The following is a 57671-nucleotide window of genomic DNA, read 5'->3' on the forward strand; positions in this document are numbered from 1 at the left end:
TAGTTTTATGCTATAATTTCGTAATTTGTATTTCACTACCGCATGAATCCCACATGAATTGCATATTACGACGTCATAATATTTATTAAAAATTACGACACACACGAGATTATTAGTTACTTAAGATACGGCTTTAACTCTTTAATAAGCAAGCCATTAGAAGCAACCACATCATTTTCCTTGCGCCAATGAATAGGGCTTCCATCCCACTGGCACATCTGGCACTGCGCCTCTTCCACAACCACAGCACCAGCAGAAACAGCTGGAATATCCCAATAATGCAAGTGAGGCTCAAAATAAGCGTCATAAGTGCCATCTGCCACCTTGCACAAGTCGAGCGACGCAGGCCCAATACGCTTAATATCCGCAGGGCATCCTTCTTCAACAGAAGCAACTACGCCAAGTGCGCGCTTAGATTCACCAGGTATATAAGACATTCCGTAACAAACCACAGATCCTTGCAAAGTAGAAGTTGTGGAAGGCGTAATCTTCTCGCGCTTCTCTCCTTGCGGAGTCCTACGAATACGAATAGCACCCTGACCCTTTGCAGCCAAATAAGTCAATCCCAACGCAGGAGCGTGCACAACGCCAAGAACCGGACGAGCGGAGCCTTCATCGTTAAACTCAAAAAGCGAAACCGTAAGAGTCCACTCAGCCATATCGCGATTAAAATTAATAGCGCCGTCAACGTTTCCAACACACCAAAAACGGTCTCCCGGATTGCACTGCTCCGGCCTAGTTTGCCAAAAACCTTGGAAAGGATTCACATAAGTCAAACGATTTTGAATAAAACGCACGAGCTTATCACCAAAACCAGATTCAGATTTATTAGGATCACCCAACGCAATCGACGTCATATCTTGAGGGCTTAATTGATCCTGATACGCATGTTTACCAACATCTTCCAAAATACGCGCAACTTCAAGCGCAACTTCTCGTAAATTCAACTTACACTCCCTACCCTAAATGCATAAATTCCCGCATTTATGCACACTCTCTCTCCTATAAATTAACTTTATTTTACTCACTTAATAGAAAGATTCACCAACACATTTAAGCTCTGTGGTTAAAAGATACAGAACTTTCACAAAAAAATTTAATCATTAATCTTTAATCATTGCTTCATTATTTTACATTGCTTATGTACATTCATCAACTTTTCGTTCTATAAATGCAAGAAATCCTCTTATTAATTCGCATTCAAAAAACGCAAGACAACGCTTAAATCGCGAGTAAGAATGCGGTAAGAAGTGGCCGCTTGAACTGCTGGTTTTGCGCAAAAAGCTACGCCTAATCCAGCGAATTTAATCATTGAAATATCGTTCGCTCCATCCCCCACTGACACAGTTTGTTCGGGATCAATTCCAAGATTAGTTGCCCAAGTTCTAAGCGCTTCAACTTTTGCATTAGCATTAACAATATTTCCAAGTACGTTGCCAGTAAGCTTTCCATCAATAGACTCTAAATGGTGAGCCGCCCAAAAATCAATATTCAAACTCGGCAAAAATTCGTCCAAAATCTCGTGAAAACCGCCAGAAACTGCGCCAACTTTCCAACCATGTGTATGAAGCGTGTCAATTAAAACATTCGCGCCTTTAGTTACATGAATTTTAGAAATAATACGCTTTTTGCACTCGTCAAGATTCAAATCGCGAAGCATACACACGCGCGAACGCAAGGAAGTATCGAAAGTAATTTCGCCACGCATTGCTCGCGCTGTAATCTCAGAAAGCTCATCTCCGCATCCAGCTTCTGCACCGAGCAAATCGATAACTTCTTCTTCAATAAGCGTTGCATCAACATCCATAACCAAAAGCCCAGGTTTAGACAAAGTTGGCAACATCGAAGAAAAGTTCATACTCATAATTTTATGCGCAGTAAGCTGCTGCCGAAAGCCTGGCTCCGCGCGCCCAGTCTGCCGCTTTCATAGCTTTCTTACCTTGCGCTTTTACTTCCAAAAGCTCAAGTGCGCCGCTTAAAGTACCGACCCAAACTTGCTTCTTACCAGCAAGTAATTTTCCAGGATCAAGCTTCATCAATTCCTCACCATGTGGATTGTTAGCATCTGCAGGAACTGCGCGCAAAACATGCAAAGTAATCGGCTCTGCGTTATTCTCATCGTCCGCGTGAAGTTCGCACCACGCACCTGGATTCGGCGTACAAGCGCGAATTTGACGATCAACAGCAAAAGCTGGCGCATGAAAATCAATGTGAGCATCTTCAACAGTGATTTTTTGCGCAACTTCTTGAGGAGTTTGATCTTGATCAACCGGCACAATTTCACCAGTTTCCATGCCACGAAGAGATGCTGCAAGAAGCGGAGCGCCGTCGTTTGCAAGTCGCGCAAGAAGATCGCCAGAATTTTCGTGAGGCTCAATTTTTGTAGTAAACTGCGCCAAAATAGGCCCGCAATCCATGCCGCGCGTAATGCGAAAAACAGTAGCACCTGTAATGTCATCTCCAGCCCAAATGGCGCGCTGCACAGGAGCTGCACCTCGCCATTGCGGAAGAAGCGAAAAATGAAGATTATACCAACCGAGTGGCAACGCGTCTAAAACATTCTGGCGCAAAATCTTACCGTATGCTACAACTGCTGCAGCTTTTGCACCGGTTGCCGCAAGCTGTTCAAGAAACACATTTTCATCTTTAGGATCCGACTCAAGCACTGGCAAGCCGAGCTCAAGAGCAGCCTGTTTCACAGGGCTTGGCACAAGCTTTCTGCCACGACCAGTCGGAGCGTCCGGTCGCGTAAGAACAGCGCGAACATCAAAATGCTCACTATCTTTAGCTAACTCGCGAAGAGATGGAACCGCAACTTCCGGAGTTCCAGCAAACAATATTGGTAATGCCATATTTCCCCACTATTTTAAATTAAAGCAGTAAATTAAATCCGTTTAAAGCAGTAAATTAAATCCGTAAAATCAGCCGGCAAAAGCTTCCTTTAATTTACTAAAGAAACCTTTACGCTCACTCGACTGCTCACTTAACGAATGTTGCTGCACTTGTTTCACAGAACTATCATGCAACTTAGCAAATTTTTCAATCAAAGAACGCTCTTCATCATTCAACTTAGAAGGCGTTTGCACTAGCACATGAACCACGATATTTCCGCGATCTTTAGAACGAAGCTTCGTTACACCAAGATTTGGCAAAGTAATAGTGTCTTCGTTTTGGCAGCCTGCAGGAATAGTTATTTTTTGAGTACCATCAAAAGTGTCGATTTCAAGACTGCGACCAAGAACAGCCCAGCTCATAGGAACTGTAATCCAGCAATGCAAATCATCCTCGTTGCGAGTAAATTGCTTATCTGCACGAATATGAATATCAACGTACAAATCGCCAGCAGGACCGCCACACTCACCAACGCTTCCTTGAGAAGCTAAGCGCAAACGACTGCCATCACGAATTCCAGCCGGTACGTTCACGCCAACTTCACGAATTGAACGCACGCGACCATGACCGTGGCAGTTTTGGCAAAGATTCTTAATAATCGTGCCATGACCTTCGCAATGCTCACAAGGCATCGAAGACATCATTTGACCGAGCATAGTGCGCACAACTTTTTGACAGAAGCCGGAACCGTGACATGCTGAGCACTGTTCTGGAGCGGAATTGTCGGCAGAACCGGAACCAGAGCAATCCTTACAAACACCAAAAGTAGTTAACCGTACGCTAACGTTTCCGCCAAAAATAGCGGTTTTCAAATCAATACGAGCCTCAGCTAACGCATCGTCACCAGGCTGCACACGCGAAATTGGTCCTTGCGAATTGCCGAAAGAGCCACCAAAGAATTGGCTGAAAATGTCGCCCATTCCCATGTCTGCAAAACCAGCGCCTGAAGCTCCGGCACTTCCTGCAGAAGGATCGTTAGGATCAACACCCATGTCTACCATTCGACGCTTTTCAGGATTAGAAAGCACGTCATAGGCAGCATTTACTTCCTTAAACTTTTCTTCAAACTCAGCGCCTGCAATATCAGGATGATATTTGCGGCTCATCTTGCGGTAGGCTTTGCGAATTTCGTCGTCGCTAGCATTGTGATCAACGCCTAGAACTTTGTAGTAATCAGTCAATTAATTCCCCTTTTACCTTTTTCTAAAATCATTTTTGCATAAGGCACAGCCAGACATAAGCCGAATAACCAGCCATAAACCAGCCATGTTTTTATGAATTTTCGGATATAAACGAATTAAGGTAGCGCGCAACAGCCTTAACAGCAGTCATCGTTGCAGCATAATCCATATGCGTAGGACCAATTGATCCAATAAAAGCAGAGTCAGAATCAGCATTGTAGCCGTAAGCGCTTGTTACAACAGAAGCGTTAAGCAAACCAGGAGTATGCGTTTCCGAGCCGATTGCAACACTAACACCACTTGCACAATCGCTTGCTTCCTCACTTAAAGAAGTCATAAGTCGCATAATAACAGCCTGTTCTTCGAGTGCGTCAAAAAGTGAAGCAAAATCAACAATACTTTGTCTATGCGCAAGTTGAGAAGCTCCAGCCATGTATAAGTCGTGAGCATGCTCACCGTCATGCATATCTTCTAAAGCGTTAGCAAGTTGACTAATAATTTGCAAAGCTGATGCTAAATCTTTGTGATTTGCGAGCGCATAAACGCGTTGTGAAGCAGATGAAAGGGATAGCCCAATGCAGCACTCATTAACCATATTAGTTAGATGCAATAAGTCATCTGAATTTATATTAGTTGCTTGAATCATGTGCTGAGCTACGCCTCCAGCATCTGTAATCACAACAACCAAAAGCGTAGAAGACGATACTTGAACAATCTCAATTCTTTTTACTTTTGACTTAGACAATGCTGGAGATGCTACGAGAGCGACTTGACCCGTAATACTTGCAAGAAGACGTGCGGAACGTTGCAAAGTATCTTGTAAACTGACAGATCCGCTCAAAAAGTTACGTATAGCGCGACGCTGCGGTTCAGAAAGCGGAATAACAGAAGCCAAACCGTCAACAAAGTAGCGATAGCCTTTTTCAGTAGGAATACGACCTGCAGAAGTGTGCGGTTGAACAAGGTATCCCTCCTCTTCCAAAGCCGACATATCGTTACGAATAGTAGCTGAACTCACACCAAGCTGATGATGCTTTGCAAGAGCCGCAGAACCAACAGGCTCTTGAGAACGAATATAATCCTCAACAACTGCGCGCAAAATCATCATGCGTCGTGACTGCATTACCACTCCTTACAAACACGTCTAAATACTATATTCCTATAGTAGTCTATTTCTTAGCACGCAACAGAACATAAAAGCAAACTTTTGACACACTTTGTAACATATTCGTCGCGCGCGAAAGATAGGATTGAAGGGCAATGAGAGGGTAAAAAGCCAGCGTAAGCTGTGCTTAAAAACCCGGATTATTGGAAGGAAAGTAGATCACATGACCGATTTCAACTGGTCTGCATTAGACGAGCGCGCCGTAAAGATGGCGAAGGTTCTCTCGGCTGATGCTGTTGAGCGAGCAGGACACGGACATCCTGGCTCCCCTGTTTCATTAGCACCGATTGCGTACACATTGTACCAGCATTTCATTAAGCACGATCCAGCTGACCCAAAGTGGGCTGGCCGTGATCGTTTTATTCTTTCTGGCGGTCACGCTTCGCTTACGCAATACGTGCAGTTGTTCTTCTCTGGATACGGCTTGACTCTTGACGATCTCAAGTATTTCCGTGGCGGTGCAGACACGCGTACTCCAGGCCACCCAGAATACGGCTTGACTCCAGGCATCGAAATGACTACTGGCCCACTCGGTCAGGGTCTTGCCTCTGCTGTTGGTTTTGCCTATGGTCAGCGCTTTGAGCGCGGTCTTCTTGATCCAGAAGCTCCAGCCGGCACTTCCCCATTCGATCACAAGGTTTGGGTTATCTGCGGCGAAGGCGACGTTGAGGAAGGCGTTTCTTCTGAAGCTGCTTCCTTGGCTGGAAACCAGAAGCTTGGCAATTTGACTGTAATCTTCGATGCAAACCATATTCAGATTGAAGGCGACACTAAGCTCACCTTCTCTGAGGATATTCTTGCTCGTTACCGCGCCTACGGTTGGTACACCGATGAAGTTAGCTTCATCCAGCCAGACGGCTCCTACAAGGAAGACGTTCAGGCTTTGGCTGCAGCTATTGAAAAGGCTCAGGAAGTTACCGACAAGCCTCACTTCATTAAGGTTAATACTTTGATTGCTTGGCCAACCCCAGGCAAGACCAACAACGAAGCTTCCCACGGCTCTAAGCTTGGCGAAGAAGCTGTGAAGGGCTTGAAGGAACTTTGCGGTTTCGACCCAGAAGTTCAATTCCCAATCGACGAAGAAGCTTTGGCTCACGCTCGCAAGGTTGCAGAGCGCGGCTTGGCTGCTCACAAGGCTTGGGACGAAGCTCTTGCAAAGTGGGCTGCCGCCAACCCAGATAAGGCTGCTCTCTACGAGCGCATTAAGGCTGGCAAGCTTCCTGAAGGCTTCGACAAGGCTATTGACGACTTGGTTGCTGGCTTCGAAGTTGGTTCTAAGGTCGCTACCCGTAAGGCTTCCGGCGCAGTTCTTAACGCAATTGCTGCCGTTATGCCAGAACTTTGGGGTGGTTCCGCTGATTTGGGCGGCTCCAACAACACCAACATTAAGGGTGCTGACTCCTTCGGTCCATCCGAGGATGCAACTCGCACTTGGCCAAACGTTTCCGAGCATGGCCGTCAGCTTCACTTCGGTGTGCGTGAGTTCGCAATGGGTGCTATTACCAACGGTATTTTGCTTGGTTCTGACACTCGCCCATTCAATGGCACCTTCTTCCAGTTCTCTGACTACGAGCGCCCAGCAGTTCGCTTGGCTGCTTTGATGGAGATTCCAAACCTCTACGTTTGGACCCACGATTCCGTAGCTTTGGGCGAAGATGGTCCAACTCACCAGCCAATCGAACACTTGACTGCTTTCCGCGCTATTCCTCAACTTGAGGTTGTACGCCCTGCAGATGAGTACGAAACTGCTGAAGCTTACCGTTACTTCTTCGAGAAGAAGAACAGCTACCCAACTGCCATGATTTTGACCCGCCAGGGCGTTCCAACCCTCGCTGAGACTGCTGAAAAGGCTCGCGAAGGCGTCAAGCACGGCGCTTACGTTTTGGTTGATTGCGAAGGCACTCCAGACGTAATCATCATGGCAACCGGTTCCGAAGTTCAGTGGGCTGTTGCTGGTGCCAAGACTTTGGCAACTGAAGGCATTAAGGCTCGCGTTCTTTCCATGCCATCTCTCGAATGGTTCGAAGAACAGGACGAAGAGTACAAGGAAGAAATCTTGCCAAAGTCCGTCAAGGCTCGCGTTTCCATCGAAGCTGGCTTGGCATTGCCTTGGTACAAGTATCTTGGCGATTGCGGCAAGGCTGTTTCTATCGAACAGTACGGCTTACAGGGTGACGGCGGTCAGAACATGATCGACTTGGGCATTACTGCTGAGCACGTAGTAGAAGCTGCTAAGGCTTCTATCGAAGAAGCTCGCGCTTAAGTAAATAAGCGAAATAAAGCTTGATGTATCAAAATAAAATTGATATGTCACAAAACTAGAAGTGCTGACGAAACACTTCGCAAGAAACAGCGACGGCGTGTTGATGCCGAGCTACCGTTGGTTCGACATCAACCGCTGTTTCTTGTAAAAACGCCAAACTACCGACGTGCCCCAATTGGTGGAGCACAGTGTTAAGGAGATAACATGACTGAAGCAACGCAGCGCACCAGCGATTCCGGCGTTTCTATTTGGTTGGACGATTTGTCCCGTACCCGCATTGAGTCCGGCTCTTTGCAGGATTTGATTGCTAATAAGAATGTTGTTGGCGTTACCACCAACCCATCCATCTTCCAGAAGGCTTTGAGCCAGGTTGGCCCATACGATGCACAGCTTAAGGAACTCGGCAAGGTCGACGTTGAAACCGCTATCCGCGAGTTGACCACCACCGACGTTCGTAACGCAACCGATATCTTCCGCGAGATCGCTGAAAAGACCGACTTCGTTGACGGTCGCGTCTCCATCGAAGTTGATCCACGCTTGGCTCACGATACTGCTAACACTGAGAAGCAGGCTGAAGAGCTTTGGGCAAAGGTTGATCGTCCAAACGTTATGATCAAGATTCCAGCAACTTTGGAAGGTCTTCCAGCTATCACCGCTACCCTTGCTAAGGGTATTTCTGTGAATGTAACCTTGATCTTCTCCCTCGAGCGCTACGAGCAAGTTATCGACGCCTTCATCGAAGGTATCGCTCAGGCTGCCGCTAACGGCCACGACTTGAAGCACATTGGTTCCGTAGCTTCCTTCTTCGTCTCCCGCGTTGATACCGCTGTTGACAAGCTCCTCGAAGCTAACGGCTCTGCTGAAGCTAAGGCTCTTGAAGGCAAGGCTGCTGTTGCTAACGCTCGCTTGGCTTACGAACTCTTCGAGAAGAAGTTCGCAGCTGACCCACGTTGGGCTGAGCTTGAGGCCAAGGGCGCTAAGAAGCAGCGTCCACTTTGGGCTTCTACTGGCACAAAGAACGCAGCTTACTCCGATTGCAAGTATGTTGACGAGTTGGTTGCTGAGCATGTTGTTAACACCATGCCAGAAAAGACTTTGAACGCTCTTGCTGACCATGGCAACGGCGCTCCTTCCGTCAAGGGTACTTACGAAGAGAGCCACGCTGTTATGAACAAGCTCGCTGAGCTTGGCATCAACATCAAGGACGTTACCGACAAGCTTGAGGCTGACGGTGTTGCCGCCTTCATCAAGTCTTGGGATTCCGTGATTGCTGACGTGCAGTCTGGTATTGATCGCGTAAACGCCTGATTTGATTAATCAGTAATAAACAAACATAAACCGCACATGTTCGTGGATTAATTCACACATGTGCGGTTTTGTTTTGCGCAGCACTCCAAGCGCGAGGAAAACTCCCCACAATTGGAGCGCTCAAGCAAATTAACCAACTGAGAAAGTAACGGCGATTACTTGCCAGAAAGAGTTTGCCAGCGAGATTTGGTTAAAACGTTACGATGGCGCACGCGAGTTTCGTGCATAAGCGATTAATTCACACATGTGCGGTTTTTGTTTAACTGCGGTTAAAAACGTAGGTAGTAGCTCGACCTTTTCCACAAACTGAAATATCTCCTCTACTAACTAAATCAGATAACAATTGCTTAGCCTTGGTACTACCCACGTTAAGAATATTTTGCACTTGCTCACGCTTTATTGTTCCATGATTATGTACTGCTTCAATAATCTTTTTATAGCAATCGTCAACGCTCATACGTTTATGCGAGTTATTAGAATCTTGCGAAAGTGAATTTGTAGTAAGTTCTGAATTATAAGTACCGTTCACTAAATTCAATGAATTAGCATTAAGTTCAGTTTTGTTTTTTGAAGAACCAGATACAAAGTTATTCTTATCGCTTACAAAAAATTCAAGAGTAGTACGGTCTGGATTAAAGGACTCACTTAACATTGGATAGCGTATTCCAGCCCAATCACAACCAGCTCTCATAGCATCAAATCCGCTTCCAGCACGTTCAACAACAGAAATCAGCGCGAACATTTTAAGCAGTGCTGGATTCCGAGAATCAGAAAAACCTCCAGCTAAAGCCACTTCTACAGGCATACGTAAGCAACCCGGGTTTGCAAAAGAAAGCTTAAAACCATCATTTGCGCTATTTGTTTCTATAGAAGATTGTGAAGAACCATCAACATCAGTACTCACAGCATCATCATATGTAATAACAGTGTTACCTCGCATATAATAATCAGCATGAATCAACGTGTTTGCAAGGGCTTCTCTAACTGCCATATGTAACGGAGTATCATCAACTCGTAATGACTGCGAATTAAGCAAAAATGGTACATCAATTTTACGAGAAAGACGCTGCCATACAATACTCCAAAAATCATAAAGATTTCCACTCCACGAACCATCCGAGCTGACAATCCTATGACTCCACCTACTATCAGCATTGGTAATTTCTCTGTAGTCGAGAAAATAGTACGGAAATTCCGTAATAATGCACCACTCCTGACCAAACATTAAAAGACCCGATCGAGTAGGATGCAATTTATTCGACTCGTCCTTTGCTAACGCTCCGATTCTCATAAGAAATTCATCCGCATCAAGCGTAAGCCAAGGATGTTGAGGACGCACTGCACTTAGCATATTGCGGTAAGAGCGCACAGTCTCCATATCAAAATCGTCAACACTGTGTTGCAACAGTGGAGATTGATCCATAGAATTTACGCTCGAACCATTGTCTCTGACCATCGCTTGATACTCTTCTTGCGAACATTTGTAGTCGCCTTCGAAATTACGACGATACGTACCGCCTATAGGATTTCCATTAATATAAATCGGTTTATCAGAACGATTTGCTCTTGGAACGGTTATGCGAATAATAGATTTGTTATCATCCATCTGTTCAATAGAAATATTTTCTTCAATAAGAATATTCGAACTAATTTTATTCTTATTATTTAGCGTATCCCAAATATCTTTTACCATATGTTCAGGGTTATTTACGCCAACAAGCTGTAAATTATGCTGCGCATCTTCGCCTACACCCAGCAAGATAGTTCCACCATTCGTATTAGCAAAAGCACAATACGTTTCCCACATACTTCTCGGCGTACCGTTTGAAGCCGCTTTCGCTTCTAATTGATTACTCTCTCTTAGTGAAGATAGTGAATTTATATTGAACATTGCAGTCTCGCTTCGTAAGTTAGGTTTGTTGCAATATCGTTTTTTAGTTAAGTTTGTATTTATATTTGCATTTAAAATCGGACATTTTAAAACTTAAAAATATTTTTTGCGTCCGATTTTACATCCTTTTCGTCCGATTCTACTTGTTTTGCGTCCAAAAAACAAGAAAACGTCCGTAAATTTTGCAAACGCGTCCGTATTTTGTAGAACGCGTCCGATTTACTGCTATTTGCGTCCGATTATGATGATTGCAATAAACCGCTAGAGCAATTCGCTTTGAAGCCAGTTGGCAACACCGTCGTCATTGTTGGAAGCGCAAATCTCATCCGCAATCGCAAGCAAACGCGGATTACTATTCGCCACCGCTACCCCATAACCACCGGCACGGAACATGTCGATGTCAATAATATCGTCGCCAAAAACAACTGTGCGGCTAGGCTTCACGCCTAAACGATTGCAAATAACGTTCAGCGCATGCCCCTTATTTGCAAGAGGATTCGTAAGCATCCACAAAACGTCTTCGCTAATATGCAAAGAAAAATCGTCCGGAAGAATGCGCTGAAGCTGCTCTTTCTCGCTATCTCGCGGAACAATAATTATTTTGTCTGCAGTTCCGCGCGGCACATTTGAAAAGTCGGTAATAACAAAATCCTGTTTGCTCCAAAGCATACGAACGTCAAAATTAGTGTAACGAACATCATTCATCACAACGCCAAGACGTAATGTAGGGATTTTATCAAGCAAACGCAAACACACATCGCAAGCATGCTTAGAATCAAAACCAAAACGTAATAACGTGCTTATTTCGCGCTGAGAAGTAAGCTCCGAAATCGTGCTATTAGCGCAATCAAAATCGATGAGCGCACCATTGAGATACGCACAAACTTGAGCATTTAAATCGTGAATAAAATCAAAAGCACTTCCGACAGGACGAGCCGTAATAATCGCAAGAGGAATTCCGTTTTCGCGCAAACACTTAGCTGCTTTCACAGTTTCGTTGCTTAAAAAGCGCCCTTCAAAAGTATCGGCATCGTGAAGCATGGTGCCATCAAGATCCGCAATTACTAAAGAAGGAGAAAAACGCATCATAGGAAACACTTATTATAAATAAAATGGGCGAATACAACGGGCAAATAAACAGTGAAGCAAGCTTTCAGTCAAAGCTTACAAACAAAACATATAAACAAAAAAGCGCACAATCTGACAACCATGCGCTTTTCAAAAAGAATACTCAGATGAGCGAGAACTTAGTCATTAAGTTTAAAGCCACAATCACAGCAACCCAAATTAATGCAATAATAACCGTCCAACGATTTAAGTTCTTTTCTGCAACACCAGAGCTACCAGCGTTCTTCGTTAAACCGCCGCCGAACATGTCGGAAAGGCCGCCGCCCTTGCCCTTGTGCATCAAAATTAACAATGTGAGCAAAATGCTAGTGAGCACAAGCAACACCTGCAAAATAATCTTCACAGTGGACACAACCAACCTCCTGTTTTACAGTACCTGGTTAAGTCTAATAATAACCTTTGACCACTTAAGCTTATTTAGTTTCTAAACGTGTTTGTGCAGCCGTTAGTTGCACAATATTAGCAAGTTCTTGTGCATCAAGAGAAGCGCCACCAATTAAGAATCCATCGACATCTGGCTCCGCGATAAGACTTGAAGCATTAGAAGACGTTACAGATCCGCCGTAAAGAATACGGACAGTATCTGCAACATCGTCACCGAACGTAACACGCAAGTCTTCACGAATAGCCAATGCAGCTTCCTGAGCTGAATTAGCAGTGGCAACCATACCCGTACCAATTGCCCAAACTGGTTCGTACGCAATAATTAAACGCTTAGCTTGCTTCGCATCCAAATCGCGCGTTACATCATGCACTTGCCCTACAGCAAAATCGAGCGCAACACCCTGTTGACGTTCTTTAAGACTTTCACCAACGCAAAGAATTGGCTGCATTCCTGCGGCAAGAACAGCTCGAACTTGATCAACTATATTTGCATCATCTTCAGGATGATACTTGCGTCTTTCAGAATGACCAACAATAACCATTGAGCATCCAAGACTTGCAAGCATATCTGCAGAAACATCACCAGTAAAAGCTCCTTGAGCAGTAACAGAAACAGCTTGAGCTCCGTACAATATTGGCAAATGGTCAGACTCAACAAGAACTTGCACGCTTCTTATTGAAGTAAAAGAAGGCATAAGTGCAATTTCACAATCGTGATAGTCGTAATGCGCGTCACGCAGTAGCCACGCAAATTTTTGTATAAAATGCGTAGCTTCGCGGTGATTGAAATTCATTTTCCAATTACCAGCGACTAACGGCTTTCTTTTGGAAACCATAATCACCCTTAAAAAGTTTACGATTGAGATTAATAGTATTGCGCAAATTAGTGTTATGCCGACCTCGATTTACAAAGCGAATTCATAAAATCGAAAGTCGGCATAAGCGGAAATATTTAGTTTATACTTGCTCGCGTAAATATTACTTACTCAAGCAATATTACTTACTCAAGCACGCTCAAACCTGGAAGAGTCTTGCCTTCCAAGAACTCGAGAGAAGCGCCGCCGCCAGTAGAAATGTGCGAGAAGCCATCTTCAGGGAATCCAAGGTTGCGCACTGCAGAAGCAGAATCGCCACCACCGACGATAGTGAAAGTGCCGTTCTTAGTTGCATCGACCAAGCCCTGGGCTACAGCGCGAGTACCGGCTGCAAACTCTGGAACCTCGAACACACCCATAGGACCGTTCCAAACAACAGTCTTGGAGTCAACAATCTTGTCGTGGAAAAGCTTCTGAGAGTCAGGACCAATATCCAAGCCCATCTTGTCTGCAGGAATAGCGTCTGCTGGAACTACTTCTGGAGCAACTGGAGTATCCCCTGCTGGGAAGCCGGCATTCACAACAATATCGGTTGGAAGTACAAGCTCAACGCCGTTCTTCTTAGCGGTTTCAATGTAACCCTTAACCTTCTCGAGTTGATCCTCTTCAAGCAAAGAAGTACCAACTTCGTGGCCCAAAGCCTTGAGGAATGTGAACACCATACCGCCGCCAATAACAAGACGATCAGCCTTAGAAAGCAAGTTCTCAATAACGCCGAGCTTGTCGGAAACCTTGGAACCGCCGAGAACAACAGTCAAAGGACGCTCTGGGTTTTCAGTTGCGCGAGAAAGTGCCTTAACTTCCTTCTCAACAAGCAAGCCTGCAGCTGATGGAAGATCGGCAGCAACATCGTAATTTGAACCCTGAGCGCGGTGCACAACACCAAAGCCGTCGGAAACAAATACTTCGCCAAGAGAAGCAATCTTCTTAGCGTAGGCTGCGCGCTCGGAAGCATCCTTGCTGGTTTCTTCAGCGTTGAAACGCACGTTTTCGAGCAAAACAACGTCGCCATTATTCATGGCAGCTACCTTAGCTTGAGCATCTTCGCCGTAAGTGTCTGCAGTCAAAACAACATTTGTGCCGAGCAATTCACCTAAACGCTGCGCAACTGGAGCCAAGGAAAGCTCTGGAACAACCTGACCCTTTGGACGACCAAGGTGAGCCATCAAAATCACCTTAGCACCCTGCTCACGCAAAGCCTTAATGGTTGGTAAAGCAGCACGAATACGACCATCATCAGTAATCGTCGTACCCTTGAGAGGAACGTTAAAATCAGCGCGAACCAATACGCGCTTACCACTCAAATCTCCCAAATCTTTCAGTGTCTTCATTGGTATCCTTTCCAAACCATATTGGCTTACCATATTTGACTTACATACTGGCTTACCGTGCCGGCTTACTTCGTTCAACAAAACGCAAAATCAGCCTCAAACATCAACACATTGCCGGGTGCAATTATACCGCACATCTTCAACAATCCCTATGAACAACGCAGCTTTGCACCAGTACTATGCTAACGTTGCGTCTGAAGCTTTGCAGTAATGCTTTGCAAACGTTGCTTATGAAGCTTTGCAGTAATGCTTTGCTAACAGCGATTATTTGTTGCTTAGTGAACTTTAACAGTATTGCTCTGCGGACGTTGATTTCTTACTGTCCAAAGAACACTAGCGTCATTGCTGCTGCACACACTACACCAGGCACTCCTACTACCACACCAAAAACAACGGTGGGTGAATTTACGAGTGGGAGATAGGAATTGCTTGGTCGAGCAATATAAAAGCGGAACGATAGTAATAATCTTGTTGATGAATACTATTTTTGCAGAAAAAGTAAGTAAAAAACTAAACTTAACTACACAACCGCTAAGTCCAAATAAGGTATAAGAGCGGAGCGCTGTCCTCATGGCTAATCGCCATTCGGCTGAGCTTGCACGGAAAGTCCACTGGACTTTCCGTCTGAACAAGCTCACGCTCCGAGTTGCTTTCGCGCGCTACGCTCTGAGCGCGAAAGCAGGTCGTCGCGCTAGTAATTCCTATCTCACACAACCACTCCAGAAACCCGCCAGCCAAACACCAGCCAAAAACAAAAAAAAACGGCAGAAACTTTACGCGCATGTAAAGAAAAAGTCGGTTGCACGCCAAAAAACGGCAGAAACTTTACAGTTACGCACACAAACCACGCAAAATCAGCATTAAAGCTGCTGCATACGCGACTTCTCAACCTTCGCCGAAAGCTGCAAAAGTCTACGAATTCGCCCTGCAATCGCATCCTTTGTAATAGGAGGATCAGCCAAGTGACCAAGCTCTTCCAAACTTGCGTCGCTATGCTCAAGACGAAGCTTTCCAGCCATTAACAAATTATCCGGAATATCGTCGCCCAAAATATCGAATGCGTGACGAACCTTTTCGCATGCCTCAGCAGCAGCCTTAGCGCTACGACGCATATTCGCATCGTCAAAATTAGCCAAACGGTTTGCTTTTCCGCGAGCTTCACCGTCCGAACGCTTACCGGTCCATTCGCGAGCAGAACGAGGAGCACCAATCAAAATCAACATTCGCTCAATTGCGTCAGAATCGCGCAACGTCACTCGCTCAGAACTACGAACCTGACGAGCCTTGGCGCTAATGCCAAGTCGCGCTGCCATAGTTTGCAAAGCATTTGCAGCCTCATGAGTTGGGCAAACAACTTCCAAATAACTAGCTTTGCCAGGATCCGAAATAGCACCGTGAGCCAAGAAAGCACCACGCCAAGCTGCTTTGATTTGGGCGATACTTCCACCAACAATCTCAGGTGCAAGACCCGCAACAATTCTCATACGTCGATCAAGAAGACCAGATTGCAAAGCCAATGCTGCAGCACCACGCTCAACTACCACGTCATAGCGAACTACAGTGCCCGTAGGAGTTTGACGAGAAACTTGAGCAATTGTTGCTTCCCTCTGGAAATGAGTTTTCAATACCTCAACAAGCCACTGAGCTGCACGCTGAGAATCTAACTGAGCGCGAATAACAGCCTGATTATTTACTGGCCTTAAGCCGCCAGCAAAGCGCATCATTGCTGCAGCTTGAGCCATAATGACAGTCGGGAGCTCATTGTTGTTTGAAACGAGTTCATTTTTGACGTCGTCAAGAAGAGCCAAGGGACAACCTCCTACTTTTGTTCTTCTTAAAATATGAGTGCTGTTGGGTACTTGCATGATGCTGTGGCACACGACATGCCCGGCTTTCTGTGATACAGAATACGTTGGACATTTTACCGGTTTTTGCACATGCTTTACATGCTTTTAGTACAAGATTTTTATATTTTATATAATTTACGCAATTTTATTTAATTTTTTAATTAATTTTAATTGATTAGTTTCATAATCGCATTTCGCTACTTTACTTCTTCACTACTTTACTTCTTCACTTACTACGATCTTCTCTGTAACTCTCTTGCAGATACTGTAACTTGCAAACCGTGCAATCTCAAACGTCTAGCAAGCTCAATACTTACGGCAACAGAACGATGCTGACCACCAGTACATCCTACAGCAATAGTCACGTAATGCTTGTCTTCTTTAGCGAATCCGTCGATAGCTGTAAGAAGCGCATTTTCATAAGAATCTAAAAATGCAATTGCCGCAGGATTCGATAAAACGTAATCTTGCACAGCTTGATCCTTACCTGTAAGCTCCCTTAATCCAGGAACCCAGAAAGGATTCGGCAAAAATCGCATATCGGCAACAAAATCAGCGTCCATTGGCATGCCGTATTTAAATCCAAAACTGAAAATATGCACAGAAACCGTAGAAGAGCCTTTTCCAAGCAATCCTTCGTAAAGCTTTGTAGAAAGTTGGTGAATACTAAGTGCAGAAGTATCGATAATAATATTTGCGCAATCTTTCAAATGACTGAGCAGCTCTCGCTCTTCTAGAATACCGTCAATAAGTCTGCCGCCGCGCTGCAAAGGATGCGGTCTGCGCACAGACTCATAACGCTTAATAAGCACAGCATCTGAAGCATCTAGAAACAGAATTCGCGTTTTTACACCAAGGTCATCAATATGCGCAAGAACTGCAAACAGGTCGTCGAAATATCCTCTAGAACGCACGTCAATAACAGCAGCAAGCTTATGCACTTTAGAACCGGATGAAGTCATCATATCTACTAGCGGTATGAGCAGTTTTGGCGGAAGATTATCGATAACATACCATCCCATATCTTCCAACGCGTTAGCAGCGTGCGATCGCCCAGCTCCGCTCATGCCGGTAATTAGCATAACTTCAAATCCGTCAGCTAGTTGCACGCCAGTCGACGCGGAACGTTGCGTAGTATGTTGCACATCACTTTGCGTATCACTTTGCGTAGTATGTTGCGTATTATCGCTCATAATGCCTCCTGTAAGGCTTTTCGCATGAGACTACTTAAGTCATCGTAATATCTAGCCTTGTCAGCACTAGGTTTATAACCAAGCTCAGAACCAGTCTCAGCACAATCCTCAAAATTTTCTTTAGATTGCCTGTAGTCAATCGTCATAAGACTTACTTGTGCTAAAGCTTGTTGCAAAAGCATTTCTTCTCCGCCAATAGCGCAACCATATTGTTGCCATACACTAAGTAGCATGCTTGGGCGAGGATCGTAAACTACGTCAAGCAATGTTCCTAATTTCGTTTGATTATGCGCACTATCTTGACAGTATGCTTTCAACGCAAGCGCAATTGGATCTGCTACATGCGCTGGAACTGTGCTTACTACTATGTCTGCTTCTGCGATTGCACGAACAGCTTCTAGTGAATTTAAAGATCTCAAAATGAGAGATTTATCACATTCTGACAATTTTTCTGCGCTCAATTTTTCTGCGCTATAGTCTGCAAATTTTGAAAATACTTCTTCGCTTATTGTTGGGAACTCAATACCTTGCACAGGCTCATACATAGCGTCATTTTCTTCGCTTTTATTATTTTGACCTATGCTTATTTTATTTGGAAAATCAGCGCAATACTTTTGTATAAGATTATTAAAACGTTCAACGCCTTTTACACTACCGTCATCTTCAGTTCTAGCAACAACTTGCACTTGCTCAAGCTTTGCCACTTGCGCAATTTCAATTAAAGCTGCCAGTGCAGAGGATGCAGTGTTGCCACTGCCAATAATAACAGCCTTTTTTACTTCGCATATGCGCTCATGTAATGCTTGCATAAATGTTATTAATATGCCACTTACGTCAGTGTTGTATAGCTTTATTTGCGATTGCGAAGCGACTGCTGGGTTGCTAGTAAAAACTGCAGTATTTGCCACGTTAAGTGTGCGCGACCAGTAGTCGCAAGGTGTACCGAGTTTCATTACGGTTTTTTTAAGCGGCATAGTAAGGCTTAAGCCTTTCCAAGAATCATCAAGATGCGTAATAAAATCGTGAAGATCCGTTTCGCTTACTTTTTCCTTACTATATTGCCAATTCGTAAGCCCCAAAGCCTTATAAGCCGTGTTGTGAAGCACAGGCGACAGCGAATGCAAAATAGGATCTCCCAAAACTGCGCAATGATATATTTTTACCATTTTTCTCTCCCCTATTAGTAAGTTAGTACGCTAATAAATCTTTTGGATCAACACAAAAACGCAACTCTCCTGCAGCACGTGTTGCTACGTGACGAGCTACTTCCTTGTGCAATCGGTTCACTAATTCTTGTCTTAAATAAAGCGGAACTCTTACTACAGCTTTTACACGGTCGTAAATATCGTCAAAATGCTGGTATTTGTCTGTAACAGGCGGATGCATTGGAACAATTCCTAATAATGGAGAAATTGCTGAAAAATCAGCATCTTGACTACTTTCGCACCCAAGATTTTCTTGCATTGCACCAATATTTTCAAGCGCACGCATAACCGCATCACGAGCACCCCATACGCATGCTGCAGTTACGCAAGGCGGCAATATTGCTTGAGCTCTTTCTGAAAGCTCATTGCAAGAAAGTTGAGTCGTATCCCACAATGTAAGCGCGCGCGCAAGAACAGGATACGTTTCACCAATAAGAAGTACACTTCCTCCACGCGCTCTAGGAGCGCATAAAGCAGAAGCTTTCATCCACGAATTAAGCGTATCTATTCGCGAATCAAGCCCTGAAGCGTACAAACTTACCCACGTATCAAGTATTGCTACAACACCGTATTCTCCATTACAATTTGCGTCTTGCGTTTGTACGCGAGGCTCACATCCAGGAGTTGCAACAACAATTACAGGTTTTTCATCAATGCACTGGATAATTCCGTTCGGTTGGTGTTGTGACGAAATAATAATAGGCACGTTACGAAATAGTTTAGATAATTCTTCTGCAACGCCAACAGCGCCAACTCGTATAACTCGCATATTGCTACTGCCACAATTAGAACAAGACCAATTTATTGCACTAGCACCACACCATGAGCAACGTGCTGTCTGCTGACTATTTGCAACATCAAGAGGCCCGGTGCATCGTCTACAACGCGCTTGACGTTTGCACGAAGAACATATAGCCGATTGCGTCACGCCATCTTGCGCAATAGAAAGCAGCACAGGCTTACCATCCGAAAGAGCATCGTTAATAGCTCTTACTGCGCTATGCGGTATGCGAGCGCCAATGCTTGGGTCAGCTAATTTTAGTAAAGCTTCACGATTAAGCCAACGAACCCAAGGAACTAACTTTTCGCGAGCAAGTTTACTCGCGCTTACAGGGATACTAGATCCGCTTATTGTTTCAGCAGTTTCAGCAATTTCAGCAATTTGAACAGCTTGCTCACCTTGCACACCTTGCACACTTTGCGCAGATTGAGTAGTTTGCGCATCTTGCGCATTCGACATATAGCAGTCTACTTCACTTTGACTAAGCGCGCTTCTGGAATATGACATTGACACAAATACGCCGCCATGCCTTTTTGCACGAAGTCGCATAACGCCACGCGCTTGAGCATACGGCATCATGCCATCAGCATATTGGTACGCGCAATCTTCAACAATCGCAAATAAAGCATCTCCCTCAACTGGAGCATACATTGCAGCTCTAGTGCCAAGAACGCAAGGAACTATTCCGGACGCGATTGCACGCCAAGCTCTATATCTGTCAGCTGGAGGATCCGCAGCACAAAGTCGAGCGACATCACCATCAAAACTTCCAGCGGAAAAACCATGATGATTCTCACTGACGCGCTTATATGGCTTTAAGCCATAAACCATTAGCGCGCGCATTACATCATTGACTTCTCTTAGCGTCGGCAAAACTACAACAGCCTGCTTACACGCGCTTAAAGCAGTGACAATCATCCACGCTAAATCTTGTGCAAGCCGGCAAGAACCTGGTAAAGCGTCTACAATAAAAGATTGAGAAGAATTATTTTCTGCTTGCTTGACTAATTGATTTTCTGCTTTATTTTCACTAAAACTTGCGTCAATAGATTTTTTGATTAATGCATTGTATAAAATATTTGCATTTTCGTAATCATAAATCATGCGAGAAGTTGTAGCGTAACCTGGGTTTGTATTGTTATCGTTTTGCAAACGCTTCTTAAGATTTTCACGCCACTGTTTTCTGCGTTGCAAGCGTATGTTGTCAAAAACTTCCTCATGCTCAACACGAGCTACGCGTTGAGGCACAGCAAGACGCAAAATATTTGAGCTAGTTCCACCATAAGCTTTAGCTATGGCGTCAATATCGTCTCGCAAAGATTTAGAAAGCAAAACATCTGAAGGAAACACTCGTTCTAAAAATCTTAAAGCAGCATGAGGGGTATCTGCATGCGAAGAACGAGACCAAATAACTCCAGTGAGCTTTTGTGCTCCAAAACGAACGCGTACAAACGCCCCAGGCTGAGCAGATTCATCTTGATCTTGCGATATCAAGTAATCAAAAGTACGACCTAAATGTGAAGCTTGAACATCAAGCATCACATGCGCAATAGGGCATTCATTAGCAGGCACTAGAGAAACAGCATTGCGCTTACGTCTTGTTTTACGCGCTAAGCCGTCTAGCGAAGGTTGCTCTGCCATAAATAACCCTTAGTTTTACTTGAATTACATCACATAATTACTGTTATTTTACAGCAAAATTTATCAATAAAACTACTTTTTTAGCGCATCTTTCAATTGCTCAATACGATTCGTTTCTTCCCAAGGGAATTTGACATCCATACGACCAAAATGACCATAAGCTGCAGTTGGAGCATAAATTGGCTGAAGCAAGTTAAGCTCGTCAATAATCGCAGCCGGACGCAAATCAAATACTTCGCGCACAGCACGCGCAATATCTGCGCGCGTAATACCGTCAGCTTCAGTTCCGAAAGTTTCTACGTTTACGCTTACAGGATCAGCAATACCAATAGCATAAGCAACTTGAACTTCTGCCTTATGAGCTAAACCAGCTGCCACAATATTTTTTGCAACCCAGCGAGCTGCATAAGCTGCAGAACGGTCAACTTTACTAGGATCCTTACCGGAAAAAGCTCCACCACCATGATGAGCAGCACCACCATAAGTGTCAACAATAATTTTTCGACCAGTTAAGCCCGAATCAGCAGCAGGGCCTCCCAAAACAAAAGAACCAGTAGGGTTTACAAGCATACGGTACGAATCGTGCGCAACTTTTTGAGCAAGAACTTCGTCCAACACAGGCTTAACAACATGCTCAACAAGCTGATCTTGTAACCAGTCTCTAGAAACTTCTGGATCATGCTGAGTAGAAATAAGCACAGTATCCAAACGTTTAGGCGTGCCTTTGGAATCGTACTCAATCGTTACTTGAGTTTTCCCATCCGGACGCAAATGCGCAACAGTGCCATCTTTACGAACTTTAGCAAGCTTTTGAGCTAAACGATGAGCAAGATAAATCGGCAAAGGCATTAAAGTATCTGTTTCGTCGCTAGCGTAACCAAACATAACACCTTGATCGCCTGCACCTTGAGCAGCGTAGCGCTCCTCACGAGAAGATGCACTCTCACAAGAAGCATCCAACCTAGCAACACCTTGATTGATTTCCGCACTTTGCTCAGTTAAAGAAACCATAACACCACAAGAATCAGCATCAAGACCAATTGTGGAGCTCGTGTAGCCAACATTACGAACAACTTGACGTACAATTCCCGGAATATCGCTATAAACTTCACCACGCACTTCACCAAAAACCACGAACTGACCAACGGAAGCACAAACCTCTACAGCAACATGCGCATGAGAATCCTGACGAAGCATATCGTCCAATATAGCGTCAGCAATTTGATCGCATAACTTGTCAGGATGACCTTCAGTTACAGATTCTGCAGAAATTAATTTACGTTCTTCCACATTTCCCCCTTAAGTTCATAGTCGATAAAGGCTAAATATAGGCTAAATAAAGCGAAAAACGCAGCCGTGCATCCGCTTTATTGAGCACGGATGATACGCGACTGCGAATACCCATAAAGACGTTTATTAGCAAGGCTTATTAATTACCTTCGCTTAAGTCGTCCTCACCAAGAGTCTCTTCAAGCAATCCAGCATTAATTTCGCGGAAAGCAATAGCTAAAGGCTTTTCTTGATTTTGATACTCAACTAGTGGGCCAACATTTTGAAGCAAACCTTCATTAAGCTGAGTAAAATAAGCATTAATTTGACGTGCTCGTTTTGCAGCAAATAAGGCAAGCGCATACTGGGAATCCGCATGTTGCATTAAATCATCAATCGGTGGATTCGCAAGACCAGTAGGTGTTGGCTGAGTGCCTAATGCCATAATATTCTCCAAATTCTATGGTGCTACAATAGTTCCAAAAGGCTTATTATATGCTACCGATTGGATATTGCGTAAGTTTTATATAAGTCGTATTCGCTTGCAATAACATTCCACAGTTCATCTGCAGCACGCTCAGCATTATCATTCACAATAACAACATCGAACTCTTTAGCTGCAGCAATCTCAACTTTAGCAGTTTCCAAACGTTTTGCTTGCTGCTCAGGAGTTTCAGTACCACGACCAATAAGACGACGCTTAAGCTCTTCAAAGCTCGGAGGCGCAATGAACACGTACACAACTTCTAATCCAAGACGAGCAGCCTCTTGTTTTACGCGCCTAGCTCCTTGCAAATCTATTTCCAGCAAAGTAGGAATATCTTGCGTAAGATGATCCAAAACAGGCTGAAGAAGGGTACCATAATGAGCCATGCCATGAACTAGCGCGGTTTCCAAGAATTCGCCATTACGCTTACGACGCTCAAATTCTTCTTCATCTAAGAACCAATAGTGAATACCATTAAATTCACCAGGTCTAGGCGCACGAGTGGTAGCAGAAACAGATAGCCAAATATGAGGATGCTTCTCACGAAGTATGCCTTCTACTGTGCCTTTACCAGCCGCAGTAGGACCCGTTAATACGATTAATCGACGTCTAGACTGCGAAACTGCAGCCTCATCCGTGGCACCCATTTGCTTACCCCTCGTTTACACACATTCGCCTGAATCAACAAGAGCCTGACGAATATCCAATGCTATGCGTTCAGTTGCAGCCGAAAGTTCACCAATATTTGGACCATGCGACGCAATCGAACGCGAAACAGTTACCAATACATTACCATGTGTACCAGCAAAAACACGCTTTAAATCGTCAGCTTCTGCACCTTGCCACCCGTAACCAGGAGAAAGAATTGGACCAGTAAAACTGGTTACGTCAATTCCACCACCGTTCATCCAGTCGCCAATAGTAGCTCCAACAATTAAACCAACAGAACCCATTCCTTTAGTTTTATTGTTAAAACTTTGAGCTGTTTGAGCAATTCCGTGAGCTACAGTAGTTCCGCGGTAAGTTCCGCTCTGCCTAATAGCAGTTTGCAAACTTGCGCCTTCGCGATTAGAAGTTAGAGACGCAATAAAAACACCGCGACCGTTATTAAGAGCTTCGTTAATTAAGCCGCCCATAGAACGTGCGCCATAATAGGGAAGCAAAGTAATAGCATCAGCAAGAAGCGGAGCTCCAGGCTTAAAATATGCGTCTGCAAGCGCAGAAATAGTAGTAGACAACCCTCCATGGCCGCAGTCAACGATAGTAATAATATCCATTTGACGAGCGGCATACAGCACACGCTCAAGCGCTGCGAAACCCTTAGAACCGTAGCGCTCAAACATGCTGGATTGGAATTTAACTGCCGCTGCCCTACCATTCATAGCTTGCAGCATTCGCATAGAAAAAAGTTCAGCTCCAAGAGCATCCATGTTGTATCCCCAATTAAGCAGCATTTTGCGATGAGGATCGATTCCAACACACAATGGTCCATATTTTGCCATAGCGTTCTTCAAACGCAAACCAAAATCGGATCGTTGCGCCTGCACTTCTTGATCACGAATGCTCTCGGTCATGTATTAAGCCCGACTTTCTTGACTTTCTGCCTGTTCAATTGCAAACAGCTGCTGAGCATGTTCTTGTATACTCATCACCTGATAATCGTTGTTCTTAACAGCTTCAATAGCCATTAATACTGGTGCAAATTCGGTAATAGTAGTGAATTGTGGAAGATCAGCTGCTACAGCTGCCGCACGAATGGCATAACCATCAGTGCGCGATCCCCTTGAATTCGGCGTATTTAATACCATGTCAATCTTACCATTTTCGATAAGCTCTACAACATTCTTACCGATTCTTTCGTTCGCTTTCTCACTATTTGGCATATCCTTCGCCGTGTCGCCCTGACTAGAAAGCTTATCGACAATAACAGAATCAATGCCATAACGACGAAGCACAGAAGCTGTACCTTCAGTAGCCCAAATCGTAAAACCAAGCTCCACTAATCGCACTGCAAGAAGCGGAAGTTGACGCTTATCTGCATCGCTTACGGACACAAAAACGTTTCCGCTGGTAGGCAAACCGCCCTTGTATGCTGCAAGCTGGCTCTTAGCAAAAGCGTGAGGGAAGTCGCGATCAAAACCCATAACTTCGCCAGTAGAGCGCATTTCTGGTCCAAGCAAAATATCAACCGTGCGACCAACAGGAGTGCGGAAACGCTTGAACGGCAGCACAGAAGCTTTAATAGCAACCTGCTGACCTGGGTGAATATCTCCGCCATCGCCTTGCGGGAGAAGAAGTCCACGCTTGCGCTGCTGTGCAATGGTTTCACCAGCCATAATTCGAGCAGCAGCTTTAGCAAGAGCAACGCCAGTAGCTTTAGAAGCAAACGGAACAGTACGAGACGCTCGAGGATTTGCTTCAATTACATACAAAGTGTTTGCCATAAAAGCGTACTGTACGTTGATAAGACCGCGAACTGAGCAGCCGCGAGCAATCGAAAGCGTACCCTCGCGAAGGCGTCGAATTTGATCGTCCGAAAGCGTGCTTGGAGGAAGAGTACAAGCAGCGTCACCAGAGTGCACGCCAGCTTCCTCAACATGCTCCATAATACCGCCAATATAAAGCTCGTTGCCGTCGTAAAGTGCGTCAACGTCGATTTCAATAGCGTCCTGAAGGAACTTATCGATCAAAAGCGGCGAAGGCAAGCGGCCAGAAACAACCGTGTCTGCTCGAGCCTCATCCAATGCGCGATCAACATACTTTGCAAGTTGAGCGTCGTCGTATACAATTTCCATGCCACGACCGCCGAGCACGTAGCTTGGGCGCACAAGAACTGGGTAGCCAATTGCGTGAGCTGCATCTTTTGCTTCCTCAAGACTTAACGCTGTGCCGTATCGAGGAGCGTTCATGCCTTCTTGACGAAGAACTTCGCCGAAAAGCTCACGGTTTTCAGCCAAATCAATAGCCTCAGGAGTCGTTCCCAAAATTGGAACTCCTGCAGCCTTAAGACGAGCGGCAAGCGAAAGTGGCGTTTGACCACCAAGCTGCACAATCACGCCCTTAACAGGTCCAAGCTTCTTTTCTGCTTCGTAAATTTCAAGCACATCTTCGAAAGTAAGAGGCTCAAAGTAAAGGCGATCAGACATGTCGTAATCTGTAGAAACTGTTTCAGGATTGCAATTGACCATAATGGTGTCGTAATCCTTGCCCAATTCCTGAACAGCGTGAACACAAGTGTAATCAAACTCAATACCCTGGCCGATTCTGTTTGGACCAGAGCCAAGGATAATCACAGCTTCGCGATCGCGCTTCTTCAACTCGCTTTCGTCAGCGTAGCAAGAATAGTAGTACGGAGTTGCTGCGTCGAACTCAGCTGCGCAAGTGTCAACAGTCTTGTAAACAGGGCGCAAACCGTAAGCCCAACGAAGCTCACGAACCATGTTTTCGCCTTCGTCGCCAAGATTACGCAAATGCGCAATCTGCACGTCAGAAAGACCAGCGAGCTTAGCGCGCTTCAAAACTTTAGGAGTTAAGGTTTCAGCTTCACGAACTGCGAGCGCAGTCTCGTTAATTTGAGCCAGCTGCTCTACAAACCAAGGGTCGATTTTTGTTGCTGCAAAAATCTGCTCCGGCGTTGCCCCACCCCAAAGCGCGCGCTGAATTTGCAAGTAGCGATGCTCGGTTGGAGTATGCATTTCTTCAAGAAGCTTATTAACTTCTTCCTTGCTCGGGCGCTCACCATCCCAGCTAAAGCATGAGTGACGCTTGTCGATTGAGCGCATTGCTTTTCCAAGGGATTCCTGGAAGTTTCCAGCCAAAGCCATTGCTTCACCAACAGACTTCATGGAAGTTGTAAGCGTGGTATCCGCTCCTGGGAACTTTTCGAAAGCAAAGCGCGGAATCTTTGTTACAACGTAGTCGATTGTTGGCTCGAAGCTTGCAGGAGTTGAACGCGTAATATCGTTTTGAATTTCGTCCAAAGTGTAGCCAAGAGCAAGTTTCGTTGCGATTTTTGCGATTGGGAAGCCGGTTGCTTTAGATGCGAGCGCGGAAGAACGGGACACGCGCGGGTTCATTTCGATGACGATAATGCGACCAGTTTGAGGGTTGATTGCAAACTGAATATTGCAACCGCCGGTATCGACGCCAACGCCTCGAATAATAGCAATACCGATATCGCGCATCTTCTGATACTCGCGGTCTGTAAGCGTAAAGCAAGGAGCAACTGTAATCGAGTCGCCAGTGTGCACGCCTACAGGATCGACGTTTTCGATTGGGCAAACAACTACGACGTTATCTTTTGCGTCGCGCATAAGTTCAAGCTCAAACTCTTTCCAGCCTTCAATGCCTTCTTCAATAAGCACTTCGTTTGTTGGAGAATAGTGAATGCCAGCTCCTGCAATGCGGTGAAGCTCTTCTTCGTTATGAGCAATACCAGAGCCCAAGCCGCCCATTGTGAAGCTTGGACGCACTACTACCGGGTATCCTAAAGTTTCAACAATTTTGTCTACTTCTTCGATTGAGTGAGCAATAAAGGATTTTGCTGACTCAGCTCCGGCTTTTTCAACGACTTTTTTGAAAAGCTCTCGGTCTTCTCCGCGGTCGATTGCTTCCAAAGAAGCACCAATAAGCTCAACGTTATATTTTTCTAGGATTCCTGCACGACCCAAATCCATTGCAGCATTAAGCGCAGTTTGACCACCAAGCGTTGGAAGAAGCGCATCCGGACGCTCCTTCGCAATAATTCGCTCCAAAATCGAAGTGTCAATTGGCTCAATATATGTTGCGTCCGCAAGCTCCGGATCTGTCATAATCGTAGCCGGGTTGGAATTAACCAAAATTACGCGAATACCTTCTTCGCGAAGAACTCGGCAAGCCTGCGTTCCGGAATAATCAAATTCTGCAGCCTGACCAATAACAATCGGACCGGAACCAATTACCATAACCGACTTAATATCAGTACGTTTTGGCATAGTAAACTTCTCTTTCCGTAAATCTTAAAATCTTACTTGCTTTTTCGAGTATTACTTGCTTTTTCGAGCGTTTTCGCGCATCAATTGCACAAAACGGTCAAATAGATAGGAAGCGTCGTGCGGTCCTGCTGCAGCTTCCGGATGATATTGCACCGAGAACGCTGGAATATCAAGGCATTGCAAGCCTTCTACAACGTTGTCGTTCAAGTCAATATGCGAAACTAGCACGCGACCAAAGTGTCCGTTTTCGTAAGGAGATTGCACAGGACCGTCAAGAGGTGCATCCACAGCAAAGCCGTGATTGTGAGCCGTAACTTCCACTTTTCCGGTTGTAACGTCTTTTACAGGCTGATTAATACCGCGGTGACCAAACTTCAACTTGTAAGTTCCAAAGCCGAGCGCGCGACCAAGTAACTGGTTTCCAAAGCAGATACCAAAGAACGGGTAACCTGCATCCAAAACTTTGCGCAAAAGCTCAACTTCGCGATTTGCTTGGCTAGGGTCTCCAGGACCATTCGAGAAGAATACGCCGTCTGCGTTAAGCACTTGCAGCGATTCGAAGCTTATTGAGGAGCTTACAACGTGCACGCGGCAGCCGCACTCAGCCAAACGGTGAGGAGTCATAGATTTAATACCAAAGTCGACTGCTACAACAGTGTAAAGTGGATCTTTTCCTTCAAAATCACCGCAAGGCTCAATCGTGTACGTTTCTTTAGTACTGACTTCATCCGTTAAACGCAAGCCCTGCATTTGAGGAGTTTGCTTAATTTCATCAACGAAAGAAGCGACGGTGCGAAAAGCCCCGGTTGACGGATCAACCAGGGCCTTATTAGAAAAAATGCCGGCACGCATAACGCCTACCGAGCGTAAATGACGTACCAGCTTTCGAGTATCAATACCACTAATACCAACGATACCTTGCTTTTGTAAATCGTCTTCCAAGGAACCTTCAGCTCGCCAATTGCTAACTACTGGGCTTGGCTTCTTAACTACGTAACCAGCAACCCAAATGTGGGCAGATTCTGGATCTTCGTGATTTATTCCCGTATTACCTATGTGTGGGAATGTTTGAACTACGATTTGTTGATCATAACTTGGATCAGTTAATGTTTCTTGATAACCAGTCATGCCCGTGGAGAACACAATCTCAGCGCGCGTAGAACCTTGCGCACCAAAAGGCTTACCAACGTAAACCTGACCATCCTCCAACACCAATACTGCATCATCACTGCCGAATCCGGCAAAGGTGTCGCTGTAATCCACCTTAACCCCCTTATGGCTTTAGGATATTCGTGGTAAGTCTACTCAGGTTGGCGGACGGGCGACGCGCCGACGATAGTTATTGCTTCTTACTCGGCAGCAGCAGCTTCTTCCGTAGACTCTTCCGTAGCAGCGTCTTCAGGAGAAGATTCGCCATTAAACTTTGCCAAACAAGCGTCTTTATCTGCCATAATCGCGCTTAGTAAGCCGTGAATAAACGCAATAGCTTCGTCATCGCTATACATTTTTGCGAGCGCAATCGCCTCGTCAATAGCAACTTTATCTGGAATCTCATCATTAAGAAGCATTTCCCAAACTGCAATGCGCAAAATATTGCGATCGATAACAGCCATTCTGCCAACTTTCCAGCCAGTCGAATAGCGGTTTAGCGTCTTGTCAATTCTGTTACGTCGCTCTCCTACGCCTCGAACAATCTCAATAGCGTACTCTGGGAGCGGAGTTTGAGCGCCAGGCTCCTTAACTCGCTCCTCAAGCAAAGAAAGAATATGCTGATTCTTCTCATCCGCCTCATACAGCGTATTCAAAGCCCTTTTACGAGCGGTAGAACGTGCCATCGTAACGCCCTTCTGTGTAACGTATAAAAATTACTTAATAAAGTTGTATCAAAAATTACGCGACCCAGCAACGAATAATCGCCACCGGGTCACTCTATAAAAATTATTGAGAAATAAATAGCTAATTTAATTAGATAACTAATTATTTTAATTAGATAATTAATTCTTTAGTTTTCACGACCAAGGTAAGAGCCGTCACGAGTGTCGACCTTCACCTTTTCGCCTTCACCCACGAAGAGTGGAACCTGGATTTCAGCACCGGTTTCCACAGTTGCAGGCTTAGTACCAGCGTTAGAACGATTGCCTTGCAAGCCTGGCTCAGTGTGAGTAATAGTCAAAATCACGGAAGCTGGAAGCTCAACGCTCAAAGGAGTGCCATCATGGAAGCTTACGATGCAGTCGGTGCCTTCAAGCAAATACTTGCTCTGCTCGCCAACCAAAACCTTAGGAATATAAACCTGGTCGTAAGTGGTCATATCCATAAAGACGAAGTTGTCGCCATCTTCGTATGAATATTGCAACGTGCGGTTATCAACGGTCTCGAACTCCATCTTCATGCCGGCATTAAAAGTCTTGTCGACAATCTTGCCCGAGAGCACGTTCTTAATGGTGGTACGCACAAAAGCAGGACCCTTGCCTGGCTTCACGTGCTGGAACTTAACGACGGTCCAAAGCTGACCATCAAGGTTCAAAACCGATCCATTCTTAATATCATTGGTAGTCTGTGCCACGAGTTACCCGTTTCTTTCGCTAATAGGCTGCAAATTAAGCAGCTAAGAAATAAACCTTGCTTATTATGCCACAAAGCGTCAACTTAATATATTTAGAGATTATTTTTCAACAAATTCAACAGTTTTGAAACAAATTCAGCAACGTCATCTTTATCTGCACTTTTTGTTAAAACAGACACTCCGATCCTATTCTTGCCCTTCTTAAGAATCAAGAAATAGTTATAAACATTCTTAATTCCTTGACCACGATGAGCCATAACCTCTATGCCGTCTGGAACGTTCACGCCATCAGCAGAAATATCGTAACCCGTCGCATTGGCAATAGTCGAATTTTGCATAGCTTTTGAAAGCATCATCGCAGCATCATGAGAAGAAGTAAGATTTTCGTGACCATCGTTCGATGCATCAACATCACCATATTTGCGAGTAAAAGATGTATTTGCATAGCCATTATCTGACAGCCATTGATCTAATCCGTCTATGCCACCTTGATCATCTAAAAGCTCATTAGCGGAGTCATTACTCATTGCCTTAATAACATCTTCACACTTATCTTCATAATCATGCTGTGGATTATCCTTAGTATAAAGAACAACAGGGAAATAAAAACCTACAGCAGGGAATGTTTTACGAGAATTAGAAGACTCATACAATATGCCCTTCTTGCCAGAAATCGCTACAGATACGCTATTATTTGAAGCAAAATTGCTTACTAATTTATTGATTTTTTTGGTATTGAGCTTTTCACTCGCACCAATAGCGTTATCCTTATCGCTGCTAGTATCACTATCTTCATCGTCTGAATCTAAATCATCATTGGTTAGAACATGCTGCTTAGATTTATTATTCTTTGATTTTGATGATTGTAATTCAGTTTTATTATTTGATTGAGCTGTTCGCGCACTATTTACATACCACCATGCACCAGCACCTATAACCAAAACACAAGCAATAATAGCGGTTATTAAAGTAATAATTACTTTCCTCTTGCGCTTATCATCCTCTGAATGAGAATAATTAGCCGGAGCTTCGCCTTGTACGTAAGGTGAATTATTCATAGAAGGCTGTTCACTCGAAGAACCCATAATAGGAGAACCTAAAACGTTTAGATTATCCGATAAAGCTTCCTGCGCAGGAAATACAGTAGTAGGCGCTTCGTTAGTAGGCAATTCGTATTGTTGACTTTGGATTGACGGCTCGACTGTTGACGTAACTTCTAAAAGCGCTCCGCAAGTATTGCAAAACTTGCTATTATCATCATTTTTATTACCACATTGCGTGCAGAACATATTCTTCCTTTAAACAAATGCATCTATTGCAACGCATTATTTTACAACCCGCTTACAATAAATCACTTATCAAAAATCATACTTCATTAAAACTTAAAAAACTTATATACTACTTTTATGAAACTTCTTGGCAATATTGTGTGGCTGATATTCGGCGGTCTTTTCATTGCTGCAAGCTGGTTATTTATAAGTTTCCTCCTTTGCATAACCGTTATTGGCATACCATTCGGTATTCAAGCATTCAAAATGGCAAAGCTCACGCTCACGCCATTTGGAAAACATGTTATTTACCAAGGCGGCACTAGCACAATTTGGAACATACTATGGATTGTATTTTTCATTGGACCAATGCTTGCATTAGGCTATATCGTTTCAGGATTCATTTGCTGCTGCACAATTGTTGGCATTCCATTTGGCATACAATCTTTCAAAATGGCAAAACTTGCGTTGTGGCCGTTTGGTTCCGAAATTGTAGAGGATAATTACGCACCATACGTACGCAAGTAATCTGCAGCACGCGAAGCTAATTCCTCATCCATAACTGGCTTACCGTCAGCATTAACTAAACGCTTTGCTGCAGCGAAAATTTCGCGCACGTTTGCAATTGGCAAAACTGGGAAGCCAAACTCCTGCTCTACTGCTTTTACTGCAGAAAGCTCGCTGTCTTTCGTGCGTTCCATTCTGTCTACTGCCAAAATCAAGCCAACAACTTGCACATTTGCTTCCGCTTTAAGCTTTGGCAAAGTTTCGCGAACTGCAGTTCCAGCAGTCATCACATCGTCAACTAACAGAACTTTCATGCCGTCTTTTAACGGTTTTCCAACCATAATTCCGCCGTCGCCATGATCCTTTCGCTCTTTGCGATCGAAAGTAAAACCAACAGGCATATTATGATTATTCGTCAAAGCCATTGCCGTAGAAACTGCCAGCGGAATGCCCTTATAAGCAGGTCCGAAAACAGTGTCGATATCTTGCGGAAGTTTGCCATCTTCGATTGCTGCAACAACGCGCTCAGCGTAGTATGCGCCTAGATTTGCGATTTTCATGCCGTCGTCAAAAGCACCAGCGTTAATAAAATAAGGTGATTGACGACCAGATTTCAGCGTAAAGTCACCAAATTTAAGCGCACCTGAATCAAGCAAAAACTTTGTAAAACGTTCGTCTAATTCTGCCATAATTAGCTCTCTTTCTTAAAATGATTTTAAATACTTTCTAAATACTTTTTAAATACTTTTTAAATACTTAATTTCAGCGCCAAGTTTTGCCTTCAGCGAGTAAAGACGCAAGCTTTGGACGAGAATCAAGCAAATCGTCAAGCTCGCGAGCAATGCGAATAGGAGCAGTAGGATCCACCAAAGCAGCAGCACCAACTTCTACAGCATTCGCGCCAGCATACAAGTATTCCAAAGCTTTTTCGCCAGAATCAATGCCGCCAATGCCAATAATTGGAATATCTGGCATAGCTTGACGCACTCGCCACACAAACCCAAGCCCAATTGGGAAGATTGCAGGGCCGGAAACACCGCCCGTGCGATTCGCAATAATAGGCTCGCCTGTTCGAATATCAATTCGCAAACCAACTAGCGTGTTAATCATGCTTAAAGCATCCGCTCCAGCATCAACTGCAGCTTTGCAAATCGAAACGATATCCGTCACATTTGGCGTCATTTTTACAATCATTGGCTTGCTTGTCATTGCGCGAAGACGCTTAATTAAGCGGTGCAATGCAACCGGATCAGTACCAACGCTCATTCCGCCGTGAGTCACGTTTGGGCAGCTTACATTAATTTCAAGCATGTCGGCCGCAGAATCTGCAAGCTTTTCAACAACTTGCGCATAATCGTCGTCACTGTGACCTGCAACATTAGTAATAACAAGTGCTCCCATGGATTTTAGTTTCGGCAACTCGTCTACTAAATAATGGTCGACACCAGGATTTTGCAATCCAACTGCGTTTACCATTCCAGAAGGAGATTCTGCAGTGCGCGGAGAAGGATTTCCTTCCCACGGAACAGGAGAAACACCTTTTGTACAAATTGCGCCGAGTTGGCTTACGTCGTAAAAGCGTCGGCAAGCTGCAAGCTGGAAAGTTCCAGAAGCAGTTCCAACCATGTTTTTCCACTTAACGCCTGCGACTTGAGTTGGGTGCTTCCAAACGTGGCTAGTGTCAAAACCAAAAGTTTCAGCGGAATTTGTTACGGAATTTGCGTTATTTACAGAATTATTTTCGGCATTATTTACAGCACTCATATTTTTTACTCCCAACCCAAACGATTCGCATCAAAAACAGGACCGTCGTTGCAAACTTTCAGCCTGCCTTCCAAAGTGTCAACAACGCAAGCAACGCAAGTTCCGTATCCGCAACCCATACGCGCTTCTAAACTGAGCTGGCACTCAATATTTCTTTCATGCGCCCAGTGAGCTACAGCTTTCATCATAGGCAAAGGACCACAAGACAAAATAACCGTTGGTAAATCGTCGTCGAAATCAAAATGCTTAACTTTTTCAAGTTCGTCAAGAAGTGTAATAACAGTTCCTTCAGCATTTGTAATACTGTGTACGTCTGAAATATATTCTTTCGTTAAATCATCTGCAAAACGTTTGTTACGGTAGCCAAGCACTGCCGTTACGCTAGAATCTTCACGCTTTGAAAGCGCTTGAGCAGCACACAAAATAGGTGGCACGCCCAAGCCGCCACTAACCAACACATAATGTGCAGGTTTGGAAATATTAAAGCCAAGTCCCAAAGGTCCAAGAGCGTCAATGCTATCTCCTGGTTTAAGCTCAGCAAACTTAGCAGTGCCTTTGCCAATCACAGCAAAAATCAAAGTAAAAGTATCGCCTTCTACGCTTGCAACTCCAAAAGGACGCGGAAGCATAGCAGTTGGATCAGGGGAATACAAGTTCACAAATTGCGCAGGAGCAGCTTTTTTAGCAATCTCAGAATCTCGCAAAGTTAAACGGTACACGCCTTCGTCTAGCTTCTCATTATTGAGTACTTCTACAGCTCTGCGCCCCCAAAGGCGCGAATATTTTGCATTATTGCTTTCGTCTGCAGAACTTGAGCCGGAAGAATCAAAAGCGTCTTCACGTAACGTAATTATGGCGTTTCCAGAGGCTTTTCGCGTTGGAATAAACATGCCATCACTCATGTGGTTTCCCCTACCCTTGTATGTGTTTTGTACCGTTGCGTTTTATTTTTAATTTTAATTATATTTTTAGTTATATTTATTTTAGTTATACATTCTAGCGATACACTGCATTTCGCAAGTCGTCACGCATATTTTTCGCAGCAACAGCTGCAGAATCACGCACAATATCAAGAATGTCATCGAGAGACATATGACCTTGATTTTTAGCGTAATCTTCAGACTTTTTCCAAGCACCAATAATACCGCGCGAAGAATTTACAATAGCGCCTTCAGAATTTGCATCAAACATTCCTGCAACATCTTGAGCTGTACCGCCTTGAGCGCCATAGCCTGGAACAAGGAAGAAAGTGTGCGGCATAATCTCGCGCAAATGCTTGCCCTCCTGCGGATGCGTGGCACCTACAACTGCGCCAACTCTTGAATAACCGTGCTTGCCAATGCTTGAAGCACCCCAGTTCTCAATCAAATCCGCCATATGCTCATACACTGGCTTGCCATCTTGCAAAATAAGCTCCTGTAGCTCCTTGCTAGAAGGATTCGAAGTGCGAAGCAGCACAAAAATGCTTTTATCGTACGCTAATGCTTCATCGATAAAAGGCTTCACTCCATCCGAACCCATATAAGGGTTTACTGTAAGCGAATCTTCATGCCAAACGTCAAGATTTTTAGAGCTTTTTAGAAGATTTTTAAGAGATTGTGGCAGTGCGTTATCAGTCGCATTTTCGTCTTCAAAATATGCAGAAAGATTAGCGAAGCCGCTTAAATGAGCCGCATACTGACCAGCTGTAGAGCCAATATCTCCGCGCTTTGCGTCACCTATTACAACTAATCCTTGCGATTTTGCGTATTCGCAGGTCATTGCGTAAGTATCGATACCTGCAGGACCAAGCGCCTCGTACATAGCGATTTGCGGCTTTACAGCCGGCACAAAATCTGCAACTGCGTCAATAATCGCACGATTAAACTCAAAATAAGCTGTAGCTAAAAGCGTTGGCAGCGCATCCTCGCCTTCTACTTCTTGCAAAACTTCGTCCGCAAGAGAGCTAATAATTTCGGCAGGAACAATTCCAGGCTTAGGATCCAAGCCCACTACGCTAGGATTTTGCTTGGCTGCAATCGCTTCAATAAGTTCGTCCATAATTTACTACCATTCCAAATTTATATTTAATCAATCACATTCTCGAGAAAGCAATTTCTGAACCAATAATCGTCGCAACAGGCCTGCCTGTAAGTTGCCATCCATCAAAAGGAGTGTTCCGAGCTTTTGAATGGAACGAATTTGCGTCAACCGCCCAATTTTCGCGCATATTAATCAGCACTAAATCAACGTTTTCAGGGTGTTCAGTAATACTTAAACGCAGCGTTCGCTTGTTTGCGCATCGCGAAGAAACGTTAAGCAAAGCCGCAATATCAGTAGGTCTTCTGCTCATCAATTGCATTGGATTTACTGCCATTAATTCGATTAAATGCTTATCGTCCGTATATCCTGCATCAACCAAAACTTTGCGGCACACGCCATACGCGCACTCAAGCCCAATAATTCCGTTAGGAGTGCTTGCAAAATTTCCTGACTTTTCTTCCGCAGTGTGAGGCGCGTGATCTGTTGCAATCATGTCAATTGTGCCATCCGCAATAGCAGCGAGCGTTGCTTGACGATCCGCTTTTGAACGAAGAGGAGGATTCATCTTAGCCATAGCACCATATCGCAAAACATCCTCATCACACAAAGCTAGATAGTGAGGCGCAGTTTCGCACGTAATCGGCAAACCCTCTTTCTTTGCCTTACGAATAGCTTCAAACGCAGCAGCAGTGCTCACATGCTGGAAATGCACATGTACGCCAGTTTCGCGGGAAGCATCAATATCTCGCTGAACAATTGCAAGCTCAGTAGAAGCTGGAATTCCACCAACACCAAGCATTTTTGCGACCGGACCCTCGTTCACAGCTCCCGTATCATGATGCTCACAATGCTCCACGAATGGCAAACCAGTTTGTTTTGCCATAGCTAACACATCTCGCAAAATCGGTTCAGGCACTGCAGCACCGTCGTCGCTTATAGCAGTAATCGGGTGCTTTTTCATAGGAGAAGTTTTTTCGTCATCGTCGATTCCAGCAACATACTTTTTCCAAAGCTCAATATTGCTTGGTTTTAAGCCTTTACGCCCCAATGATGCGCACACGCTCAAATCGTAGCGAACTGGCAATTTTACGCCGTAAATGCAACCATAGCGCTGCAAATAGTCAACTACATTATCTACATCAAATGGAGCATCTTCCCAAGGCTCGCCGTCAAGAGCTGGAACAGTATTTGGCATAATCAAAACTTGCGTATAACCGCCAGCCGCCGCAGCCTCACTGCCGGTCATCATTGTTTCTTTTGCTGTTTGTCCTGGATCTCTAAAATGCACATGCGGATCTGCAAAACCAGGAGCAACAACCCAATCACTTGCGTCAATATCGCCAGTAACGCGCGCATTCTGCTCTATAAGGGCATCCTGACGAACGCCATCAACAATAAGATCAATACGTTCGCCAGTATCCCACACAGAGATATTGCGCAAAGTTAAGGTGCCTGATTCGTTCATTTCACTCCTGGTTTTGCGTAATTTTTACAGTTATATAATAATATTATTAAATTTTTTATTTAGTTTCTGCTTCTTCGTCGCAATACATGCAACGATACTCTTGCCTTACGGAATCAGCTTTGTAGAACTTACGTTTAAGAGTTAGTTCGCTGTTTGTTATGCAACGAGGATTCGGGCAAGTAAGATCTTCAGGCGCATTCACGTCTGTTACGTGCACGCGAGGATCCGTTAATGAAATTCCGTGTGCGTCAACTGCTTGCAATTCGTCTTCTGGCACGTTTACAAAATCAGTTGGTTCGTAGCCGCAAAGCTCGTCTCCAAGAACGGAACTTTCCAAAGCCATACGCATAAGCATACCGTTTTTAACCTGCTCAAAATATGCTGCGCGAGGATCGTCATCAACGTCAACAGAAATCTCGTTAATTCGAGGAAGCGGATGCAGCACAGGCATATGCGACTTTGCTTTTTGCAATTTTTCTTCAGTCAAAATGTACGTGTCACGAAGTCGCAAGTATTGCTCGCGATCCGTAAAACGCTCTTCTTGCACGCGGGTCATGTAAAGCACGTCAAGCTTGCCAATAACTTCCATCAAGTCGCGAGTTTCTTCGTAAGTGCACGAAGGAGTGTCATTAATGCGGTCGATTACGTACTGCGGAGTTTTAAGCTCATCCGGGCTAATCAGCACAAAATGAACGTTTCCAAAGCGGCACAAAGTTTCAATAAGCGAGTGAACTGTGCGTCCATAAGTTAAGTCGCCGCACAAGCCGACAGTGAGATTATTAAGGCGACCAAATCGCGCGAGAATAGTTGCCAAGTCTGCAAGAGTTTGAGTTGGGTGCATGTGGCCGCCGTCACCTGCGTTAATAATAGGCGTGCTCACAGCTTGCGTTGCAACAAAAGCAGCACCCTCCTTTGGGTGACGCATTGCAACAACATCAACATAGTTAGACACGACTTTCAAAGTATCGTTTACAGTTTCACCCTTGCTTGCACTAGAAAGTTGCGCACCTGCAAAACCGATTACCTTTCCACCTAAACGCAGCATTGCTGTTTCGAAGCTTAAGCGAGTGCGCGTGCTCGGCTCATAAAAAAGAGTGGCCAACACTCTGCCATCGCAAGTGTGAGCCACTTCTTTACGGTGCGAATCAATGTATCGCGCTTTGTCTAAGAGCATTCGTATTTGCGCAGTTGAAATATCGTCTAATGTAACAACACTTTTGCCAGCTAGAGAATTTGCAATTGTGCTGCGAGAAAAAGTTTGATGCAAAGAACTAGAAATTGCGTTCGTCATAATAAGTACCGCTCACCTTCCGTCAATTGGCAAGACGGTCGCAACCACACGCGACCTACGTAATTTTACTGATTAGCGTTGACGAATTTATATACGGAGTGGCGAACAACTATAACTTATTATGCAACATTTAATAAGCATTCAATCCAATAAATCTATTTGTTCCAATACAGTTTGTTGATTACGCCTACCATAAGTAACCTTCAAAATATAAACTGTATTTTCTTCTAAAACAACTCTGTAATAAACAAGAAAATTCTTTACAACTATACGACGCACGCCAAGTGAATTCCAAGGCTCATACTTGACTGCAGGCGCAAACTGAGGAAAAAGAGACAGTCTTTCAATACTAGATTTAATAAGATTAATAATTCTTACGGAAGTTTTCTTAGAAATATTAGATGCAATATAGTCTCTTATATTTTTTAAATCATTTTCTGCATCTTGAGTAACAAGAATATTAAAAGAACTCATTACAAGCCCTTTTCTAACTCAGCAAAAACATCCGCATATGGGCGTGCTAAACCAGAAACTGACTGCTTATAACTATGCATAAGTTTTGCAGCAAAATCAGTAGATAATAATTCGTCATTTTCTTCTAAATTTTCACTACTGACTGCTTGTCTTATAGTTGCAGAAGCATCAGCATAAAAAACTGAAGAGTTAGCTCTTTCTTTTACATCATTACTTATTACTGCATTTTTCATTAAAAATCACCTCCCGTCTTGTAATTATAACTTAAAACAAATAATGCAACAATAAATGTAAAGTGACTAAAGATGAAATGATTAGCGAGCGTAGAAAAGACGAGACATGATTTCGCGGCACTGACGCATGGTTGCTAAAAGATCGTTTTCAAAAACGCGGCCCTGATTCGGCTCATAGCCAAGGTAAGTTGCGATTCCGCCCAAAGAATACGAGTCAGTTGGAATAATATCTGCGCGAGCCATTGAGCCAGACCACAAGAAGTTTGCGTTGCGCACTGCAGAACACATATGCCAGCAGCGGCTTAAAACTTCAGCATCCTCGTCGCTTATAAAATGCTCAGATTGCAATGCTTTCAATGCTTGCATAGTTCCAACTACTCGTAAAGATTCATGCTTTGAAGCATATTGCAATTGCATCAATTGCACAGTCCACTCAACATCGCTTAAACCGCCACGACCAAGCTTCAAATGCCTATCCCTACTCACACCTCGAGGCAAACGCTCCGCTTCCATGCGCGCTTTAAGCTTACGAATTTCAGCAAGCTGAGAATCACTAAGAGGATTTGCAGCGTAGCGCAATTCGTTCACAACGCCATCAAGCAAAGCATCCGCCAATTCCTTAGAACCTGCAGCGAAACGCGCTCGCAACAACGCTTGATGCTCCCAAGTACTAGACCACTGACGATAATAATTTTCGCAAGATTCTAGCGAACGAACAAGCGGACCGTCTTTCCCTTCCGGACGCAAATCCAAATCGACCATGATTTTTGGTTCAAGCGTAAGAGGACCTTGCAAAATATTACGCAAAATATCTACAGTTTTTTGCGCAAAGCGGTGAGCTGCATTTAAATCGCAAACTTCACCAACCGGCTTGTAAATTACCATAATATCTGCATCAGAACAGAAGTTTACTTCTCTACCACCGTAGCGACCTAAAGCAATAATAGCAATTTCAGCTTGAGGAGCATTCAAATTCATGACTGACACAGCTTCACGCATAGACCATTGCAAAGTCGCATCTAAAATAGCATCAAACACGTCACTCATTGCAAGCATAGAAGTATCGTCATCAATAAGACCACACATCCAAGCTAAAGCTACTCGCTCAATTTCCTGCCGGCGAAGAGCGCGCAAAGACTGCGCAAAATCCGCAATATTACTTGCATAACGCGCAACCATTGCACTAGTTTGCATGTCAAGACTTGCCCTATCGCGCGCAGATAACGCTTCGTCGTCTCCAAGCCAAGTAATAGACTGCATAGACTGCATCATAGCGTCGCCAAGATAGCGCGAATCCGCCAAAACGTGGCAAAGACGCTGAGCTGCGGAAGGAGAATCACGCAAAAAACCAAGATACGTATTTTTTCCGCCAAAACGCTCCGCAAGACGCCGCCACGCAAGCAAACCCATATCCGGATTCTGCCCGTCGCCAAGCCACTTCAACACTGCCGGAAGCAAAATTCTATGAATTTTAGCAGCCCTAGAAAGCCCCTCTGTAAGCGCTTCAACATGCAACTGTGCTGCGCGAGCATCCGCAAAACCAATAGAAGCAAAGCGCGCGCGAGCAGCCTCCGGCGAAAGCACAATAGGATCCGCATCCGTTTGAGCGTTAATAGGAAGCATCGGACGGTAGTAAATATCCTTATGCAAGTGCCGAATTTCACGACGAGCTTTATCAAAACGCGCAACTAACTCTTCCGGACGAAGCCGCACAGCACGAGCAAGTCGGCAAATCTGCTCATTGTTGTTAAGCTGCTCTGTAGAAATTGTGCGCGCGCGATCCAAGCCGCCGTTTCCTTGCGCACCCAAATCTGGGAACAAATGCGTGCGATGCATACTCCACATTTGCTGACGATGCTCAAGAACACGCTCAAAACGGTAGTGTTCTGCCAATAGCGCCGCCTGAGACCTAGAGACGTAGCCACCTTGAGCCAACGCTTGCAAAGCGGAAATAGTATCCCTTACTCGAAGCGACTCATCCTCACTTCCGTGCACAAGCTGCAGCATTTGCACAGTAAACTCAACATCGCGCAAGCCGCCTTTACCAAGTTTCATATCCAAATCGCGTTGAGAAGCCGGAATAAGCGACTCCACACGCTGACGCATATGCTGGCAGTCAGCTACAAAATGCTCACGACCAGAAGCCTTCCAAATAAACGGCTCTACCATATCGCGATAAGCTTTTCCAAGATCCGTATCCCCTGCTGCAGGGCGCGACTTCAAAAGCGCCTGAAACTCCCAGCTACTCGCCCACTTTTCATAATATTCTCTATGAGAATCAAGCCTACGAACAAGAGGACCATCCTTACCTTCCGGGCGAAGCGCAGTATCAATCTGCCAAAGCGGAGGCTCCACAGAGCCCATAACCACCGACTGGCATACTTTTTGCAAAACCATTGCCATAGAAACACCAACGCGCAAAGCAGCATCCTGGTTCTGCTTGTTGCTTAAATCCGCAGGCTCCACAACATAAATCAAATCGATATCGGAAACGTAGTTAATTTCTTGCGCTCCAAGCTTGCCCATAGCAATAATCGCAAATCTGCATGCGGAAGAACCAGTAACCTGTCCTCGCGAAATAGACAACGCTGCCTCTAAAACAGCATCGGCAGCGTCGGAAAGCTTACGGCTAATATCTGGCTGCACTTCAACAGGGTCAGCGCTCGCTAAATCAGCCGCCATAATTGCAGCAACATGCTCACGGTAGCGCGCACGAAGCGCAGAAACTGCTTGTGCAAAGCCGAGTGATGTTAAGTAAATTGTGTTAGAATCGCTGCTTTCAGAAGAAACAACTGTTGCAGTGTAAGCTTGTATTGCTTCGAGTAAGTCTTTTACGCGTTCTTCCCTAGTCATTGCAAAAAGATGATTCGGGTCATTTGCTGCAGCTTTTATAAGATTAGGCCTTGTGCGCATAAGCATTGCCAACGCGTTAGACGCACCTAATACTTGCATTAGGCTTGTTAATGAGTCAGATATTTGCGAATTTGAAGTTGAAATATTATTTATTATTTCGGGGTATGCTTCACTTAAATCTTGCAATGAAAGCAATGCAGAATCTGGATCTTCAACTGTAAGCGCGCTTCTTAGTAGTGTTTCAAACGATATTTTATTGCAGTTTTTGCGTATTGCCATCATTGCGCAACGTGCGGCATCCGGGCGAGCAAAGCCCGCTTTAATAAGGCTTCTTGAGGTGAGTGCGGAAGAGTTTGTGCTGCTTTCGTTGCAGTTGGTTTCAGTAGTTGTACTATCTGTTCTGTTCGCACTTTCCATACCGCAACTTTACATTGTGGTGGTGTACAAAAATCCCTCGCGGATTATCGGAAGATAACCTGCGAGGGAATTTGCTTAATTACGGCGCAAGACTACTCGTTAGAGTGCTTGCGGCGGCGAGAAGCTATGCCTGCAACACCAAGTCCGGAGAAGACTGCGGCAAGACTTGCAAACAAGCCAGTTGCAGCACCTGTCTTAGCAAGACCACTAGCATTACCGGAAGCACCAGAAGCATTACGCCACGCAGCCTTAGCGTTCTTAAGCTTCCTCAAAGCGGCATCAACCTGAGCCTGAGTAGCATTCTTATCAGCAAGCACACGCTTAGCCTCAGCCAAAGCACTCACATAAGTTCTAGCAGCAGCAGTATTCGCCTTAGACGCAGCAGAAGAATCCGCTTCAGAATTATTAACCTCGACTCGCAAAGCAGTCTTATCAACCGAAGCACTCTGAGAATCAGTAGTCTCAAAACCAGCAGCAGAACCAGAACCAACACCAGAACCAGAGCCGCTTCCAACACCACTATCAATACCAAACGGGTGATTAATCTTATCCTTAGCAGCCTGAAGCTTCCTCAAAGCCTCATCAACCTGAGCCTGAGTAGCGTTAGGATCTGCAAGCACACTGTTAGCCTCAGCCAAAGCCTTGTTATACGCGTCAATATCCTCAGTCATTCCAATCATAAAGAATACAGAATCACGGAACTTAGCATCAGCATCCGCCTCAGTCTGAAGCTTAGACTTATCAGTCTTATTAGAATCAGTAAGCTTCTTCTTAGCATTCTGGAGCTTCTTCAAAGCCTCGTCTACCTGAGCCTGGGTTGCATTCTTATCGCCGAGAACCTTGTTAGCGTCTTCGAGCGCCTTCTTGTAGGCGTCAAGAGCTTGCTTAGACGCGTTATCACCCTTAGCTTGAGCATTCTGATACTCAGGCGTCTTAGTGAAATCAGAATCCTTACCAGCTTCAGCAGTCAGATCAGTCTTATCAGTCTTATAACCATCAGAAAGCTTAGACTTAGCATCCTGAAGCTTCTTCAAAGCATCATCAACCTGAGCCTGGGTTGCATTCTTATCGCCGAGAACCTTATTCGCATCCTCAAGAGCCTTCTTGTAATCCTCAAGAGCCTGCTTAGACGCGTCATCACCCTTAGCTTGAGCATTTACGTACTCAGGTGTCTTAGTGAAGTCAGAATCCTTGCCAGCTTCAGTGTTCAAATCAGACTTATTAGTCTTGTAGCCGTCAGTAATCTTCTTCTTGGCATCCTGAAGATCCTTCAAAGCAGCGTCAAGTTCCTGCTGGGTTGGAGCCTTATCCATGCCGTCTGGAAGCTTACCCTTTGGCTTGCCAGTAGTGCGATCAAAGGCATCAAGAAGCTTCCTGGCAGCCTTGAGCTTTTCGGTGTAGGCATCTAGTGCCTTCTTGGCAGCTTCATCACCCTTCGCAGTCGCGTTCTTGAACTCTGGAGTGTTCTCGAACACGTCGGTGCTGGTGTCGTCCTTGCCGTCCTTAGACTTATCAACTTCTTCTTGCAAGTCGTGCGGGCTAGTGACGTAGTTCTTAGTAATCTTATCCTTAATTTCCTTCAGATTATTAAGAGCCTCGTCAACTTCTTGCTGAGTTGGAACATCCTTAGCACCAGGCTTTGGTTTACCGTCATCACCAAACTTTTCAAGCAAAGTCCTAGCTTTCTTCAACGCTTCTTTATAAGCAGTAACGTCAGCATTATCCTTGCCGTCATCAGTCTTCTTAGCAAGCGCATTCTGATACTCAGTAGTACTCTCAAATGACCCAGCAGTTGGCTTAGCAGTAGGATCTGTCGTATCGGCAGTAGACTTCGCAGCTTCAGTCTTCAAATCGTCAATCTTAGTACCGAAGCTGTCGTCGATTGCCTTTTTAGCATCTTGCAAAGCCTTAAGAGCATCATCAACTTCTTTTTGAGTTGGCTGTTTATCAGCTTCAACATTTGGATCAGGATTATTCACCTTGTTGATGAGTTCCTGCGCAGCCTTGAGCTTTTCGTTGTAAGCTTCCAGCTTTGCAGTCGCATCAGCGTCGCCAGCGTTCTTCTTTTCAAGAGCGTTCTTGTACGGAATCGACTCTTCAAACTTAGGAGTTACAGGCTTGCCGTCTTGATCCTTATCACCGACCTCGTTATTAAGCTTGTCAACGTTGGTCTTGTAGCTGTCAGCAATCTTCTTCTGAGCAATATTGAGCTGCTTTACTAACGCATCAACCTCACGCTGAGTAAGCTTGCTAGTATCCTTAAGCTTTTCAGCAATCTTAGCAATCTGACCTTCAAAACCAGTTTGCTTAGTAGCATCGCCCAAGTCCTTTCCAGCCTGATCATGCTTTGCGTTGTTAGCGTCAGCCTTGATTGCTTCAGCATTCTTGTATTCAGGAGTCTTCTTGAATACATCTTCTGCGTATTCCTTAGCTTGCTTAAGCTTATCAACGTTTGTCTTATAGCCGTCGGTAATAGCTTGCTTAGCTTGCTTCAAGGCCTCAAGAGCATCATCAATCTGTTTCTGAGTTGGATGATCGCTGAGCGTATTGGATGTGTTATCTTGCGCCAACTTGCGTGCCTTTGCCAAAGCATCCTTGTACGCTTTCACATCATCATTGTCTACCTTCTTACCGTCAGCGCCATCCTTCTTCTTAGCATCAGCGTTCTTGAACTCTGGAGTGTCCTCGAAGTCGTTTTCAGTAACAGGAGCATGCTCCGCAGTAGACTTATTAGCTTCTGCCTCAAGCTTAGTTGTATCAGTCTTGTATGTGTCAAGCTTGGTACGTGCTTCATCCAGAGCCTTAAGCGCGGCGTTGATGTCTTTTTGCGTTGGCTTTGCGTCTTGCGGCGTATCTTTATCGTCATGCTTCTTCAAAAGCTCCTGCGCCTCAACTAATGCCTTGTCGTATGCCTTCTTAGCTTTCTTAGCTTCATCATTCTTCTTGGTATCAGGCTTGCCTTCAGCTGTTAAGAAATGAGGATCAGAAGCGTTGCGATACGCATCAGAAGTTTGCGTGCCTTCTGTAGGTGCAGCGCCATCTGTAGAGCCGTGAGCTTTGACACTAGTTTCAAGCTTAGCAGTGTCGGTGTTGTACATGTCAAGAGCATTGCGCTTCTCATCCAAGGTCTTAAGCGCCGCGTCCACTTCTTCCTGCGTTGCGCTAGACTTCTTGAGCAAATCCTTAGCCTTGTTAAGAGCTTCACCATACTCATTTGCAGCTTTACGAGCAGCAGTATTCTTAGCAGAATCAGCATTACCATCAGCACTCAAATAATTATGAACTGAAGCATTCTTATATCCAGGAGTTTGGCGAGTATCCGAATCTTTGTTAATAGATTCCTGCAGCTTATCCGTCTTAGTCGCAAACTGGTTTAATTGAGCAGATGCGTCGTTCATTGCCTTCAGAATTTTTGTGACATCTCTATCAAGCGGCTCGCCATTTTCGTGTGCCTGAATGTTCTTGAGATAATCCTTATCGTTCAGGTCACCCTTTGCATCAGGAATATTGGTGACAGGAATATCAGTTCCATCTGTCCCTTTATCCTTATCAAGCTTATTCTCAAATGCTTTGCGCAGCTTAGCAACCGCATCATCATACGCTTGCTTTATCTTTTTAGCAGCTTCTACCTGAGTTTTTTCTTCCTCGGTAGGATTCTGCTTCTCAGCAAGTGCTTTTGCATTCTTATAAGCAGGACTATTTTGAATAGCTAGATCATTCCAGAATGCCGCCGACAGCTTAGACGTATCAGTCGCATACGTGTCAATAACTTGACGAGCCTTTTCAAGAGCTTCTTTCGCTGCTGTAATTTCTTCCGCAGTTGGCTGTTTAGACGTTTCGGTTTCAGCAAACTTTCGCTTCAGTTCCTTAGCCTTTTGATACGCTTCGTTATATTCCTTAAACGCTTGCTTAGCTTTCTGATCGCCTGCTTGTGCCTTATCAAAAGCATTAAAGTATGCTGGCTTCAAATATCCATCAATATTGTCCGCCAAAGCCTTCGTCAAATCATTAGCATCAGTTGCATAATCTTTATGAAGCGCATCTTCAGCAGAAGTTAATGCTTGCTCAGCTTCTTCTACCTGCTTCTGAGTGGCATCTTTACTAGCAAGTACTTCTTTAGCTGTCTTCAGAGCATCATCATATGCCTTAATAGCAGCAGCAGCCTTAGTTTTTTCCTCATCTGATCCGCTGTCCTTCTTATTAAGAGCATTCTTATAGAAGGTGCTTCTCTTACTCTCATCAGCTGGATCAGGGTTGTCGAATGTTTGCTGAACAGCAGCTGCAAGCTTAGCCTTATTCGTTGCCTTGGCATCAAGCGCCTTCTTAGCGGCCTCAAGAGCTGTAATTGCAGCGTTTACTTCCTTTTGAGAAGCAGTTGGATCAGCTGAAAGATCGTTTGCCTTCTTTACAGCGTTATCATAAGCTGTACGCTCTTTTTCAGTTGCGTTTTGATATGCTGGGTCAGCGGTCTTGAGCTTCTCCTCGCCTTGCTTAGACGTATCACCAGTCTTTACCTTACCATGCTGAGCGATTGCATTATTCAACTCATCCTTGTTGGTGCTGTACTTATCAAGCTCCTTACGCGCAGCATCAAGCTTTGCCTTAGCAGCGTCAACGTCTTTTTGCGTGGCGTTGTTGTTGTCCCTTGCAGCTTCAGCAGCTTGAAGTGCTTCATCGTAAGCTGTCTTTGCTTTCTTAGCAGCTTCGTTCCTGTCGGTGTCGGCAGAACCATCTGACTTCTTAAAGTCAGGATCGCTCACATTCTTGAACTGGTTTGTTGCTTGCGTGCCTGTAGCAGCTTGCTGACCTTCTGCAGCTTTACCGTTCTCATCGATGGATTTCTTAAGCTCCTCTTTCTTGGTAGCGTCACCATCAAGAGCTTTGCGAGCTTTTTCCAGCTTAATGGTTGCGTTATCAACCTCAGCCTTAAGCGCTTCGGTTAAATCAGCATCAGCTGTGTTACCAACTTTTTCAAGCGTTTGTTTAGCAACCTTCAACGCATCATCATAGTCGCTCTTTACCTTGTCCGAAGCGTTGTAGTATGCAGAATCAGTAGGAACTTCCTTACCCTCAACATGGGTAGTCTTGTGATCCTCAACCGACTTCTTCAAATCACTTGTCTTATGATTCGTCTGCGGCACAAAGATAACGTTAATCGCCTTAGGCGTATTCCCAGGGTTTTTGCCATTTTCGATGTAAATGTTTCTATACATCGTCAATCCATACGGCAAAACAAACAGGCGCGCTTTATATACCTTGTTTCCTTTAGCAGCAACTACTACCGGCTTAGCTTCTTCATCCCAGGAATACGATCCTGCATTCGATTCAGAATCGCCAAGATTTTCACCAGAATTAGAAACATTCTGACTATATTGCCAATAAGCACCGCTCATATTGCCGAGCGACAACTCAGTTGTAGGTTGGCCGTTCTTGTCGATCACGTAGCCCACATGCGACTTCTGCGCGTTTTCTTTATCGCCTTCATGAGCAAGAGCTTCGCCACCAGTAAGCTCGCGCAAACCAGCGTTGCCATCCTTCGGCGTAGCTTTCAACAAATTAAGAATCTTATTTGTATCAAACCCTTCTGCTTTAGTTGGGTCGTAGCGGTAAATGATGGTCTTGTGGTCTTCGCTCCACGAAAGGCCTTCGTCGGTGTCGCGGCCGGCAATTTTATTATTCTTCCACGAAACGTCGTAATCTTTGCGAATATCCGCCAAACGCGTGAGCTTGCCAGCCTTTACATCAGACTTAAACTCAGCAACCGCTTTATCGGTCTTAATCTTAACGGTAATAGTATTTTCTGCCTGACCATTCGAGATGCCCTGATTTGCATGACCAGCCGCAGTAAGATTGCCAGTAAGATACGAAAGCGTAATCTGCTTCTCGTAGTCGGTAGCGCTTAGTCCAAGCTCTGTGTTGTCTTTATTAGCTTCGTAAATAGCCTTCTTAATGCTCTTAATCTCAGCATCAGAGTAAGCGAGTGGATTGTAGATAACAGTTGCGGTACTTTCTGCAGGAACCTTAATCTGATCTTCGGTAAACTTCTTCAACACAAGGTCGCGCAAGGCAATCTTAGGAGCATCTTTTTCATCCACGCCGTCAAAATGGATTACAGCATTATCTCCATCAAACGAAATCTTATCTGCTGTAACGCCGTTAATCTTGGCAAGCTTCTTTGCTATTTCTTCCTTAACTTCAGTCGAAAGATTAGACGGGTCTTCAACTATCGGCTTGTCAATGCGATCATCATAGCGCGCAACCGTAAGCGGAATAGCCTCAGACTTAAAGCCCAAATCCGTAACCATATAGGTGTTAAGAGTCTTCGCTCCAGTTACATAAGTTTTATTTGTTGCGCCTTGAGCTGAGGTTTCCTTATTAATAGCCTCAAACGTAGTCTTGTCGTAAGCATCTTCAGACCTTACGTTAATATTTTGCGTAAACGCTCCAGAAAGCTGATTATTTACCGACTTCTTATCGCTACGCGCCGTCTCAATATTGCCAGCTTCAGTAATTGCTGCTTGAACCTTTTCTACCGTAAGAGGCTGATTATATTTCAGCACCACTGACCCGGAAGTCTTTGGCGGCACAAGCGTTACAGCACGAAATACATTCGTTTTATATGCAATAGTTTCTGTACTACTACCATCTTTAGTTACATACACGAAAATAGAACGACTGCCTACATACTTCTCAGCACCGCCTATATTGCCATTTCTGAAAAGAGTTGTCATCTTAAGGTCAGCAGAACCATCACCATTCGCAGTAAACTCATATTCGCCAGAATGAGGTTGATGTTTACCTAAATTTTTCGAGTAAAAATCAATACCTCTCTCACTTTTTGCATTATTGAAACCATTCGTCTTAGCAGGGAAAATAGCAATACTGGTAATCTTGCTGCCATCTTTTGGCTTTGCGAAATGGAAAGTAACAGTATGCTTTTCACCATCTACGCTGTATGTATTGTCTGAGCTTCCCCAGCCATACACGTTCGGCATAGTGTCAGCGTTATTCTCGTCAACATTAATCTTGGTATTAGTAGTATCCGTTGTATCAGGCTTAATTTTATTAGGATCTTGATTTGCTGCACCATCAGAAGCGCGATCCTGATTTTCAGTCGCAGTAGTATCAGGTTGCTTATTTTCAGCAACCGCCGCACGCTTTGTACGCTTCCTTGCAGTAGTTTTTTCAGTGGTTCTACTAGCTACATCAGTCTTATCAGTATCAGTAGTATTATCTGTAGCCTTATTATCTACAGACTCAGTGTTCACAGTCTTCTGCTCTACGATTTTCTTCTGCTCTACTTGCTTTTCGCCAGCCTTAGTACCCTCAAACTTAGCAGCACCAGCCTTACCATCAGCCTTTACTACAGACTGCGTAGAAGCTTTCTTTTCATTAGATAAATTCTGTTCGAGCTTAGTCTGCTTACCTAAAGTCTTGTCAGCCTTCTTTAAAGTATTATTACCAAGATTTTCGTCTGCAACAGCTTTATCTTCGGACTGATCCTTCTTCGCATCAGCATCAGCTTTACCATCATCCTTCTTGCCAGCCTCAACACCAGGCTTCTTATTAGCTTCCACAGGAACCGAAGCCGCACCAGCTGCAGCACCATTCTCCGCCGCCATTGCCGGAGTTGCTCCAAAAGCAAACGCCGCACCAGCCAACACGCCAGCGGCTCCAACTGTAAATGCCGCCACCTTGCGTGCATCCACAGCCTTTGCAATCGCGTTGCTTACTGCAGCATCCAATGTAACCTTGCGTGCGTGCCTTCCGGAATTTGAATTAGCCATTGCGTATCTCCTTAATACCAGATTCTCTCTGAACAAGTCTTTATGAATTTATTAGTGAAGAGCTTTGTGCAGTAATCAAACGCTGATTGAACTACGGAAGTACATATCAAACTTCTGCTCAGCTCTCAAAAGCACGATCTCTTTTATTGAGATTTACATTCAATAATACCGAATATACGAATATTTTGCAACGTATTTGTTATAATGTATAGCCTATGAAGCCCCCCCCCCAGAGGCTTTATTCCAATGTTTTTAGCAGATTTTTGGAGCGAAAACTTTCATAACAAATGTAAGCTAGATTACAGTTTTAATGGTGATTCTAAACACATGTTTAGTATAAAACGCAATTATTTTATGTATTTATACATTTTTGCGTATTTGTATACATTACACACTCTATGTTAAATTTCAATACTCACTACCACTCGGTCGTGTGGATATTCACGTGGTAGAGATTTGAGATTTTTCGCACAGATTGAATCTTGCACGTTCATGAAGCTTTGCAATTGTGCTCTGCAGACGTTAATTACTTATTGCATAGCGAACACTAGCATCATTGCTACTGCACACATCACGCCAAGCACACAAACCACGCACCCCACCGCAGCTTAATTGCGCGACTTTAGTGGCACTTAGTAAACCACGCACTTTCGTAACAAATTGCACTAGTCTATGAGTTTTGTGTTGAAGTTTAGTGTGTTGAGAGGCTGGAAAAATTGTGTTCAGTGCTAAAAGAGGACTGAGAAGCTACATTCTTTAAAGATAGGCGAACACACTAAACTCTTTTAGCAGCCAGAGCGCCCGAAGGACGGGACGCACGCAAACACAAATTTTCCAGCCTCGTCAAAACCAAAAAACTAAATCAGTTACAAAACTCATAGCCGATACGCAAGAATATTGCAAACAAAATTGCGAGGAGAGAAATCCACCAAAACTCGCAAAAAGCTGCCACCTACCCAATTTTCGTAAAAAGCGGCTTCACATTCGCCCAAATCCTTCGAGCAATGCCCGGATGATTCATCGTATACAAGTGAATGCCATCCACGCCTTCTGCAATTAAATCGTTAATCTGCTGGGAAGCAAAAATACTGCCAGCATCACGCAAGCAATCAGCATTACTCCCCCAACGATCCATCATTGCGGAAACTTGCGAAGTAATTCGAGACGCACACAAGCTCGTCATGCGCTTAACTTGCGAAGCATTCGCTACAGGCATCACTCCAGCCTCAATCGGCACATTAATGCCTGCCGCACGCGCTAAATCACGGAAGCGCAAAAAATCCTCGTTATCGTAAAAAAGTTGCGAAATTAAATGCGTAACACCCGCGTCAACCTTGCGCTTAAGATTCTCAATATCCGCCTGCAAACTTTCCGCCTCCGGATGCTTCTCCGGGTAGCAAGCGCCCAAAATAGGCAAATCCGGACGCTTTGAACGAATGTAGGAAACCAAGTCACTAGCGTGCTCAAAAACGCCTGCCGCCTCCTGGCCAGCAATCACGTCTCCGCGCAAAGCCAAAACGCCGGAAACGCCAGCATTATCAAACATTTCCAAAGCTTCATCAACAGCATCATAATCAAGGTAGCGAGCTGTTAAATGAGCAACTGCGTCAATGCCATATTCGGAGCGAATCGTATGAGCAATACGCGCAGTAGCAGTACGATCCTGCAGCTTTCCAGTGCCGTAAGTAACCGAAATAAAATCCGGGTCAAGACCCTTCAAACCATCCAAAGTATCGTAAATCGTACCAATAGGAGATGTGCGCTTAGGTGGAAAAACTTCCAGCGAAAACTTTGGTTTATACGGCATAGCTCACCCCCTATTTAGATTGTTGCTTACATTGCCGCTTAGATTTCCGCTTTGCTTGTTGCTTTGCTGATTATTAGAAAGCTCCGCACGGACCTCTTTAGCAGCAGCGACAAGATTCTCCAAGCTTGGCCAAGTTTCAGCGTCGCCTCGAGTTTTAAGACCGCAATCCGGGTTAATCCAAAGCTTTTGAGCAGGCATCTTACGCAAAATCTCGTGAATACGCTCCACAAGCTCCGCCTTACCAGGAACGCGCGGAGAATGAATGTCGTAAACGCCAGGACCAGCCTCAGTCTCAAAATGCGCGTCGTGAATAGCGTCAAGCACAACCAAGTCGCCACGAGAAGCCTCAAAAGAAATCACATCCGCATCCATAGCATCAATGTCGCGAATAATGTCATTAAACTCCGAATAGCACATATGCGTGTGAATTTGCGTAGTCGCAGCAACTGCAGAATGAACAAGGCGGAAAGCAGCAATCGCCCAATCCAAATACTTCTTATGCCAATCAGAGCGGCGAAGTGGCAACTTTTCGCGCAAAGCAGCCTCATCAATCTGAATCACACGAATACCCGCACGCTCCAAATCCAACACTTCATCGCGAATAGCAAGAGCCAACTGCTGAGTCTGCTGCTCGTGAGTAATATCCTCGCGAGGCCAAGACCAGTTAAGAATCGTCACAGGTCCTGTAAGCATGCCCTTAACAATATGCTTCGTGCAGCTTTGGGCATAAGCGCTCCAAGCCACAGTAATCGCAGACTCGCGAGAAACATCCGACCACACGATTGGAGGCTTCACGCAGCGAGTACCATAAGACTGCACCCAAGCGTTTTTCGTAAATTTAAAGCCGCGCAAATGCTGGCCAAAATATTCAACCATGTCGTTGCGCTCAAACTCGCCGTGAACAAGCACATCCAAGCCAATTTGCTCCTGATGCTCAATGCACTTGGCAATGCGATTGCGCATAAACTCGTCGTAAGCTTCGCGCGAAATCTCGCCCTTACGAAGAGCAGCTCTAGCGTTACGAATATCCTTAGTTTGCGGGAAAGATCCAATAGTAGTCGTTGGCAAATCCGGTAAGCCAAGAGCTTCCTTTTGCAAACGCTGACGTTCTGCCCTTTCCGGCAATCGCACAAAATCAGAATCTTTAAGATTAGCAAGACGATTAGCAACAGCAGAATCTGCTTTCACGCGCGAACCGTCGAACAAAGCCTGATTTTTAGCCAAAACGTTACTTGACTTGCGGCTTTCGTCACTTTCTGCAGCAAGATTTGCAATATCGCGAATCTCTTGCAACTTTTCAACAGCAAAAGCAAAATATTGCAAAACATCCGCACCCAAAGCATCCTCACCAGCAGTGCTAAAAGGCACGTGAAGAAGCGAGCAAGCAGTAGAAACAGCCACGCGATCCGTAACATTCTCACGCAAAGCGTCAACCAAACCAAGGCTCACAGCATAATCGTTACGCCAAATATTACGGCCATTCACAACGCCAGCAAAAAGCGTAGTTTTTTCGTTCACACCATAACGCTCAATGGCTGCAAGATTTTCTTCCTTGCCTTCCACTAAATCAACGCCAATGCCGTCAAAACCAAGATTATTCACAGTTTCGTAAGCGTCAGCAATATTGCCAAAATACGTGTTAAGAAGAATCTTAACTTCCGCGCTCCTAGCATCAAGCAAAGGCTTATACAAAGCTTCAAAAAGCTCCAAATCGCCTTCCTCTTTATCAAGCGCCAAATAAGGCTCATCAAATTGCAGCCAAGTTGCGTGAAGTTCGCCAAAACGCTTAACAATACTCGCATAAGCAAAAGCCAGAGCTGAAATCACAGACTCAGTTACTTTCAACTCCTGCGCTTCAGGAGTACGAGCCAACTTCAAAAAAGTGTACGGGCCAATCAGCACAGGCTTCGTTTCCAAACCCTGCGCGCGAGCCTCCAAAAACTCGTCAAAAGGCTTAGTTCCAGCCAAATGCAAGCCTTCCGGATTCTCAACTTCCGGAACAATATAGTGGTAGTTCGTAGTAAACCACTTCTTCATTGGCAAAGCCGTCACATCTCCGCGCTCACCCTGATAGCCGCGCGCAATAGCAAAAAGCGTATCCTCAGCATGCTCAAAATTCAATTTACGATAACGCTCAGGCACAGCACCCAGCAAAATAGCAGTATCGAGCATTTGATCATAGTAGCTAAAATCGTTACTTGGAATTAAATCAATCCCAGCTTCAGCTTGCAAACGCCAATGCTTAGCTCGCAAAGACTGAGCAACTTCACGCACTTCATCCAAAGAAGCATCCTGCTTCCAGTAACGTTCAATAATCTTCTTCAACTCACGATTAGCGCCAATACGTGGGAAACCGGAAACAGAAGTAAAAACCGCAGACATACATCCTCCAAAAAATTTCTTTGACTCGCTTTAGCCTAGCAAAGAAATGCTTGAATGCGGTCATTCAAGAACTTGGGGTGTCGTTATAAGCTTAATTTATATGCTTAATTTCGTGTGGTTATGCAAAGGATTTGGGGGTGAGGATTGCGAGGGCCGTGGCACCGCGCAAGCCGCAAGTTGCGAATGGACGATCAGACACAAGCACCACAACAGACGCATTAGCAAGCCCCAAACGCATCGCCCCAAGCACATCCGGATCCGAATCAGGCGAAGAAAGCCACTGCGCAGCCATAGACATCGTCGGCTCATGCCCAACAATCATCGTCGTATGAACATCGCCTCGAATCGCTTGCAACTCGTCCATAACAGATTGCATACCGCCATCGTAAAGACTCTTGCGCGACTCAACCACAGGAGAGTCGCCAAAACGCTTCAACATGCGTTTCAAAGTTTGCTCAGTGCGATTCGCACTAGAACACACAATATAATCCGGCACAAGCTTCAAAGATTCCAAGCCTTTTGCCATAATTTTCGCCTGCTTCAAGCCCTTATCTGTAAGGCCACGACCCCAGTCGTCACCCATTTGAGGCGCCTCAGCCTTCGCATGACGCATCAGCAACAAAACGTACTTACTATGATGTGCTTTCTTCATAAGCTTTTTCATTGGTGATGCCATAATGCTCTCCTACTTAGCTTGATTAAGCGCTGATTGTTGTGCAGACTGCGAATCTTGCGGATCTTGCGACTGCGAATCTTCCGGCAATTGCGCAAGCTGCACGTCTAAATCACGTAAAACTTTACGCAATTTACGATCCGAAATATCACGCAAAGACAAGTCTTCCAACTGTTCAGCGCGCTCTTCTGCTGTCATATCGTCAATATCGCTCACAGTATCTTTAGTACCGTGCTCACGCTTCTTCAAAGCGCTAAAACCTTCTGCCATTGCGCGCGAAACAATCAAAAATCCAGTGTGACCAATCATCGCGTGATCCGGACGAACCGCCAAACCTTGCGCTTTCCAAGTGCGCTCCAATGTTTCTTGAATTTCCGGCTCCGTCCACATGCCACTTTCTCGCAAAGTTTCAGCCATGCGAGACATTTGCGTTGTAGTCGTCACGTACGCAACAAGCACGCCTCCAGGCACAATAACTCGATGAGCTTGCTCGAGGCGATTCCAAGGGTCAAGCATGTCGAGCATAATGCGATCCACGCTGTGCGCATCTAAGGTTTTTGCAACAGAATCAAAATCGCCAGTAAGCAAATTCCACCATTCTGGGCGCTTTCCGTAGTACAAAGTTGCGTTAGACTCGGCAATGCGCGCAAAATCCGGGCGAAGCTCAATCGTAGTAAGCTTTCCACACTCCCCAACTGCGTCCAAAAGGCTTAAGCTCATAGCACCAGAACCAGCACCCGACTCCAAAACGCGCATTCCGGAGCGAATATCTCCTAAAGCGATTACTTGCGCAATATCTTTCGGATACATAATTTGCGCGCCTCTAGGCATAGAAAGCACGTAGTCAACCATGCGCGGTCGCATAACTACATAATCCCATCCGCCAATAGCGCGAGCTGCTTTCCAAGGCTTATTGCCAGATTTTGAAAGGTCTTTAGATTCTTGATTTTCGCTATTTTGCTGAGATTCGCGCTTTGCACTAACAGTAGTAATTACAACGCCTTCGCTTTGACCAATCACATCGTCGTGACAAATAAGACCATGCTCAGTTTGTGTAAATCCGCCTGCAATAAGTTGTGCAGTAATTCGCTTACCTTTACGATCAGTGAACTGAATCTTCTCACCTACTCGTAACACTCCGCTACGCGAACTACCTGAACGCACTAAACACCTCGCAACTTTAAAACGACTTTTATTATTTCTACTATTATAAGCTCACAGTGGTAAGAGGCATTGCAGAATCGATTGCAAAATCAGGAGCAGAAGGACGAACTCCTGCTTCTACCAAATTCACGCCTAGCATTGCAACCATCGCACCGTTATCTGTGCAAAGCTTGAGCTCTGGCAAACGCACTTCAATTCCATGCTCCTCGCCGCAAGCCAGCAAATGCTCACGAAGCTGCGAGTTAGCAGAGAATCCGCCGCCAATCATCAACGTTTTAGAACCGTACTGCTCGCAGCCCATCATAGCTTTTCTGGAAAGCACTTCCGCCACAGAATTAGCCAAAGAAGCACACACGTCGTCAACTGGAATTTCAAGACCCTGAGCCTCACGCGCTTCAACCCAACGAGCAACAGCAGTTTTTACGCCCGAGAAGCTGAAATCGTACGGATGCTCTTTGCCAGAACGACCTTGCGTCAAGCCTTGCGGAACTTTCAAAGTATCCGGATTTCCAAGCCTGCCATGCCTATCAATATGAGGGCCACCCGGGTATGGGAATCCAAGCAAACGCGCAACTTTGTCAAAGCACTCGCCTGCAGCATCGTCCAAAGTTGTGCCAACAACGTCAATACTTCTAGCAATATCGTTCACGTGAAGAAGCGAAGTGTGACCGCCGGAAACAATTAAAGCAAGCACATCTTCCGGCACATCGCCGAATTGCAATTGCGTTACTGCAATATGCCCAATTACGTGATTAATGCCATAAATCGGCTTATTTGCAGCCCAAGCTAGTGCTTTAGCTCCCGAAACTCCCACAGCTAAGCAGCCAGCAAGACCAGGACCTGCGCTTACTGCAATCGCGTCAACATCGCTTAAATCCATGTTTGCGTCTGCCAATGCTTTAGAAACAACCGGCACGAAAGCTTCAGCGTGCGCACGAGAAGCAATTTCTGGAATTACGCCACCGTAGCGCGCATGCTCCTGCATTGAAGATGCCACCACATTCGACACCAGAGTACGTCCGCGCACAATAGCTGCGGCAGTTTCGTCACAAGTTGATTCAATCCCCAATACGATTGCTTCGCTCATTTTATTCCTCTTTATTCCTCGTTATTCCTCAGTTCCGTTATTTTTTGCGGTTAGATCAGCGCACATTGTGTACGCATCCACGCCTTCCGGCTGATAG

General features: G+C 44.9%; 43 protein-coding genes (1 of these 43 running past the window's edge). 4 read left to right on the forward strand and 39 right to left on the reverse strand.

Annotated features, from left to right (window positions below):
• Positions 1-116: 116 nt before the first annotated feature.
• From HXT47_RS04590 to hrcA, 5 genes are all read right to left on the reverse strand, one after another.
• Positions 117-947: an inositol monophosphatase family protein gene (locus tag HXT47_RS04590; protein WP_004106351.1), complete on the reverse strand. Its 831-nt coding sequence runs from the start codon at positions 945-947 to the stop codon at positions 117-119.
• 242 nt (positions 948-1189) lie between these two features.
• Positions 1190-1843 carry a phosphoserine phosphatase SerB gene (gene serB / locus HXT47_RS04595; protein WP_004106352.1) on the reverse strand — a complete coding sequence of 218 codons (654 nt, stop codon included), beginning with the start codon at positions 1841-1843 and terminating at the stop codon, positions 1190-1192.
• Positions 1844-1868: 25 nt separating this feature from the next.
• A complete protein-coding gene (fmt, locus tag HXT47_RS04600; RefSeq protein WP_004106353.1) occupies positions 1869-2852 on the reverse strand; it encodes a methionyl-tRNA formyltransferase in 984 nt (327 codons plus the stop codon).
• A gap of 69 nt (positions 2853-2921) precedes the next feature.
• On the reverse strand, positions 2922-4073 hold the full coding sequence (gene dnaJ / locus HXT47_RS04605) for a molecular chaperone DnaJ (protein WP_004106355.1): 1152 nt from the start codon (positions 4071-4073) through the stop codon (positions 2922-2924).
• Between the two features lie 91 nt (positions 4074-4164).
• A complete protein-coding gene (gene hrcA / locus HXT47_RS04610; RefSeq protein WP_004106356.1) occupies positions 4165-5181 on the reverse strand; it encodes a heat-inducible transcriptional repressor HrcA in 1017 nt (338 codons plus the stop codon).
• Positions 5182-5401: 220 nt separating this feature from the next.
• Here hrcA and tkt point away from each other — a divergent pair, with 220 nt between their 5' ends.
• Positions 5402-7501, forward strand: a complete 2100-nt coding sequence (gene tkt / locus HXT47_RS04615; RefSeq protein ID WP_421788911.1) for a transketolase — start codon at positions 5402-5404, stop codon at positions 7499-7501.
• A 204-nt stretch (positions 7502-7705) separates the two neighbouring features.
• Complete coding sequence (tal, locus tag HXT47_RS04620) at positions 7706-8809, forward strand: transaldolase (protein WP_032842482.1); 1104 nt, start codon at positions 7706-7708, stop codon at positions 8807-8809.
• Positions 8810-9068: 259 nt separating this feature from the next.
• Here the strand turns inward: tal and HXT47_RS04625 are convergent, their stop codons facing one another.
• The 5 genes from HXT47_RS04625 to HXT47_RS04645 form a co-directional block, all read right to left on the reverse strand.
• Positions 9069-10700: an RNA-binding domain-containing protein gene (locus HXT47_RS04625; protein WP_112928679.1), complete on the reverse strand. Its 1632-nt coding sequence runs from the start codon at positions 10698-10700 to the stop codon at positions 9069-9071.
• Between the two features lie 261 nt (positions 10701-10961).
• The gene (locus tag HXT47_RS04630; protein ID WP_004106363.1) at positions 10962-11789 is read right to left on the reverse strand and encodes an HAD family hydrolase; all 828 of its coding nucleotides are present in this window, start codon (positions 11787-11789) and stop codon (positions 10962-10964) included.
• Between the two features lie 142 nt (positions 11790-11931).
• Positions 11932-12180 (reverse strand): preprotein translocase subunit SecG, encoded by a 249-nt coding sequence (secG, locus tag HXT47_RS04635; protein WP_004119067.1) that lies wholly within the window; start codon positions 12178-12180, stop codon positions 11932-11934.
• 61 nt (positions 12181-12241) lie between these two features.
• On the reverse strand, positions 12242-13048 hold the full coding sequence (tpiA, locus tag HXT47_RS04640) for a triose-phosphate isomerase (RefSeq protein ID WP_004119065.1): 807 nt from the start codon (positions 13046-13048) through the stop codon (positions 12242-12244).
• 164 nt (positions 13049-13212) lie between these two features.
• Positions 13213-14418: a phosphoglycerate kinase gene (locus tag HXT47_RS04645; protein ID WP_101886068.1), complete on the reverse strand. Its 1206-nt coding sequence runs from the start codon at positions 14416-14418 to the stop codon at positions 13213-13215.
• A gap of 570 nt (positions 14419-14988) precedes the next feature.
• Here HXT47_RS04645 and HXT47_RS04650 point away from each other — a divergent pair.
• Complete coding sequence (locus HXT47_RS04650) at positions 14989-15282, forward strand: hypothetical protein (RefSeq protein ID WP_421788915.1); 294 nt, start codon at positions 14989-14991, stop codon at positions 15280-15282.
• Here the strand turns inward: HXT47_RS04650 and whiA are convergent.
• The 13 genes from whiA to HXT47_RS04715 form a co-directional block, all read right to left on the reverse strand.
• Positions 15279-16226, reverse strand: coding sequence for a DNA-binding protein WhiA (gene whiA, locus HXT47_RS04655; protein ID WP_004119060.1), 948 nt, complete (start codon positions 16224-16226; stop codon positions 15279-15281). The genes HXT47_RS04650 and whiA overlap by 4 nt on opposite strands.
• 272 nt (positions 16227-16498) lie before the next feature.
• Positions 16499-17347, reverse strand: coding sequence for an RNase adapter RapZ (gene rapZ, locus HXT47_RS04660; RefSeq protein WP_116442868.1), 849 nt, complete (start codon positions 17345-17347; stop codon positions 16499-16501).
• 107 nt (positions 17348-17454) lie between these two features.
• A complete protein-coding gene (locus tag HXT47_RS04665; protein ID WP_421788917.1) occupies positions 17455-18624 on the reverse strand; it encodes a shikimate dehydrogenase family protein in 1170 nt (389 codons plus the stop codon).
• A gap of 22 nt (positions 18625-18646) precedes the next feature.
• Complete coding sequence (locus HXT47_RS04670) at positions 18647-21085, reverse strand: primosomal protein N' (protein ID WP_112928690.1); 2439 nt, start codon at positions 21083-21085, stop codon at positions 18647-18649.
• Between the two features lie 72 nt (positions 21086-21157).
• Complete coding sequence (metK, locus tag HXT47_RS04675) at positions 21158-22375, reverse strand: methionine adenosyltransferase (RefSeq protein WP_004106381.1); 1218 nt, start codon at positions 22373-22375, stop codon at positions 21158-21160.
• A 139-nt stretch (positions 22376-22514) separates the two neighbouring features.
• The gene (rpoZ, locus tag HXT47_RS04680) at positions 22515-22799 is read right to left on the reverse strand and encodes a DNA-directed RNA polymerase subunit omega (RefSeq protein WP_004106383.1); all 285 of its coding nucleotides are present in this window, start codon (positions 22797-22799) and stop codon (positions 22515-22517) included.
• Between the two features lie 53 nt (positions 22800-22852).
• Positions 22853-23488: a guanylate kinase gene (gene gmk / locus HXT47_RS04685; RefSeq protein ID WP_421788919.1), complete on the reverse strand. Its 636-nt coding sequence runs from the start codon at positions 23486-23488 to the stop codon at positions 22853-22855.
• A gap of 15 nt (positions 23489-23503) precedes the next feature.
• The gene (gene pyrF, locus HXT47_RS04690; protein ID WP_004106386.1) at positions 23504-24415 is read right to left on the reverse strand and encodes an orotidine-5'-phosphate decarboxylase; all 912 of its coding nucleotides are present in this window, start codon (positions 24413-24415) and stop codon (positions 23504-23506) included.
• 3 nt (positions 24416-24418) lie between these two features.
• Positions 24419-27814 (reverse strand): carbamoyl-phosphate synthase large subunit, encoded by a 3396-nt coding sequence (gene carB, locus HXT47_RS04695; protein WP_004119051.1) that lies wholly within the window; start codon positions 27812-27814, stop codon positions 24419-24421.
• 51 nt (positions 27815-27865) lie between these two features.
• Entirely contained in the window at positions 27866-29077 is a 1212-nt protein-coding gene (gene carA / locus HXT47_RS04700) for a glutamine-hydrolyzing carbamoyl-phosphate synthase small subunit (RefSeq protein WP_421788921.1), read from the reverse strand.
• An 86-nt stretch (positions 29078-29163) separates the two neighbouring features.
• On the reverse strand, positions 29164-29649 hold the full coding sequence (gene nusB, locus HXT47_RS04705; RefSeq protein WP_064340544.1) for a transcription antitermination factor NusB: 486 nt from the start codon (positions 29647-29649) through the stop codon (positions 29164-29166).
• A 167-nt stretch (positions 29650-29816) separates the two neighbouring features.
• Positions 29817-30380 carry an elongation factor P gene (gene efp, locus HXT47_RS04710; RefSeq protein WP_004111770.1) on the reverse strand — a complete coding sequence of 188 codons (564 nt, stop codon included), beginning with the start codon at positions 30378-30380 and terminating at the stop codon, positions 29817-29819.
• A gap of 92 nt (positions 30381-30472) precedes the next feature.
• Positions 30473-31669, reverse strand: coding sequence for a zinc-ribbon domain-containing protein (locus HXT47_RS04715; RefSeq protein WP_004119041.1), 1197 nt, complete (start codon positions 31667-31669; stop codon positions 30473-30475).
• A gap of 117 nt (positions 31670-31786) precedes the next feature.
• Between HXT47_RS04715 and HXT47_RS04720 the strand changes: the two genes are divergently transcribed.
• A complete protein-coding gene (locus tag HXT47_RS04720) occupies positions 31787-32176 on the forward strand; it encodes a YccF domain-containing protein (protein WP_004106402.1) in 390 nt (129 codons plus the stop codon).
• Here the strand turns inward: HXT47_RS04720 and pyrE are convergent.
• From pyrE to rimI, 16 genes are all read right to left on the reverse strand, one after another.
• Positions 32152-32844, reverse strand: a complete 693-nt coding sequence (gene pyrE, locus HXT47_RS04725; RefSeq protein ID WP_004106403.1) for an orotate phosphoribosyltransferase — start codon at positions 32842-32844, stop codon at positions 32152-32154. The two genes, HXT47_RS04720 and pyrE, sit on opposite strands and share 25 nt — an antisense overlap.
• Positions 32845-32917: 73 nt before the next feature.
• Positions 32918-33919 carry a dihydroorotate dehydrogenase gene (locus HXT47_RS04730; protein ID WP_004119039.1) on the reverse strand — a complete coding sequence of 334 codons (1002 nt, stop codon included), beginning with the start codon at positions 33917-33919 and terminating at the stop codon, positions 32918-32920.
• Positions 33920-33924: 5 nt separating this feature from the next.
• A complete protein-coding gene (locus HXT47_RS04735) occupies positions 33925-34821 on the reverse strand; it encodes a dihydroorotate dehydrogenase electron transfer subunit (RefSeq protein WP_004106407.1) in 897 nt (298 codons plus the stop codon).
• 94 nt (positions 34822-34915) lie between these two features.
• Positions 34916-35959, reverse strand: a complete 1044-nt coding sequence (gene pyrF, locus HXT47_RS04740) for an orotidine-5'-phosphate decarboxylase (protein ID WP_004119036.1) — start codon at positions 35957-35959, stop codon at positions 34916-34918.
• A 34-nt stretch (positions 35960-35993) separates the two neighbouring features.
• On the reverse strand, positions 35994-37406 hold the full coding sequence (locus HXT47_RS04745; RefSeq protein WP_064340714.1) for a dihydroorotase: 1413 nt from the start codon (positions 37404-37406) through the stop codon (positions 35994-35996).
• A 55-nt stretch (positions 37407-37461) separates the two neighbouring features.
• Positions 37462-38697 carry an aspartate carbamoyltransferase gene (pyrB, locus tag HXT47_RS04750; protein WP_004119034.1) on the reverse strand — a complete coding sequence of 412 codons (1236 nt, stop codon included), beginning with the start codon at positions 38695-38697 and terminating at the stop codon, positions 37462-37464.
• Between the two features lie 141 nt (positions 38698-38838).
• Positions 38839-39171 carry a type II toxin-antitoxin system RelE/ParE family toxin gene (locus HXT47_RS04755; protein WP_004119033.1) on the reverse strand — a complete coding sequence of 111 codons (333 nt, stop codon included), beginning with the start codon at positions 39169-39171 and terminating at the stop codon, positions 38839-38841.
• Positions 39171-39404, reverse strand: a complete 234-nt coding sequence (locus HXT47_RS04760) for a hypothetical protein (RefSeq protein WP_308583204.1) — start codon at positions 39402-39404, stop codon at positions 39171-39173. Before HXT47_RS04760 ends, HXT47_RS04755 begins: the two co-directional genes overlap by 1 nt.
• Positions 39405-39485: 81 nt before the next feature.
• A complete protein-coding gene (locus HXT47_RS04765; RefSeq protein ID WP_174163819.1) occupies positions 39486-42674 on the reverse strand; it encodes a bifunctional [glutamine synthetase] adenylyltransferase/[glutamine synthetase]-adenylyl-L-tyrosine phosphorylase in 3189 nt (1062 codons plus the stop codon).
• 92 nt (positions 42675-42766) lie between these two features.
• Positions 42767-50461, reverse strand: a complete 7695-nt coding sequence (locus tag HXT47_RS04770) for a peptidase (protein WP_421788924.1) — start codon at positions 50459-50461, stop codon at positions 42767-42769.
• Between the two features lie 952 nt (positions 50462-51413).
• The gene (gene metF, locus HXT47_RS04775; protein ID WP_421785234.1) at positions 51414-52268 is read right to left on the reverse strand and encodes a methylenetetrahydrofolate reductase [NAD(P)H]; all 855 of its coding nucleotides are present in this window, start codon (positions 52266-52268) and stop codon (positions 51414-51416) included.
• Positions 52269-52271: 3 nt separating this feature from the next.
• Positions 52272-54650 (reverse strand): 5-methyltetrahydropteroyltriglutamate--homocysteine S-methyltransferase, encoded by a 2379-nt coding sequence (gene metE / locus HXT47_RS04780; protein ID WP_174163813.1) that lies wholly within the window; start codon positions 54648-54650, stop codon positions 52272-52274.
• Between the two features lie 118 nt (positions 54651-54768).
• Positions 54769-55326, reverse strand: a complete 558-nt coding sequence (locus HXT47_RS04785) for a SixA phosphatase family protein (RefSeq protein ID WP_004119025.1) — start codon at positions 55324-55326, stop codon at positions 54769-54771.
• Positions 55327-55335: 9 nt separating this feature from the next.
• Positions 55336-56487, reverse strand: coding sequence for a tRNA (adenine-N1)-methyltransferase (locus HXT47_RS04790; protein WP_421788926.1), 1152 nt, complete (start codon positions 56485-56487; stop codon positions 55336-55338).
• Between the two features lie 43 nt (positions 56488-56530).
• Positions 56531-57574, reverse strand: coding sequence for a tRNA (adenosine(37)-N6)-threonylcarbamoyltransferase complex transferase subunit TsaD (tsaD, locus tag HXT47_RS04795; protein WP_064340195.1), 1044 nt, complete (start codon positions 57572-57574; stop codon positions 56531-56533).
• Positions 57575-57595: 21 nt separating this feature from the next.
• A protein-coding gene (rimI, locus tag HXT47_RS04800) for a ribosomal protein S18-alanine N-acetyltransferase (protein WP_112928703.1) crosses the window boundary here: on the reverse strand, positions 57596-57671 show its end. 455 nt of this gene lie beyond the right edge of the window; the window shows 76 of its 531 coding nt (coding positions 456-531); the start codon falls outside the window, past its right edge; the stop codon is at positions 57596-57598.

Source organism: Gardnerella sp. DNF01205 (assembly GCF_049244135.1).
In the GTDB taxonomy this organism is placed as follows: domain Bacteria; phylum Actinomycetota; class Actinomycetes; order Actinomycetales; family Bifidobacteriaceae; genus Bifidobacterium; species Bifidobacterium leopoldii.

Coding starts and splice junctions, on each gene's coding strand:
- HXT47_RS04715 (WP_004119041.1), bottom strand. CDS start 31,669: ATGTTCTGCACGCAATGTGGTAATAAAAATGATGATAATAGCAAGTTT.
- tpiA (WP_004119065.1), bottom strand. CDS start 13,048: ATGGTTTCCAAAAGAAAGCCGTTAGTCGCTGGTAATTGGAAAATGAAT.
- metE (WP_174163813.1), bottom strand. CDS start 54,650: ATGTCTGCGGTTTTTACTTCTGTTTCCGGTTTCCCACGTATTGGCGCT.
- carB (WP_004119051.1), bottom strand. CDS start 27,814: ATGCCAAAACGTACTGATATTAAGTCGGTTATGGTAATTGGTTCCGGT.
- HXT47_RS04625 (WP_112928679.1), bottom strand. CDS start 10,700: ATGTTCAATATAAATTCACTATCTTCACTAAGAGAGAGTAATCAATTA.
- HXT47_RS04770 (WP_421788924.1), bottom strand. CDS start 50,461: ATGGCTAATTCAAATTCCGGAAGGCACGCACGCAAGGTTACATTGGAT.
- HXT47_RS04720 (WP_004106402.1), top strand. CDS start 31,787: ATGAAACTTCTTGGCAATATTGTGTGGCTGATATTCGGCGGTCTTTTC.
- HXT47_RS04735 (WP_004106407.1), bottom strand. CDS start 34,821: ATGAGTGATGGCATGTTTATTCCAACGCGAAAAGCCTCTGGAAACGCC.
- HXT47_RS04630 (WP_004106363.1), bottom strand. CDS start 11,789: ATGATGCGTTTTTCTCCTTCTTTAGTAATTGCGGATCTTGATGGCACC.
- HXT47_RS04785 (WP_004119025.1), bottom strand. CDS start 55,326: ATGGCATCACCAATGAAAAAGCTTATGAAGAAAGCACATCATAGTAAG.
- rpoZ (WP_004106383.1), bottom strand. CDS start 22,799: ATGGCATTAGGCACTCAGCCAACACCTACTGGTCTTGCGAATCCACCG.
- HXT47_RS04765 (WP_174163819.1), bottom strand. CDS start 42,674: ATGGAAAGTGCGAACAGAACAGATAGTACAACTACTGAAACCAACTGC.
- gmk (WP_421788919.1), bottom strand. CDS start 23,488: ATGGGTGCCACGGATGAGGCTGCAGTTTCGCAGTCTAGACGTCGATTA.
- fmt (WP_004106353.1), bottom strand. CDS start 2,852: ATGGCATTACCAATATTGTTTGCTGGAACTCCGGAAGTTGCGGTTCCA.
- HXT47_RS04650 (WP_421788915.1), top strand. CDS start 14,989: ATGGCTAATCGCCATTCGGCTGAGCTTGCACGGAAAGTCCACTGGACT.
- hrcA (WP_004106356.1), bottom strand. CDS start 5,181: ATGATGATTTTGCGCGCAGTTGTTGAGGATTATATTCGTTCTCAAGAG.
- HXT47_RS04670 (WP_112928690.1), bottom strand. CDS start 21,085: ATGGCAGAGCAACCTTCGCTAGACGGCTTAGCGCGTAAAACAAGACGT.
- HXT47_RS04645 (WP_101886068.1), bottom strand. CDS start 14,418: ATGAAGACACTGAAAGATTTGGGAGATTTGAGTGGTAAGCGCGTATTG.
- pyrB (WP_004119034.1), bottom strand. CDS start 38,697: ATGACGAACGCAATTTCTAGTTCTTTGCATCAAACTTTTTCTCGCAGC.
- pyrF (WP_004119036.1), bottom strand. CDS start 35,959: ATGGACGAACTTATTGAAGCGATTGCAGCCAAGCAAAATCCTAGCGTA.
- HXT47_RS04665 (WP_421788917.1), bottom strand. CDS start 18,624: ATGGTAAAAATATATCATTGCGCAGTTTTGGGAGATCCTATTTTGCAT.
- tsaD (WP_064340195.1), bottom strand. CDS start 57,574: ATGAGCGAAGCAATCGTATTGGGGATTGAATCAACTTGTGACGAAACT.
- nusB (WP_064340544.1), bottom strand. CDS start 29,649: ATGGCACGTTCTACCGCTCGTAAAAGGGCTTTGAATACGCTGTATGAG.
- rapZ (WP_116442868.1), bottom strand. CDS start 17,347: ATGCTAATTACCGGCATGAGCGGAGCTGGGCGATCGCACGCTGCTAAC.
- HXT47_RS04745 (WP_064340714.1), bottom strand. CDS start 37,406: ATGAACGAATCAGGCACCTTAACTTTGCGCAATATCTCTGTGTGGGAT.
- tal (WP_032842482.1), top strand. CDS start 7,706: ATGACTGAAGCAACGCAGCGCACCAGCGATTCCGGCGTTTCTATTTGG.
- HXT47_RS04755 (WP_004119033.1), bottom strand. CDS start 39,171: ATGAGTTCTTTTAATATTCTTGTTACTCAAGATGCAGAAAATGATTTA.
- pyrF (WP_004106386.1), bottom strand. CDS start 24,415: ATGACCGAGAGCATTCGTGATCAAGAAGTGCAGGCGCAACGATCCGAT.
- pyrE (WP_004106403.1), bottom strand. CDS start 32,844: ATGGCAGAATTAGACGAACGTTTTACAAAGTTTTTGCTTGATTCAGGT.
- tkt (WP_421788911.1), top strand. CDS start 5,402: ATGACCGATTTCAACTGGTCTGCATTAGACGAGCGCGCCGTAAAGATG.
- HXT47_RS04760 (WP_308583204.1), bottom strand. CDS start 39,404: ATGAAAAATGCAGTAATAAGTAATGATGTAAAAGAAAGAGCTAACTCT.
- HXT47_RS04730 (WP_004119039.1), bottom strand. CDS start 33,919: ATGAGTGCTGTAAATAATGCCGAAAATAATTCTGTAAATAACGCAAAT.
- serB (WP_004106352.1), bottom strand. CDS start 1,843: ATGTTGCCAACTTTGTCTAAACCTGGGCTTTTGGTTATGGATGTTGAT.
- metF (WP_421785234.1), bottom strand. CDS start 52,268: ATGCCGTATAAACCAAAGTTTTCGCTGGAAGTTTTTCCACCTAAGCGC.